48 protein-coding genes (1 of these 48 running past the window's edge) are annotated in these 57,671 nt (G+C 45.5%); 25 read left to right on the top strand and 23 right to left on the bottom strand.

Annotation, left to right across the window (positions count from 1 at the left end; genetic code table 11):
* The 4 genes from QUB11_RS02285 to QUB11_RS02270 all read left to right on the top strand — a co-directional run.
* Positions 1-58: the end of a hypothetical protein gene (locus tag QUB11_RS02285; protein ID WP_333246884.1), read on the top strand. Its footprint begins 293 nt before the window's first position; 58 of the gene's 351 nt are visible here — the last part of the coding sequence; its start codon lies beyond the left edge, outside the window; the stop codon is at positions 56-58.
* Between the two features lie 222 nt (positions 59-280).
* On the top strand, positions 281-541 hold the full coding sequence (locus tag QUB11_RS02280) for a hypothetical protein (RefSeq protein ID WP_333203664.1): 261 nt from the start codon (positions 281-283) through the stop codon (positions 539-541).
* On the top strand, positions 534-953 hold the full coding sequence (locus QUB11_RS02275; RefSeq protein ID WP_333143073.1) for a hypothetical protein: 420 nt from the start codon (positions 534-536) through the stop codon (positions 951-953). The genes QUB11_RS02280 and QUB11_RS02275 overlap by 8 nt, the downstream gene beginning before the upstream one ends.
* Positions 950-1,105 carry a hypothetical protein gene (locus QUB11_RS02270; protein WP_333389585.1) on the top strand — a complete coding sequence of 52 codons (156 nt, stop codon included), beginning with the start codon at positions 950-952 and terminating at the stop codon, positions 1,103-1,105. Before QUB11_RS02275 ends, QUB11_RS02270 begins: the two co-directional genes overlap by 4 nt.
* Positions 1,106-1,107: 2 nt before the next feature.
* Here QUB11_RS02270 and QUB11_RS02265 read toward each other — a convergent pair whose 3' ends face one another.
* A complete protein-coding gene (locus tag QUB11_RS02265; RefSeq protein ID WP_333389583.1) occupies positions 1,108-1,443 on the bottom strand; it encodes a XisI protein in 336 nt (111 codons plus the stop codon).
* On the bottom strand, positions 1,431-1,847 hold the full coding sequence (locus QUB11_RS02260; RefSeq protein ID WP_333389581.1) for a XisH family protein: 417 nt from the start codon (positions 1,845-1,847) through the stop codon (positions 1,431-1,433). Before QUB11_RS02260 ends, QUB11_RS02265 begins: the two co-directional genes overlap by 13 nt.
* 272 nt (positions 1,848-2,119) lie before the next feature.
* Here QUB11_RS02260 and QUB11_RS02255 point away from each other — a divergent pair, with 272 nt between their 5' ends.
* Positions 2,120-2,437, top strand: coding sequence for a flavoredoxin (locus QUB11_RS02255; protein WP_333389579.1), 318 nt, complete (start codon positions 2,120-2,122; stop codon positions 2,435-2,437).
* Between the two features lie 25 nt (positions 2,438-2,462).
* Positions 2,463-2,723 carry a hypothetical protein gene (locus QUB11_RS02250; RefSeq protein ID WP_333389578.1) on the top strand — a complete coding sequence of 87 codons (261 nt, stop codon included), beginning with the start codon at positions 2,463-2,465 and terminating at the stop codon, positions 2,721-2,723.
* A 38-nt stretch (positions 2,724-2,761) separates the two neighbouring features.
* On the opposite strand, the gene QUB11_RS02245 is transcribed toward QUB11_RS02250, so the two are convergent.
* Both QUB11_RS02245 and QUB11_RS02240 read right to left on the bottom strand, forming a co-directional pair.
* Complete coding sequence (locus QUB11_RS02245) at positions 2,762-2,884, bottom strand: hypothetical protein (RefSeq protein WP_333389576.1); 123 nt, start codon at positions 2,882-2,884, stop codon at positions 2,762-2,764.
* Positions 2,885-2,985: 101 nt separating this feature from the next.
* The gene (locus QUB11_RS02240) at positions 2,986-3,687 is read right to left on the bottom strand and encodes an alpha/beta fold hydrolase (protein WP_333203674.1); all 702 of its coding nucleotides are present in this window, start codon (positions 3,685-3,687) and stop codon (positions 2,986-2,988) included.
* Positions 3,688-3,839: 152 nt separating this feature from the next.
* Between QUB11_RS02240 and QUB11_RS02235 the strand changes: the two genes are divergently transcribed.
* Both QUB11_RS02235 and QUB11_RS02230 read left to right on the top strand, forming a co-directional pair.
* Positions 3,840-4,319 (top strand): NUDIX domain-containing protein, encoded by a 480-nt coding sequence (locus tag QUB11_RS02235; RefSeq protein ID WP_333053933.1) that lies wholly within the window; start codon positions 3,840-3,842, stop codon positions 4,317-4,319.
* A gap of 507 nt (positions 4,320-4,826) precedes the next feature.
* The gene (locus QUB11_RS02230; protein ID WP_333389574.1) at positions 4,827-6,554 is read left to right on the top strand and encodes a hypothetical protein; all 1,728 of its coding nucleotides are present in this window, start codon (positions 4,827-4,829) and stop codon (positions 6,552-6,554) included.
* Positions 6,555-6,814: 260 nt separating this feature from the next.
* Here the strand turns inward: QUB11_RS02230 and QUB11_RS02225 are convergent, their stop codons facing one another.
* Both QUB11_RS02225 and QUB11_RS02220 read right to left on the bottom strand, forming a co-directional pair.
* A complete protein-coding gene (locus QUB11_RS02225; protein ID WP_333203678.1) occupies positions 6,815-7,552 on the bottom strand; it encodes a class I SAM-dependent methyltransferase in 738 nt (245 codons plus the stop codon).
* 7 nt (positions 7,553-7,559) lie between these two features.
* Positions 7,560-7,757 carry a hypothetical protein gene (locus QUB11_RS02220; RefSeq protein WP_333109345.1) on the bottom strand — a complete coding sequence of 66 codons (198 nt, stop codon included), beginning with the start codon at positions 7,755-7,757 and terminating at the stop codon, positions 7,560-7,562.
* Between the two features lie 571 nt (positions 7,758-8,328).
* On the opposite strand from QUB11_RS02220, the gene QUB11_RS02215 reads away from it, so the two are divergent.
* Entirely contained in the window at positions 8,329-10,872 is a 2,544-nt protein-coding gene (locus QUB11_RS02215; protein ID WP_333389572.1) for a mannose-1-phosphate guanyltransferase, read from the top strand.
* Positions 10,873-10,958: 86 nt separating this feature from the next.
* Here QUB11_RS02215 and QUB11_RS02210 read toward each other — a convergent pair whose 3' ends face one another.
* Positions 10,959-11,108, bottom strand: coding sequence for a hypothetical protein (locus QUB11_RS02210; protein ID WP_333389570.1), 150 nt, complete (start codon positions 11,106-11,108; stop codon positions 10,959-10,961).
* On the opposite strand from QUB11_RS02210, the gene QUB11_RS02205 reads away from it, so the two are divergent.
* Complete coding sequence (locus QUB11_RS02205) at positions 11,095-11,652, top strand: single-stranded DNA-binding protein (protein ID WP_333203682.1); 558 nt, start codon at positions 11,095-11,097, stop codon at positions 11,650-11,652. The genes QUB11_RS02210 and QUB11_RS02205 overlap by 14 nt on opposite strands.
* A gap of 176 nt (positions 11,653-11,828) precedes the next feature.
* Here QUB11_RS02205 and QUB11_RS02200 read toward each other — a convergent pair whose 3' ends face one another.
* Together QUB11_RS02200 and QUB11_RS02195 are read right to left on the bottom strand one after the other, a co-directional pair.
* On the bottom strand, positions 11,829-12,173 hold the full coding sequence (locus tag QUB11_RS02200) for a hypothetical protein (RefSeq protein WP_333389568.1): 345 nt from the start codon (positions 12,171-12,173) through the stop codon (positions 11,829-11,831).
* Between the two features lie 462 nt (positions 12,174-12,635).
* Positions 12,636-12,869: a hypothetical protein gene (locus tag QUB11_RS02195; protein ID WP_333389566.1), complete on the bottom strand. Its 234-nt coding sequence runs from the start codon at positions 12,867-12,869 to the stop codon at positions 12,636-12,638.
* A 221-nt stretch (positions 12,870-13,090) separates the two neighbouring features.
* Here QUB11_RS02195 and QUB11_RS02190 point away from each other — a divergent pair, with 221 nt between their 5' ends.
* Positions 13,091-13,315 carry a helix-turn-helix domain-containing protein gene (locus tag QUB11_RS02190; RefSeq protein WP_333053918.1) on the top strand — a complete coding sequence of 75 codons (225 nt, stop codon included), beginning with the start codon at positions 13,091-13,093 and terminating at the stop codon, positions 13,313-13,315.
* 63 nt (positions 13,316-13,378) lie between these two features.
* Here the strand turns inward: QUB11_RS02190 and lipB are convergent, their stop codons facing one another.
* Positions 13,379-14,062 (bottom strand): lipoyl(octanoyl) transferase LipB, encoded by a 684-nt coding sequence (gene lipB, locus QUB11_RS02185; RefSeq protein ID WP_333389564.1) that lies wholly within the window; start codon positions 14,060-14,062, stop codon positions 13,379-13,381.
* Between the two features lie 151 nt (positions 14,063-14,213).
* Here lipB and hpf point away from each other — a divergent pair, with 151 nt between their 5' ends.
* Together hpf and QUB11_RS02175 are read left to right on the top strand one after the other, a co-directional pair.
* Positions 14,214-14,867: a ribosome hibernation-promoting factor, HPF/YfiA family gene (gene hpf / locus QUB11_RS02180; RefSeq protein WP_333203687.1), complete on the top strand. Its 654-nt coding sequence runs from the start codon at positions 14,214-14,216 to the stop codon at positions 14,865-14,867.
* Between the two features lie 174 nt (positions 14,868-15,041).
* Positions 15,042-15,680 (top strand): Uma2 family endonuclease, encoded by a 639-nt coding sequence (locus QUB11_RS02175; protein WP_333203689.1) that lies wholly within the window; start codon positions 15,042-15,044, stop codon positions 15,678-15,680.
* Positions 15,681-15,809: 129 nt separating this feature from the next.
* Here QUB11_RS02175 and QUB11_RS02170 read toward each other — a convergent pair whose 3' ends face one another.
* The 3 genes from QUB11_RS02170 to QUB11_RS02160 all read right to left on the bottom strand — a co-directional run bounded on the left by QUB11_RS02170 (position 15,810) and on the right by QUB11_RS02160 (position 18,405).
* Positions 15,810-16,268, bottom strand: coding sequence for a peroxiredoxin (locus QUB11_RS02170; protein ID WP_333203691.1), 459 nt, complete (start codon positions 16,266-16,268; stop codon positions 15,810-15,812).
* Positions 16,269-16,558: 290 nt separating this feature from the next.
* Positions 16,559-17,455, bottom strand: a complete 897-nt coding sequence (locus QUB11_RS02165; RefSeq protein ID WP_333389562.1) for a metal ABC transporter permease — start codon at positions 17,453-17,455, stop codon at positions 16,559-16,561.
* Between the two features lie 140 nt (positions 17,456-17,595).
* Entirely contained in the window at positions 17,596-18,405 is an 810-nt protein-coding gene (locus QUB11_RS02160) for a metal ABC transporter ATP-binding protein (RefSeq protein ID WP_333389560.1), read from the bottom strand.
* 102 nt (positions 18,406-18,507) lie between these two features.
* Here QUB11_RS02160 and QUB11_RS31230 point away from each other — a divergent pair, with 102 nt between their 5' ends.
* Entirely contained in the window at positions 18,508-20,007 is a 1,500-nt protein-coding gene (locus tag QUB11_RS31230; protein WP_445300846.1) for a metal ABC transporter substrate-binding protein, read from the top strand.
* Between the two features lie 261 nt (positions 20,008-20,268).
* On the opposite strand, the gene QUB11_RS02150 is transcribed toward QUB11_RS31230, so the two are convergent.
* Genes QUB11_RS02150 through QUB11_RS02140 form a run of 3 tightly spaced genes read right to left on the bottom strand, consistent with a single transcriptional unit; the run spans position 20,269 to position 27,237 of the window.
* Positions 20,269-23,928 carry a helicase-related protein gene (locus QUB11_RS02150; RefSeq protein ID WP_333389558.1) on the bottom strand — a complete coding sequence of 1,220 codons (3,660 nt, stop codon included), beginning with the start codon at positions 23,926-23,928 and terminating at the stop codon, positions 20,269-20,271.
* Positions 23,925-26,954 (bottom strand): hypothetical protein, encoded by a 3,030-nt coding sequence (locus QUB11_RS02145; protein ID WP_333389556.1) that lies wholly within the window; start codon positions 26,952-26,954, stop codon positions 23,925-23,927. The genes QUB11_RS02150 and QUB11_RS02145 overlap by 4 nt, the downstream gene beginning before the upstream one ends.
* A gap of 13 nt (positions 26,955-26,967) precedes the next feature.
* Positions 26,968-27,237 (bottom strand): YciI family protein, encoded by a 270-nt coding sequence (locus QUB11_RS02140; protein ID WP_190741349.1) that lies wholly within the window; start codon positions 27,235-27,237, stop codon positions 26,968-26,970.
* Positions 27,238-27,397: 160 nt separating this feature from the next.
* On the opposite strand from QUB11_RS02140, the gene QUB11_RS02135 reads away from it, so the two are divergent.
* Positions 27,398-27,970: a Uma2 family endonuclease gene (locus tag QUB11_RS02135; RefSeq protein ID WP_333389554.1), complete on the top strand. Its 573-nt coding sequence runs from the start codon at positions 27,398-27,400 to the stop codon at positions 27,968-27,970.
* A gap of 68 nt (positions 27,971-28,038) precedes the next feature.
* On the opposite strand, the gene pheT is transcribed toward QUB11_RS02135, so the two are convergent.
* On the bottom strand, positions 28,039-30,525 hold the full coding sequence (gene pheT, locus QUB11_RS02130) for a phenylalanine--tRNA ligase subunit beta (protein WP_333389552.1): 2,487 nt from the start codon (positions 30,523-30,525) through the stop codon (positions 28,039-28,041).
* Between the two features lie 405 nt (positions 30,526-30,930).
* On the opposite strand from pheT, the gene QUB11_RS02125 reads away from it, so the two are divergent.
* The 5 genes from QUB11_RS02125 to QUB11_RS02105 all read left to right on the top strand — a co-directional run bounded on the left by QUB11_RS02125 (position 30,931) and on the right by QUB11_RS02105 (position 40,060).
* Positions 30,931-32,160 carry a transposase gene (locus QUB11_RS02125; RefSeq protein ID WP_333143046.1) on the top strand — a complete coding sequence of 410 codons (1,230 nt, stop codon included), beginning with the start codon at positions 30,931-30,933 and terminating at the stop codon, positions 32,158-32,160.
* 250 nt (positions 32,161-32,410) lie between these two features.
* A complete protein-coding gene (locus tag QUB11_RS02120) occupies positions 32,411-34,042 on the top strand; it encodes a serine/threonine-protein kinase (protein WP_333389550.1) in 1,632 nt (543 codons plus the stop codon).
* Between the two features lie 222 nt (positions 34,043-34,264).
* Positions 34,265-37,438, top strand: coding sequence for an MASE1 domain-containing protein (locus QUB11_RS02115; RefSeq protein ID WP_333389548.1), 3,174 nt, complete (start codon positions 34,265-34,267; stop codon positions 37,436-37,438).
* Positions 37,439-37,458: 20 nt separating this feature from the next.
* Positions 37,459-39,246, top strand: a complete 1,788-nt coding sequence (locus QUB11_RS02110; protein ID WP_333203709.1) for a PAS domain-containing sensor histidine kinase — start codon at positions 37,459-37,461, stop codon at positions 39,244-39,246.
* Between the two features lie 316 nt (positions 39,247-39,562).
* Positions 39,563-40,060 (top strand): hypothetical protein, encoded by a 498-nt coding sequence (locus QUB11_RS02105; RefSeq protein ID WP_333203711.1) that lies wholly within the window; start codon positions 39,563-39,565, stop codon positions 40,058-40,060.
* A gap of 169 nt (positions 40,061-40,229) precedes the next feature.
* Here the strand turns inward: QUB11_RS02105 and QUB11_RS02100 are convergent, their stop codons facing one another.
* Positions 40,230-40,376 (bottom strand): hypothetical protein, encoded by a 147-nt coding sequence (locus tag QUB11_RS02100; RefSeq protein ID WP_333203713.1) that lies wholly within the window; start codon positions 40,374-40,376, stop codon positions 40,230-40,232.
* 452 nt (positions 40,377-40,828) lie between these two features.
* Between QUB11_RS02100 and QUB11_RS02095 the strand changes: the two genes are divergently transcribed.
* Entirely contained in the window at positions 40,829-42,052 is a 1,224-nt protein-coding gene (locus QUB11_RS02095) for a tetratricopeptide repeat protein (protein WP_333203715.1), read from the top strand.
* A gap of 243 nt (positions 42,053-42,295) precedes the next feature.
* Here QUB11_RS02095 and QUB11_RS02090 read toward each other — a convergent pair whose 3' ends face one another.
* The gene (locus QUB11_RS02090) at positions 42,296-47,914 is read right to left on the bottom strand and encodes a protein kinase domain-containing protein (RefSeq protein ID WP_333203717.1); all 5,619 of its coding nucleotides are present in this window, start codon (positions 47,912-47,914) and stop codon (positions 42,296-42,298) included.
* 437 nt (positions 47,915-48,351) lie between these two features.
* Here QUB11_RS02090 and QUB11_RS02085 point away from each other — a divergent pair, with 437 nt between their 5' ends.
* The 3 genes from QUB11_RS02085 (at position 48,352) to QUB11_RS02075 (ending at position 52,615) form a co-directional block, all read left to right on the top strand.
* A complete protein-coding gene (locus QUB11_RS02085; RefSeq protein WP_333203719.1) occupies positions 48,352-48,681 on the top strand; it encodes a hypothetical protein in 330 nt (109 codons plus the stop codon).
* A gap of 275 nt (positions 48,682-48,956) precedes the next feature.
* Positions 48,957-51,200: a TOMM precursor leader peptide-binding protein gene (locus tag QUB11_RS02080; RefSeq protein WP_333203721.1), complete on the top strand. Its 2,244-nt coding sequence runs from the start codon at positions 48,957-48,959 to the stop codon at positions 51,198-51,200.
* Positions 51,201-51,208: 8 nt separating this feature from the next.
* Complete coding sequence (locus tag QUB11_RS02075; RefSeq protein WP_333203723.1) at positions 51,209-52,615, top strand: SagB family peptide dehydrogenase; 1,407 nt, start codon at positions 51,209-51,211, stop codon at positions 52,613-52,615.
* A gap of 281 nt (positions 52,616-52,896) precedes the next feature.
* Here QUB11_RS02075 and QUB11_RS02070 read toward each other — a convergent pair whose 3' ends face one another.
* Both QUB11_RS02070 and QUB11_RS02065 read right to left on the bottom strand, forming a co-directional pair.
* Positions 52,897-54,534 (bottom strand): FAD-dependent oxidoreductase, encoded by a 1,638-nt coding sequence (locus QUB11_RS02070; RefSeq protein ID WP_333203725.1) that lies wholly within the window; start codon positions 54,532-54,534, stop codon positions 52,897-52,899.
* A 395-nt stretch (positions 54,535-54,929) separates the two neighbouring features.
* Positions 54,930-55,802 (bottom strand): S-methyl-5'-thioadenosine phosphorylase, encoded by an 873-nt coding sequence (locus QUB11_RS02065; protein WP_333203727.1) that lies wholly within the window; start codon positions 55,800-55,802, stop codon positions 54,930-54,932.
* A 209-nt stretch (positions 55,803-56,011) separates the two neighbouring features.
* Between QUB11_RS02065 and QUB11_RS02060 the strand changes: the two genes are divergently transcribed.
* Positions 56,012-56,218, top strand: coding sequence for a hypothetical protein (locus QUB11_RS02060; protein ID WP_333203729.1), 207 nt, complete (start codon positions 56,012-56,014; stop codon positions 56,216-56,218).
* A 389-nt stretch (positions 56,219-56,607) separates the two neighbouring features.
* On the opposite strand, the gene QUB11_RS02055 is transcribed toward QUB11_RS02060, so the two are convergent.
* Together QUB11_RS02055 and QUB11_RS02050 are read right to left on the bottom strand one after the other, a co-directional pair.
* A complete protein-coding gene (locus QUB11_RS02055) occupies positions 56,608-57,447 on the bottom strand; it encodes a Tab2/Atab2 family RNA-binding protein (protein ID WP_333203731.1) in 840 nt (279 codons plus the stop codon).
* Positions 57,448-57,467: 20 nt separating this feature from the next.
* Positions 57,468-57,671 (bottom strand): hypothetical protein (locus tag QUB11_RS02050; protein ID WP_333389546.1); only part of this gene is annotated, 204 nt, incomplete at its 5' end.

Genomic DNA, 57,671 nt, shown 5'->3' with positions numbered 1-57,671 from the left:
TCAACTAAGAGAAGCCCTGAGAGATAACAATCCAGAGCAATTTCCACAAGGAGTCTAGCACGATCGCCCATCTTGCCTATTCCGTTGACACTCGTGTTACTCAACCTCTTTTTCCACTGGCACTCTGAGCCATTTTCACCATTTCAAAGTGCGATGGTTGCACGCAGGGTGTGAAGCGTAGCTATCCCATAGGGAATCGCCCCAGCAAAAGAAAGGCAGATCGCCATTAAAACACGAGTTTAAAGGCTAAAATAAATGTATGTAATCTTAAACAAGCGATATGCCTCTCAGCGAGCTTTTACCCACCATCGATCAATTATCTCATCAAGATAAACTGCGACTCATTCACTTTCTCCTACTTGCAGTTGCCAAGGAACAAGGATGCAGCCTAGAACCTGCTGAAGATACTAATTCAGAAAATGTACTTTTGAATCAACTAGCATCAACGAGTGCAGTTGTATGGTCTCCACAGGCCGATCGAGAATCAGTTCAAGCATTATCAGAACTTCTACTTGCCGCCCAAGAATCAGCTCATGCTTAATAGTCAGCGATTTCCATTTATAGAGCGAATTGATAGCCTTGGGCGATCGAGTATCATGCCATATTTGCCAATCACTCTCTCCAACGGCAGCAACTCCGTAGAAGTGATGGCATTGTTGGATACGGGTGCAAGTGTCAACGTTTTGCCTTATCAGATTGGTCTACAACTAGGGGCAACATGGGAACAGCAAACCGTTCCTATTCAATTGAGTGGGAATTTGGCTCACAGTGAGGCGCGGGGATTGGTGCTTTCGGCTACAGTTGCTCAGTTTTCGTCGCTCTTGCTGGCATTCGCTTGGACTCGTTCGACAGATGCACCTGTAATCCTTGGACACCTCAACTTTTTCTCGGAGTTTAATGTCTGTTTTTTTCGTCACGAGTTAGCTTTTGAGCTTTACCCAAGAGAAAAATGAATTGTTTAAGCAATATGCGATCGCCCTTTCTTGTTTCTGATGAGCGATCGCCTAAAATGAAAGGGCGATCGCTGTTTGCTTTTTCTGATGACCGATCGCCCCATCACGCATCAAGAGCGATCGATGTCTGCAACCAAAAGCATCAACGTTAGTTTTAACTCACTGCAAATTCTGTGAACTGACGCATATAAGGTGGATGAAACCCAACCACAATGTCCGACTTCGGCACACCTATATTAACCAGCTCTTGCCCTAAATCGATTTCTGTTCCATTCTGCTGAATCCAGATTTTGCCATCCTTAATATCGAGATGTATAGGACAACCGTAAACTCGCTGTTTGTTATCCCAACCCACTCGAACAACTTGATAATGATTGTGTTCTGTGTCAAAAACAACTTGCACATCCACTTCTCCATAAGAAGGCTTGTAGGCAGCATATTTCGTGAGAATTTGTTTGATACAATCCCGATACTTTTCTATTTTTTCCATAAAACTATTACCTCTTCTTCTACGTCATAAACCAATAATTTTAACTGGTAATCTTCCACAACAGCGGTTGTAAATTCCCGCTTGAAGAAATCGTTATACGCCGTCAAAGGAATTGCCAAAAATAGATGACGTTGGGGATCTTTAAACTTGAGTGCTGTACGGTAGTTGATAAATTGTCCAACGGCTAAATGAAAATCTGTTATCGCTGAAGTATTCAAAAAGCTCTTGATTTCTACAGCAATTTTCTCGCCCTGCCGTTCGGCTGCCAGCAGACGTTCCGCCCCCAGATCGATTAACATATCAACTCCACCCACACTGATGGAAAGTGGGTCATCTGTAATCTGCCAACCATCCTTTTGCAAGGCAATCTTCACAACATCATGAAATTTATCCTTTGCTGACATAAAGCCCTGATGACAAACAATTATAATTATACTGGCATTAATTGAGATGTGTGAGTGCAATTCAGGTTGTTGACTCACCAAATCAAACATCGCGTGCGAGATCGCTATCGTAAGGCTTGTCCAAGAGAGTGCGATCGCCCCTCACACCAAATACCAAACACTGCGATGATTGTACAGAGTGCGATGCTTGAGTTAAACAAAAGATCGATCGCCCTATGGGCAAACATTTCTGCTAAAGTATAGCGCGTACTTAAATCAAACAGCCTACACTTGTGGAAAGAATTCCAAACGAGGCCTTAGTAGTTCGTGGCGGTCGCAATCGCCCAGAAGATATTAAACGCAGCACGGCAACTCACCCCAGCGGCATCACGGGAATTTCTGTAGAATGTGGAGTAGGATTATCTGTAGCAGAGTTAGCAGCAACAATCCCTCATGGACAAGTTGGTGTGACGACAGTAGGCGAGGTTCGATCGTCCGATGGAGATGTCATCCGTACTTCTGGCCGCAGCCCAAATCATGCAACATTAACTGGCTTAACACCAGAACAAGCAAGTCTGCTGCTGACACCAACGATTCCTAATCCATCCTAACAATCATCCTGAGTAAAGTAAAAATATGAAATATCCCAGAATCTTTGCAGATTTTCATAATGCGGATGAACAAGGTCGCCTTCGCCTAAATTGCGTTGGTACGATTGAAGATTTGAGTCACCAAAATATTAAGTTGGAAGATGGCAAATTTTTAGCATTGTATGACGAAGAGTTAGAAGTCGATGGCGTAGTGCAATATTCCGAAGAGGAAAGTCTTTGGGTTGCAGTAATTGATTGGAAGCAAATTAGGCAAGTAGAGGATATGCTTGTTCAAGCAACAGTCTAGTGCGATCGCTGGCTAAATGCGGGTATCAAGTAAAAGTTTCATTCCAAAACTTCCCATAGTTCGGCGACAGGAGCAATTAAATCTCCTAATATTTCACCGCTTCCTTTCATTGTGCCAAACACAGGGCGTGGGGTTTGGGTAGTGGCAGGATAGATAATCACTAATGGTTTCCCTTCATGGATGATGGTGAGGGGGGTTTTGGTACGTTCCCTTAAACCTTCTGCTTCTTCCTTCGCGTCCTTTGCGTCTTCGCGGTTCGTTTCTAACGCAAATACTCAATCCAAGCCGGCAAAACCTCCGGCGAACCGTACCACTTCCCCGGAGAACGAGGCGAATGCCAAACCCCCTCCAACACCAGATTTTCGGCCCCGTCCAAAACAGCAGCTTCCACCGGCGTAATTCCATCTCCCCAAGTTTCGCCTTTCCCCACAGTCAATTCATAACTTTTGTAAGCCAGCCAAGTCCCAAAACCGCGCTTGCCAAAAACAGCCTTCCCAGCAGCGCACACGTAGCGCACCTGGGGGTGAAAAGCCCCCGGATAATGAATTTTGACAAAATCTAGATTTTTGCGCGTCCAGCGCTCTTGAGAGACGTGCGGCGTGCCTAAAGTGATTAAAGTATTCACATAAGGGTGAGCTTCCCACAAACCTGCGTCCTCAAGCACGTCGCCGTGAATCGTGTAAGGCTTTTCGCCCAAATAGATGCGAGAAATCCAGCCGCCGGCGGAATGACCGACGAGATTGATCTGGGGAACGCCGTATTGCTGTAACATTTGTTTGACCGTGCGATCGAGCTGTCGCAAAATTGGCACCATCGACCGCCCACCAAAAGTCGGCAACCAATCTCCCTTGCCCAGAGGCACTGTTACTGTTGGGAAACCTCGATCGACCAGAGACTTTTCTAATTCCCGATAGTCGGAAGCAGCAGCAAAATATCCTGGTAAAATCACGGTTGGTAATGGCATGGTCAATTTTAGATTTTAGATTTTAGATTTTAGATTTTGCGGTCGGAGTGCTACGATCTGTTTTTCAAGTTAAAAGACACTTGCCAAAGCATCCTTTGGATTGCTAACATCTGCCGCTCGTTTAACCTTTTGCTTAGGGAATATCTACTTCTATGGCTCGCGAGCCGATTCAAACATGGTATTTTACCCTAGTTGTCGTTCACTTAGAAGACCGTTTTCTACTGGTACAAGAGCGCAAGTACGAGCAGCAGTGGTATCTCCCAGCAGGGCGAGTGGAAAAAGGGGAGACTTTGCTCGAAGCTGCTATGCGTAATACCTTTGAGGAAGCGGGCATTTCCATCATCGTTGAGGGAATTCTCCGGGTAGAGCACACAGTGATGCCTAGGGGTAATGTGCGCCTCCGAGTCATTTTTGTGGCTCGTCCACAAGATAAGACCCCGCCCAAGAGTAAGCCGGATGAGCATACTTTGTGCGCGGGCTGGTATTCTCTCAAGGAATTAGACCAGTTGTCGTTGCGGGGAGAGGAAGTTCGAGAAATGTTTCAATATATGGCCAGCGGCGCTCCAATTTATCCCATCGACTTACTCACCATCGAGGGAGCTCCTTTTAAAAATTACCGCTATCGCTGGTGAATCCATAGATTTTGGATTTTGGATTTTGGATTTTCGATTTGAGACTTCGGCGTGAGTGCGATCGCCCTTACGATTTTAGATTTACTTGCAGCGCAGTGAATCAGGGAGCAGGAACTTTAATTTACAATTTGTAGAATCGACCCTGACGCTAGTGTCGGGGGCTTGTACTCATTTTGGGGCGGGGCTACCGAGGGACTGCGGGCTGGGCTGACAGCCACTCGATCAGTTTTTTGATGGCGTAACCGAATTGGAAACGCCGATCCATCGAACTTGTCGATCGTGTTTAATAAATTTGGTTCAGTTTCGGGCCCATGAATTTTCATCAAGGTCGATCGGGCAACTTCGAGGGCGATCGTGCTAAAATTATACCTTTGAATTCCCAACCTCTCCTCATTAAAACGAATTTACACTCAATCACAACCACAACAATATAAATTACCAATCCCCCAATCACTCAATCTCGCAATCCCCCAATCTAAAATCTAAAATCTAAAATCTAAAATTTAAATGACTGACTCTTCCTCCCTAGCCAACACCCTTTCGGAACCGCTGCGCCAGCCTTTTTGGTGGGCAGCCCTAGCTTCTGTGGGCCTGCACGGAGTCCTCGGAGCAACCGCCCCAACGCTCTCAAACATACTTTATGGTGGAAATTCCTCAAAAAATATCCCCGGTTCTGTCGGCTTAGTAGAACTAACTCCAGCAGAAGCCGGCCGCCTGCCACAAACCATACCACCGAAACCGTCTAATACGCGATTTACGCCATTTTCGATCGCACCAGTTCCCCTTCGGCCAGCGCCCAAGTTAGCCCCGCCCTTGCCCCCCCCACCTGATACCATCAACTTGCCCGCCATGCCGCCGGGAATGCCCCCTCCTGGATTCTTTTCCCCTCTCCCTCCTTCCCCTCTCCCGCCCTTCACGGCCCCAACAGCCCCGCCACCTCCCAAAACTCCATCCCCAACAGTCAGAGCCCCCTCCCAGCCAATACCCACTTTCGTCCCACCCGTACCTCCCAGCGGTTTTCTTTTCCCGCCCTTACCTGGTAATTTCGATCGCAATATCCCGCCACCACCATCGTTGACAGAAGCGCCCCAGCTTCCCGGCGGCGGCTCGGAAGACGAAGCAGAGGCGCTCAAAAGGATTATATCCAGTAGAGGCGGACTGCCACTATTTCCAGACGGAGCTCCAGTCTTTACCCCGGAATTCCCAATTGGCAGGAATGTGGGACCCGATGGAGTACCAAAATTGACTCAAAAAGATCCCAATAAAAGGAATCTCATCGCAGAAACTCCCGAAGAAAGAATCAGGAGACAACAATTTGAAGAGGGACAGCGACAGCTAGGACAGTCCGGCCAACCGGGTTCAAACTTACCCACCGACAGAGAGACACTGCTGGCGGCTGGAGAGACCTATGTTGCTTTGTTTGAGAAATTTAAAAAGGCTTATCCTGACTTGGAAACGACGGGCCCGACTCCTGTGCCTGTCCCTTATCCCGTAACAGCTTGCTCACAAAAACTCCAAGGAAGAGCAGTTTTTGGAGCAGTTGTCAGCCCTCAAGGCTTGCTCAAGGCCGAGCCACAGCCGATCGTCCCCACGGGTTACGGTATTCTCGATAATGCGGCTAAAATTGCGATTATTAGCCCTTCTCTAACATTTGAAGCAGCCAGCACGCACAAGCTTTACCAACTGACTGTCGAGTTTAAGTACGACGAAAAAGTTTGTAGTGGCATTCCTCTCACCCCAACCAGGCCCAACCCACCAGGCCAGCCGCAGCCCGCGCCCGCGCCGACAGCGCCCAGCAGACCAACAGGCCAGCCGCCCTCCCCAGCGCCTACAGAAGTGAAGCCGCAGTTTGAGAAGCCGCCGGCCCCCTCAAACAAACCGCAGCCAGGGGCCCAACCGTCGCCGTCGGCACCCAAGCCCACGGCTCAACCGTCGCCCTCGCCTGAACAGAAACCAGCAGCGGAACAGTCGCCTTCTCCTCAACCGCAACCCGCCGAAGAGTCCCCGCAGCCCGAAGCTGCACCATCTCCCGCCGCCGAAGAGTCCCCGCAGCCGGAAGCTGCGCCATCTCCTGTCCCGGAAGTGTCGCCCTCGCCTGAAGCTGCGCCTTCTCCCGCCCCGGAAGTGTCACCCTCGCCGGAAGCTGCGCCTTCTCCGGCCCCGGAAGTGTCGCCATCTCCGGCCCCGGAAGTGTCGCCGGAAGCTGCGCCATCTCCTGCTGCTACGGAAAATTAATTGGGCATCCGTAATTGGGCATCCGTAATTGGCAATCGGATATGGGAATAGGTAATATCCAATCTGCTTGCTTCAATATTGTGAGTTAGTAGTTAGTAGGGTGCCTCAGCTTGAATATTTGTTGCTTATCCAACTAATTTCAACTTGCTAAGGCACCCTACTTTATCCACTAAGAATAAAGTAGTTTTTCGTCTGCCTGACCAGGCTTTGGATGATTGAAGTTTTGACTACAAAGCTAATTACCTATTCCCCTTAACCTCTCAATTGTATTGAACTTTATACATTTGAAATAAGTCGCCGCTTTGCTTTTTTACTACCTTAGCGCCAGCAGCTTTAATCATTTTTTCCCAATCTTCTATTGTCTCTAAAAATACTTCCCCGGCTCTATAAGTTTCCAAAATTGCCCAATCTTCGGCTAAAGGAGCATTGGGGTTGAGGACATCAAAAACAAAATGACCGCCCGGTTTTAGTACCCGCTTTACTTCTCCCATCACAATACTCCAATAGTCTATGGGATAGTAACAGCTAAAGCCTGTAGCGAGGCATAAATCGAACTGAGCCTCCTCGTAATTTAACTGGTGAGCGGGGGCCCATTCTACGCCTTTGAACAGCTTAGAATTGAGCTGAGGGCCGCGAGCGTTTAAGGCGTCTCGCGCGGCGCTGCTGATTTCTTGACCGTAAAAATAGGCCTCCCACTCCCGCCAAGGGTAGATGAGAAAGCTGACTCCGCACCCAATGTCTAAACAGCGCTGATTTTTTTGAGGTTTGGCAATTTTCCAGAAAGGAGAAACTGTTTTTGCTTGGAGAGTTCCTGCAACAGATTCTAGGAAAATCGGCATTGCTTCGACTTCTTCGGGTAAAGCGAAAGCTTCTCCTCGGTATTCGCGATCGAACCGGGCAGCAACCTGCGATAGTAAAACTTGCCAGCTATCTGATTTGCCTTTAGCAAACCAAGTCTGCTCCTGACCCGCTACTGGGCGTTCGGACTTTTTAGACATTCTTGAATTACCTTTTAGAAGCTTTGAGAGCTTTTGTAAAGTTTTGGCGGTAAGGCTTATTAAAAATTAACGCGGGCCAGAGCAGGGAGAGCTTCAGGCGATTTGTAAAACTTCGATCGAAGTTAGTGCGATTGAACCCATTCCAAAATTTCCAAATACCGCCGCCGTAAGCGGCTAGCAACACCAATCCAATTAACGGTTCCATCAAATAACCCCCTAAGCGACTGATTGGATTTTGAGTCAGCGAGCCTGCATCGCTACCCTTAATCTATCATTTATCAGACGCCAAGGCACACCGATAGCTGTAGTAATTCCACCTTCCGAAAGAGACTGCAAAATCCCCGCTGGCCACAAACTTAAAAATAACACCCCCGAAATAGCTTTCACCGAGCAAGCAAGAAGGGACTTCTGGTAAAAGTCGATCGTTCTGAGGACTTATAAGATTGAATAAGTGAAGAATTAAAGAATGGGGAATGACTGATGAGATAAGGGTTTCGAGTACGGGCCTACAGTTGCATTCTGTTTTTTAACTGGTATTACCCAACATCCCCTACAAATCCGAGCTCGACCGGGGGATTGGTGCGATGCCGCAAGTTCTAATTCGGTTGAAATCGGTTGCTGTTGGGGGACGGCCTGGCCCAACGGGATTTACCAGACGTGTCACTACTCGAAGATAATTAACTAAGAACTGATAGCTCGCGGCCGACGAATTACAGCAGGCAAACTTTTTCTAGCGGACAATAGCGGTAGAGAGCTTTTTAAGCAAGGAGGATTTTATGCGTGCAGTGCTGATGGCTGGGGGATCGGGAACGAGGCTCAGACCCCTGACGTGCGATTTGCCCAAACCGATGGTGCCGATTCTGAATCGCCCGATCGCAGAACACATTATTAATTTGCTAAAAAGGCATCAGATCACGGAAATTATTGCGACGCTGCACTACCTTCCCGATGTCATGCGCGAATATTTTACTGACGGGGCAGAGTTTGGCGTTCAAATGACTTACGCTGTGGAGGAAGACCAACCGCTGGGTACGGCTGGTTGCGTCAAAAATATTGCTGAATTGCTCGATCGAACTTTTCTGGTCATCAGCGGCGACAGCATCACAGACTTCGACTTAACCGCAGCGATCAAATTTCACCGCAGTCAGCAATCCAAAGCCACGTTAATTTTAACTCGCGTTCCCAACCCGATGGAATTCGGGGTCGTGATTACCGAGGAAAATTACCGCATCAGCCGCTTTCTGGAAAAGCCTTCTAGCAGCGAAATTTTCTCCGATACTATCAATACCGGCATTTATATTTTAGAACCCGAAGTCTTGGATTACCTGCCGACACATCAGGAGTGCGACTTCTCCAAAGACTTGTTTCCCCTGCTACTGGAAAAAAACGAGCCGATGTACGGCTACATCGCCGAAGGTTACTGGTGCGATGTCGGCCAGCTAGATGTTTACCGGGAATCTCAGTACGACGCGCTGCGGGGAAAGGTCAAACTCGATTTGAGCTACTACAACGAAGTTCGATCGGGACTTTGGGTAGGTCAGAATACTTTTATTGACGATAGCGCGATCGTCGAAGTACCGGTCATGATCGGCAACAATTGCCGAATTGGAGCCCGAGTTAAACTCGATGCCGGTACCGTGATCGGAGATAACGTGACAGTCGGGGCCGATGCCAACCTCAAACGTCCCATCGTCTGGAACGGAGCAATTGTCGGCGAAGACGCTCATCTTAGGGCCTGCGTGATTTGCCGGAGTACCCGCGTAGACAGGCGCGCTCACGTCCTCGAAGGTGCTGTCGTCGGTTCAATGTCCATCGTGGGAGAAGAAGCACAAGTGGGGCCAAGCGTGCGCGTCTGGCCGAGCAAAAATATTGAATCCGGCGCTCTGTTAAATCAAAATTTAATTTGGGGAGAACAAGCTAAGCGGAATTTGTTCGGTCAGCGTGGCGTTCAAGGACTGGCAAATGTGGATGTTACCCCGGAATTTGCAGTGAAATTGGGCGCGGCTTATGGCTCGACTTTGAAACCGGGGACTGCGGTATCGGTTTCTCGTGACCAGCGGAGCATTTCGCGGATGGTTTCGAGGTCTTTGATTGCGGGTTTGATGTCGGTGGGTATTAATGTGATCAATTTGGAATCGACGGCAATTCCGATCGCGCGCACGGTTTCGTCTACGATATCAATTGCCGGCGGCATTCACGTTCGCATTTCGCCCGATCGCTCCGACCACATTTTAATTGAATTCTTCGATATCAAAGGCATCAATATTACTAAAGGAGCTGAGAAAAAAATCGAGGGGGCTTATTTTAAGGAAGATTTGCGGCGAGCTCTAATTCCCGAAATTGGAGAGATGACGTACTTTAACCAAGCTCTCGATGTTTACAACCGCATTTTTGAGCGCCAGATGAATGTTGAGGCAATACGCTACAGCAATACTAAGGTGGTAATCGATTACGTTTACGCGGTTTCAGGAGCAATTCTGCCCCAAATGCTTGCCAAGTTCGGCTGCGATGCGGTGGTTCTCAATGCTAGTCTCAAGCAGACTTCTCTAAGCAACGGGGAACGGGAATATTTGCTCGACCAACTCGGCCGGGTGGTGAAAGCACTCAGCGCTAATTTTGGAGTGCAGGTATCGGCTAACGGCGAACAGCTCATTTTGGTAGATGAGTCTGGGATAGCGATTCGTGGGGAAATGCTGACGGCGTTGATGGTAAATTTGATGCTGACTTCTCATCCCAAAGGTACAGTAGTAGTGCCGGTGCATGCGTCTTCTGCGGTGGAGGCGATCGCCCGACGCTATCAAAGCAAGGTAATCCGCACGAAGGCGAACCCAACTGCTTTGATGGAAGCCGCTAACAGGAACCCGAATGTGGTTTTGGGCGGCAGCGGCCTTATGGGTTTTATTTTCCCGCAGTTGCATCCCGGATTTGACGGAATGTTCTGCATTGCTAAAGTGATAGAAATGATGACGATTCAGGAGCGATCGCTCGGACAGATCAAGGCGGAACTTCCCCGCATCACCCACCGCAGTTACAGCGTCCGCTGTCCTTGGACTATCAAGGGTTCGCTGATGCGACATTTAGTAGAAACTCATTCGCCCGATCGTTTAGAATTATTAGATGGAGTGAAGATTTTTAACTACAGCGACGACAATTGGGTATTAGTTTTACCCGATGCTAGTGAACCGACCGTTCATATCTTCGCCAACAGTGAGGATCGAGATTGGGTATCTGAAACGTTGAAGGAGTACCGCGCCCTCGTTCACGATTTTGTCAGTCAAGCCGAGGCGGCAGTTCTCCAAGATAAATTTGGTAACGTGTAATCGGGAATTGGGCATTGGGCATTGGGCATTGGCAATGGGGAATTGGTAATGCAAAAGTAAAAAAATAAAATGCGTTATTTTAAGTTTTACCTTTTTACTTGAAAGTTCATGCCCAATTCCCAATCCCGAATTCCCTGCGCGGGCCAATTCCCAATTCCCGATGCCCAATTCCCGATGCCCTGTTTGCCCAATTCCCAATTCCCAATTACGCACAGATAACCGATGAATAGCTGCATTTTGATGGCGGAAATAACTCAACAACCGCAACTCCGTTATACTCCTGAAAATCAAGTTCCAATCGCTGAAATGCTGGTGCAGTTTCCCGGCCCAAAACCTGAAGATCCGCCCGAACGTTTGAAGGTGATAGGATGGGGCAATTTGGCTCAAGAAATTCACGATAAATATCGCGAGGGCGATCGCGTGATTATTGAAGGTCGGCTGGGCATGAATACGATCGAAATAGATGGTATCAAAGAAAAGCGCGCCGAACTGACAGCTCAAAGGATTTACAGTGTCGGCGCCGATGCAATGAGTTCGGCTGCCCCAACTAGAACCGCCCCCGAACCGGCTCAAATTCGCGACAGCGCCCCGGCTAATGTGCCGAGCAATGTAGTACCTTTAGGCTCGCGTAACCGCAGTTCTAACAGCGCTCCAAGCGGCGCTAACCGCACGTCTAGTTCGGATTGGAACTCGCATCAGTCTTCAAATTCTGAGTCCGATCGCCAGTCGGGTTCGTCTAACGAAGCTGACAATCCCGATTACGATCCGATTCCATTTTAAAAATTAGGGTGCATCACTTTACAACTGAACTGTTCGATCGAAAGTGACGCACCTTAATTTAAGAGCGATTCCCTACGGGATAGCTTCGCACGCGCGTACTTCAGGAAAAAAAGGGCGATCCTGTTCGAGGGCTGGGCTAACGAATTTGGCTCAACTACGAGCTCTAATTGCAAATTTTACAGCTCGATTGTCACAACTTTTTTCTTGCTTTTTTCGTCGCGCAGCACGACGGTATTGTAGGGCGATGTATCCGTCCCCAGCGGAATTGGCATCTTAAAGCTGCCGCTCTTATGCTTAAGTTCGCCTAAATCAATGCTTTTCGTTATATTGCCATCTGTTGCCAGAGAAGCGGTAAGTTCGCCTTTATAATCTTCAATCAAAAAGTCTTTGAAGAAAACGACCTCCCCAGCCTCGACATCGATAGCAAGGATGACCGTACCGCTAAACGTTGCGCCTTTTTCTTCTTCATCAACCGTCGCCATTTTAATTTCCGAGGGGTCTTGACCGGACATATCTGGCATAAATTTTTTCTCCTGAGCAAAGCGCAATAATTAACAAGAATCTTACTTGATGCTAGGGGGGATCGCAAAACTCTTAGGACGTATTTCTGCATCGGTCTTGCTTCTCTCTAAGGTTAGAGAAGCCCGCGATCGCGCATCATAGCACCAATTCTCTCAATTCTTGAATCAGTAAGGAATGAGAATTAAATAACTTCCACTCTTGAAAGTGGGACGGGCGGGACGCCCATCCCACAATAACAATTAAAATTGTAAGTTATTTAATTCGCGCTCCTAAGTACAGACCGTTTAAATGCTCTCTCTAATACCCCCAAGTCTCGCAAACACGGCCGCGTTAATTCGATTCGATATTTAGCATCCTTACGGTTGAGTTTTTAAGTGATTGGGTAGAGAATTAAGCCTGATGTTTTTGATAATTTAAGAGCGATCGCACTTGGCTCAAGAAAGGGCGATCGCCCTGAAAAATTACTCTTTCCAGTAACGGGTTAAAATCCGCATTATTTCACCTGCGTTCGGGGATGGTAAAGGCGGACTCCATTCCCCAACTTCTGCAAAACCCAAGACGTGAAGTAAATTGATGATGCTTTCCACTCCTTTGGGAATCCCGCAAATCAACAATCGGATCGGTTGCTTTCCGATGGGTGCGTCGGGAATTTCTTCGCGCAGGAGTTCAGGAACTGACTTTGGCTGTGATATCATGAGTTTTAACTAGACAATAGTCGGATAGCGATCGCCCTTGAGTTTTCGAGGCCAAGGGGCGATCGCTTTTCCGTTTGTACATCCTCAGCATAGTTCATTTTCTGAATTTAGTCAACTGCCAAGATCAAATAATTTACCGTAGCGGTTAATTAAAGGAGAGTGAAGGTTGCGGGATGGTAACATCAGCTTGCAAAGTCCAGGCTATTAATTGAGCATCAACAGTGGTCATCCGTTGGAAATTGGCAGTTGTAATGGCCGAGCGAAATATCAGCAATAAAGAGTTGGCTGCTTTGGTGGGAATGCACCCAACTTCGTTTTCGAGACTCAAAACCCGCCGTCGCCTCACGAGAATTGACGAATCCACTCTCAATGCTCTGTGCAAAGCACTAAACTGCCAACCGGGCGATTTAATGGTGTATGAGGAAGACCAGCCCGATCGCACTTAAAAAACCGACTGCGGTTAGGAGTAGGGTTGACAGCGACGCACACTACACATTCGTGAAGCGAAGCTATCCCGTAGGGAATCGCACAATTTCCACTGCAAAAACGCGAGCAAACTCAGCGACAAGGATCGATCGCACTCGATCGACCTCAATTCCGGGGATAAACTGCTCTAAACTGCCAACAGGTCGATCGGGAATGCCGCAAGGTACAATTTGCCCAAAGCCTGCGAGATCCGGACAAACATTTAAAGCAAAACCGTGCATCGTAATCCAGCGGCTGACTTTAATGCCGATCGCACCTACCTTGCACCCATCCACCCAAACCCCAGTCATACCGGGAACCCGCGAACCCTTCAACCCGCAAACTTCCAGCACCCCCAGCAGCACTTCCTCCAACTGCCGCAAATACCAGTGCAAATCTTGTTGGTGACGGCGCAAATTTAAAATCGGATAGCCCACCAATTGACCCGGACAGTGGTAAGTCACCTCGCCGCCCCGCTCAACTCGGTGAAGTTCCGGCTCAGTTTGACTTGGGTCAAATTTCAGAAATTCCAGCTTTGATCCCAGTCCCAAAGTGTAGACCGGCGGGTGTTCCAGCAAAATCAGGACATCTGGCAAATCTGGCCTGTCGCGCCGTTCTTGCACGAGTTTTTGCTGGATTTCCCAAGCTTGGGAGTAGGGCACAAGTCCCCAATCGAGGAGCAAGCAGGGTTGTGCATTTAGTGGTTGATGGATTAGAGGAGAAACCATGCAAAAAATCAATAGTATTTTTACGGAATATTGGCCCAGCTTAAATCAAGAATTGTCAACATATAATAAAAGATTTGGAAGATAAGTGTTTTCGAGAATACATAGTGCTACTGTATAAAATATACCGAAGTTACAGAAGGGAGGGAGCTCTATGAAGCTTGTTATCCAGGGTAAAAATATAGAAATCACCGATGCGATTCGCGAGTACGTCAATCAAAAGGTGGAAAAGGCAGTTAGCCATTTTCAAACTTTGACGACAGAAGTGGACATACATCTATCGGTGGCTCGTAACCCCAGGATCAATCCTAAGCAGACTGCTGAGGTGACAATTTATGCTAACGGCAGCGTGATTCGGGCTGAAGAAAGCACGGAAAGCCTGTATGCCAGCATAGATTTGGTTGCCGACAAGATAGCTCGTCAACTGCGGAAATTTAAGGAAAAACGCCACGACAACAAGACCCAAAGTAGTGCCAAAACGGTTACGGTAGTTGAAGAACATCCTGTAGTAGCGGATCTGATTGGCGATCGAACTCCCGAACTTCCTGCTGAGGTGGTACGGACTAAGTATTTTGCTATGCCTCCAATGACTGTGCAAGAAGCTTTGGAACAATTGCAGATTATCGATCACGATTTCTATATGTTCCGTAATTCGGAAACAGGCGAAATTAACGTACTCTACGAACGCAAGACTCACGGTGGCTATGGAGTTATCCAACCCCGCCACAGCAACGGTAACGGTAATAGCAAAAATGGCAAAACTGCCGAAAGCGCTACATCTGAAAAATCGAGTGTTGCAAAAAGCTAGATAATTGCTGAGTGCTAATTGTTAATGGCTGCAAGCCGTTAGCAAAAAAGGACTAAAGTCCTTACTACGAACCACGAGTTTTTAGTAATGACTTTAGTCCTTTCTTGTTTTTTAATATCATGATTCGTAGTCAGGACTTTGCGGATATTTTCTAGAGAAAATGGATGAACAATTATGCTATTGGAGTTAAGACAATTAAAGATTCAACCGGGTCAGCAATTACTGGTTGAGGATGTTAACTGGCAACAATTTGAAAGTATTTTGGCGGAATTGGGAGAACGTCGTGCTTCCCGACTTTCCTATAGTAACGGACGGTTAGAAATTATGGTTCCTCTGCCCGAACATGAAAAAGCCAAGGAAATTATTGGCGACATGGTAAAAATTTTGTTGGAAACACGACAAATAGCATTTGAGTCATTAGGTTCGACAACGTTGAAAAATGAACGCATGAGTCAGGCTGTAGAACCGGATACCTGTTTTTACATTCAAAATCAAGCAGCAGTTATAGGTAAAAATCGCCTCGATATGAGTGTTGATCCACCCCCAGATTTAGCGATAGAAATTGATCTCACCTCTCGCACGCAGTTGGATAATTATCAAATTCTAGGAGTGCCGGAACTTTGGCGATACGCACGGCGAGGGCTACAAATCAACGTCTTGCAAGCCGAACAATATATTGAGTCTGATGTGAGTCCCACTTTCCCCAATATCCCGATTGTCCAACTGGTGAATCAGTACACTCAGCAGAGTCAAGTTGCTGGTAGAACCCACGCTATTCAAGCTTTTAAAAATTGGGTACGGGAAAACCTCTAGTCTGAGAATTTCCGTTCTCACTAAAAACCTTTAGTTCGCAATCAGGAATTTAGTTTTTTATGGTTTTTTAGACAATGAGGCATGAGGACTCTCGTCCTCACTACCAACAATATATTTAAGCAAATCCACCTAACTTTTAATAGCTTCCAAAGTTTTGAGTGCTTCTGCAACGTGTGCTTTGAAGTCTAACATGGAGTCAAAAATATGCTTGACAACGCCTTCTTTGTCAATGACATAAGTTACTCTACCGGGCATAATCCACAGGGTAGCTGGAACTCCGTATAATTGCCGCACTTTGTTGCCAGTATCGCTCAGTAGTGTAAAGGGTAGCTGATATTTTGCAGAAAATTGTTGGTGCGATTGTTGCGAATCTTCGCTAATTCCTATGACTTCTGCACCTGCGTCTTTGAAGACTTCGTAGCTATCTCGAAAAGCGCAAGCTTGGGTGGTGCATCCGGGTGTGTCGTCTTTGGGGTAAAAGTAGACTATGACGTTTTTTTTACCTTTAAAATCTTTGAGGCTGACTGATGTGCCAGTTTGAGATGGTAAGGTAAAATCGGGTGCGGTGTCTCCTACTTTGACTGTCATGTTTTTTTAACTTAGTAGATGTGTTGGCGTGAAATTTTAACTTTTGTTATTGTACTGTTTTTTGTGACCAATAGTTCGTAGTTGCGATCGCCCGGTTCGGTATCATCCCATTTTTGCTTTCTCGCACTGCTAAAAAAAACCGTTTTTACAAAATCTGGATGCAGCCGACGATTCGCAGTTACGGGGATTAATTGAAGAGGCTTTATTGAACCGCACATCCACGGGGATTAACGAAGATTCTGATTAACAATGGGAGGGGCTGCGCTGAATCTTTACCACAAAGTTAGTTGTTATCGGCCTTTAGTTAAATTTTTTAATTCCCGCCAGATTGGAGGAATTTGACCGGAGTGTGTGCGGGGCTGGGTGAGGATTCCTTGAGTCGGACTGAACAGTAATGATAGCACAAAGAATCCCGATGCAACTAAAACTATTGCGGGCCCGGATGGCAAGTTATAAAAGTAGCTGAGATACATTCCGCTAATGCTGGAAATAACTCCAATTATTGCGCCTAAAATCATGACTTGGTGCAGGCGAGTGACTAGGAGATAGGCGGTACTTGCGGGTGTAATTAATAGGGACAAGACTAGCACTACGCCAACGGCTTTGAGGCTGGCAACTATTGTGAGGGCGATGAGTACCATCAGTCCGAAGTTGAGGAGGTTTACTGGCAAACCTGTGGCTTGGGCTCCTAATGGATCGAATGTGTAAAATAGCAGTTCTTTGTAAAAGAATACTACAACTAATAAGACTACGGCTACTATGACGGCTGTGTCGATCGCATCTTGGGGGGTAACGCCGAGGATGTTGCCGAAAAGAAAGTGGTTGAGGTCGATTTTGTTGTCTTTTTGGACGATCGTAATTAGGGTGATGCCGAGGGCGAAGAATGCCGAAAATACGATGCCCATTGCGGCGTCTTCTTTGATTGTCGATCGAGCTTTGATCCAAGCTATGATTACTGTACTCAAAACTCCGGCAATGAAAGCGCCGATAAAAATGTTTGCTCCGAGGATAAATGCGATCGCCAATCCGGGCAAAACCGAGTGGCTGATGGCGTCTCCGAGCAAGGCCAGCCGCTGTACCATTAGGTAGCTGCCGACGATCGCGCAGACGATGCCGACGAGAATGGCAATTATGAGCGATCGCTGCATGAATCCGTACTGCAACGGCTCAATTAAGGTTTGTAGCATAAAATTATAACATCACAGTTAACTAATGACTAACAACCAAAGCAACCGGGTTTAAGGGGAGATCGATCGTTGCCAAACCCAATATTACCCAAGAAACTGGGTTCAAAAGCGTAACTCGTAGATTAATGACTGCTAGCTAATTAAGCGGCTTGTCCGGCAAAAAACATTACTTGTCCGCCGTAGGCGCGGTAAAGGTTTTCTTGGGTTAGCACTTCTTGGCGGGAACCAGCGGCAATCACTTCTGTATTTAGCAAAATTAAATCGTCAAAATTGGTGATTGATTCGCCTAAGTCGTGGTTGACTACTAAGACTATTTTTCCGGCATTAGATAGCTGGTGGAAGATGTCAAAAATGATATTTTGAGTTTTTTGGTCAACGCCGACAAACGGCTCATCAAAGCAGAAAATAGCGGCTTCTTGGGCTAATGCTCTCGCTAGAAATACTCGCTGTTGCTGTCCACCGGAAAGTTGCCCGATCGGTCTGTCTTTGTAAGCAGTCATGCCTACTCTTTCTAAGGCATCGGCAGCGGTGCGGCGACTAGCTGCCGAAAAGCGGCGAAACCATCCGGCTTTTCTGACTCTTCCCATCATCACGACATCCCAAACGGTGGCGGGGTAGTTCCAGTCAATTTGCGATCGCTGGGGCACGTAGGCTACTGTTTCGAGTCGATCGGCGATCGCTTCTTCGCCCCAGGTAACAGTGCCGCGAGCTGCGGGAATTAAGCCCAACATTGCTTTGATTAGGGTGCTTTTGCCGGCACCGTTGGGGCCAATAATACCCGTCAGCCTTCCCGGTTTGACGGAAAGATTGATATCTCTGAGTGCCTCTACCGTGCGGTAGTTTACTGCTAAGTGCTTAACAGCGATAATTTCAGTGTCGGTAGCGCTGTCTTTGAGGTGGCAAACCATTTTAGACCAAGGATTCTCGTTGGGGAAGGCGGCGGTATTCATGGTGGTGAGTCTATCTCCTTTTTATTAAGTTTACTGTAAAAATGAAAAGAATATGAAATCATCGGTAAATAGGAATAATCTGGAACGCACGAGAGGTAGATAATGGGACACTGCAAGCTCGAAACCCCTCAAACCATAGGTTTGGCGGCGAAAATCTCAAGTCGGTTAAAACTCATATCTTCCACAATTCTCAATAACAGGCAAGATGCCTGTTCCACAAAGAGTGAGTTTTCTTGTGGGGTGGACATCCTGCCCGCCCAGAACGGGCAAGATGCCTGTTCCACAAAGAGTGAGTTTTCTTGTGAGGTGGGCATCCTGCCCGCCCAGAACGGGCAAGATGCCCGTTCCACAAAGAATCAGTTTTCTTGTGGGGTGGGCATCCTGCCCGCCCAGAACAGGCAAGATGCCCGTTCCACAAAGAATCAGTTTTCTTGTGGGGTGGGCATCCTGCCCGCCCAGAACGGGCAAGATGCCCGTTCCACAAAGAATCAGTTTTCCTGTGGCACAGGCATCTTGCCTGTTCCTAAGCAAGTAATTGAGAATGGTGTCAGATGTGAGTTAAAACCGACGGCAATTGTGAAGCAACTTGATAAAGGAGAGTTTAGCCGTGAGTCGGGGATTGAAACCGCCGCCCCTGGATGGGACAAGTCCAAGGCATTTTGGATTAGAACTATTGCTTGCGGCATTTTGACTGTGGGTTTATTTAGTTGCGCTCAAACTCAGGGCGATCGCCTCTCTCCACAGGCAGATGCTAAACCGAAGGTAGTTGCTACGAGCACAATTATTGAGGATTTGACCGATCGAGTAGCGGGAGGCGAAATTCAGCTAACAGGAATTTTGCAGCCGGGAACCGATCCTCACGTTTACGAACCGGTGCCAAAAGATTCTCAAGCCTTAGAACAAGCTAACTTAATTTTATATAACGGTTACAATTTGGAACCGGGATTAATTAGGATGATGAATGCCGCCGGAATTAAGGCACGGAAATTAGCAGTGGGGGAAGTTGTCAAGCCTTTGCTACTGAATAAAGAAGGCAATACCGTACCCGATCCGCACGTTTGGGGAAATGTGGAAAATGCAGTTCAAATGGTGGAAGCGATTCGGGATGCGCTAATCGAACTATCGCCGGAAGATCGGGAGAAGTTTACGCAGAATGCTGTGAAACTTACTGAAGAGTTAAAACGCTTGGATAGTTGGATCGAAAAAGAGATTAAAACTATCCCCGAAAAGCAGCGCAAATTAGTCACAAGTCACGATGCTTTTCAATATTACAGCCGCGCCTACGGATTGGGAGAGGCTAACAGTTTGATCGGGATTAGTACCGAGGAACAACCGAGCGCTCAAACGGTGCAGAAGTTAGTAGAATCGGTGAAAGCTGCCGGAGTTCCTGCTATTTTTGCCGAGACAACAATTAACCCGCAACTGATTAGAACAGTGGCGGAGGAAGCGGGGGTGAAATTGGCGGCGCAGCAACTTTATTCAGATTCGATTGGGGCGGCGGGAAGCGAGGGCGATTCTTATGTGAAAATGATGTCTGCTAATACTCGCGCCATCGTCGAAGCTTTGGGGGGGAAATACACGCCGTTTGAAGTTAGCAAGTAGTAAGTATAGCCTTTCTCGGTAACATGAGGTACCCGACGTGCATAGGGCATAGGGCATAGGGCATAGCTCACTTTCTTGAGAACCGCTATATGGTGCGTCAGAATAGTTTTATTTTCTGTGCGGATAGGGTGAGGGCTAACTGATAGCCGTTTCAAACAAGAATGCAACTGTAGGTAAATTCCCAACCCCGATAGTCATCCTTGATTCCCAATCTAAAATCTAAAATCTAAAATCTAAAATCGTCTGACGCACCTACAAGTTTCAGTTTACCTGCTTCGACAAAATTAAATTGAGTACGTTCAATTCGTTGGAACTTAAAAGATATTTATCTGTAAAAATCTTTTCTCGACTTTGCTCTAAACTGTAGCTTCTAAACAGGATAAATGGGAAATCTCGATACTTGTGTCCGATCGGCATTACACTATCTACAGGGTAGATCGATCGCACATAAGCCGACAAAATATCCCGAAACCGCCTATCTTCCGGTTCTTCCAGTTGGCTGTCAGCAAAATACTCCTGCATCTCCTCCCCGCTGACAAAAGCAAACAGCGGTATGGCATAATAGCGATCGAACTGCTGACTCTGCTCTTCAAAATACTGAGTTTTCTCGACTTCGCCGTTGAGAAACTGCAAAAGCTCGATCGCACCTCCTCTTATAGCCGATATTACATTCTCCGGGGACGAATCGCTATCCCTAATTTGACGCATTTTGGGCAGCAACTTCTTCTCTAGACATTCCTTAATTTCTCGATGAAGCCGCATCTGGTATGTTTCTACCAAAGTGCGATCGGCTAGAGGTACGATCAACAAACTACCGCAAACATGACCGAGTTCTAAATTATCATAGCTCAACAAACCATCAAGAGGATTGCACTTCTCCAAAAATTTACGATTAAAATCATCCCGCATTTCCAGGTAAGAGTTGCCCTTTTGACGCGAGTTATCAGAATTCGTCAAAACAAACTCCCCGCGACTCAAAAGCTGTTCCAGACTCGTATAAACCTCCTTAAACAACATATTTCCTCGCTGGCTCTCGCTCTTTAATGTCTTAATTAGAGCCGCCATTTTGCTGCTAAAAGTATCCCCTACTGCGGAAACCGACTTACCGCCGATGGGAATGATCAAAAACTTTTCCCTACCTAAATAACCGTATCCCGAAATTCGCGTCATCACCGCCGTCTTCAGAATTAGCAATAAATTCAACAAACTCAATTTGCTTTCTTGCAGGGAAAGTTCCGCATCATCAGCGTAATAAACTGCCGTATCAGATAGGTAAAAAACCAATTCTTTGTCTTCACCATCAAGGGTTTTACCGTTATCATATTCTCCGCGTCCCCGATAAATCACCTGTATGATTTCCATCAGATTTTTCTCAATTTGGAAGCGGGGAATATCCACTAAAATATGCTTAGTTTTTGGGAAAGAAAGTCCACGACTTCCCGATGCAGTCATAAAGATTACTGTAGCTGTATTTTTGTATTTCTGTATTTTTTCTTTCTCCTCTTCCGAGATATTAGCGTGGACTTCCAGATAATCGGTAAACTGCTCAAACTTTTCGCGACTATCTTTAATTTTTTCAATTAATTCTGCCAATCTTTGCTTGTTTTGAATATATACTATAATTTGTTCCACACCGGGGATTGCTAATCGCTGATTGATATCCTCAATTATTTCAGACTGTACCCGCTTGACTAAATTACTATTCTGTTTTAAAGGCGCATTTTCACTGTATTTAACAGTTTCGACAAATACCTTATAAGTTATCTCTAAACTGCCCGCCGGGTAGGAATTCGCATTAATCACCTTTGCAGCTAGATTGTTAAATTTAAAAGGAATGACTTGTAAAGGTTGAATTTCTTCCGAATCTTTCGCTAACTTTTTAAAATAGATTTTGTCCGGTTCCGGTGACGTGTTATCAAGGTGTTGTTTGATGACATCGCAGTCCACAATCGAAGCATCGGCGACAATAATTTTAGTATTAAAACCATGTTCCAGCTTGTGCAACTCATGTTTTTTGACAATTTTGGCAATTCCGGCTAAAAACTCAACGCCACCATCATCTCCCGTAATTTCATCTATCATAATGAAAATATGTTTGATGCGACTGGATATTTCTTGCATCTTAGCGGGAATGACCCGTTTGTCCCGTTTATTGTAAGTATCTTGAAAAATTTTATCTAAATGCTCTAGGGTATTTTGTCGGTTTTCTTTCATCTTCACCGATTGAATAGAAACGGTAGCTACGATATTATTAGATACCTGGCAATTTATCAGCGCGTATATACCTTCGCAAATGCTCTTAAGCACTCCATTTCCTTTGGAATTAATGGGTTTAATTACTGTTTCTCCCTTTTTTTCAAGTTCTGATTGATGATATTCCGTCCTCTTAATTTCTGAATCATCCTTGAGGAAGCGAACAGCTTTTTTTGTCAAATCTTCTCGATATTTATTCGATCCGTACTTGACGGTACAGTGTCCTGAATTACTTTTGATGATATCGGCGTTAGTGTTGATACAAAATAATCGATCGTTGCACAGCAAACCCGTATTTTTATCTTGGAATTTTTCGATAATATCCAAGTTTACTTGCTTGCGGGGACTGACGTACAGGAATAAGAAACCGTCCTCGATATGGCTTTTGAGGAAATTGGCGATCGCAGTTGTTTTCCCAATTCCCGGATTCCCCGTCAAAAAGATATAACTTTCATCAGATTGAAGCGCTTTCACAATCAATTCAGCGTGACCATTTCGCAGGTCTAATCCGCGAGAAATTTGCAAGTCATCTGCCAGTTTATCTGATATAATATCTATGGAATTAACAAAGTTATCGATCCGTTCTGTATGAGGTACAGGTTCAGTGACATTTTTCCCAATTTCTAACAGAGAATCAACAAACTTTTTGCCTTCTTTGAAACTGCGAGCCACGTTGAGTTGAATAACCTTTAAAACTTCGGTGCGAGCATCACTAATCTCTTTACCTTTCGCTTCATTCTGGTAAATGTGGGCACAAGTTGCTAATAACTTAATTTTGTCCGGGCGTAGTGAAATAGCGCTAATATTGCGATCGCCATAACCAACCACATTAAACAAAACCTCAGCATCACTTGAAATTATACCTGTTTGTTGTAGAAATCCATAGAAGCTGTGAGCGTAGCTACCCGCCTGAATCAGCTTAGCACTTTCCTTATCCTTATACTTAAAAGCTGTAAAATAGCGTTTTAAATCCTCCGAGAAATCCACACCCAAAGTGCTGGTATCCATCCGCAGATTAGAAAACACACTTTTCGATCGCAAATAGCTAATTTCTCTCATCAAATATTTTCGTATCACCTCTATTTCATTGATATCCTCCGGTTTTGGAGCTAGCGTCGGAGAAAACACAGACAAATCAACACAGAGAATTCTAAACTCATTTCCAGACTGTAACAACATCAGCGTATCAGCCTGCAAAAACTCACCCTTTTTCGAGTAGCGGCGGATGTACGAGTTAATCTCATCATCTGATAAACTAAGTTTGGCAGTTGTCAACTGAGACAATAGCTCTTTAAACGCTTCTTTATCACCCTTGTTATAGGTTCTGATACTATTAGCATCACTAAAACTGCACTGACAATACACAATTTTCAACCGCTGCAAATTCCAGCCAGTAGATTTGACGTACTCCCGAAAAAAATTCAACCCACCCAAAAAACCTTTTTGGACAAAGAACAAACTCCATTTTTCAACTATCTCAGCATCTAAACTAGCCAGCAGATTGGCTTCCCTGACGATTTCCGCCGTCATCTTTGGCAATTTGAGTTTATGCAAATCGAGACGGTAGGAATCACCAAAATTGTGACTTAAATTTTCCCGCTGAATATATGCCAGAATCCCGATATTGAATCCTAGTTCAAACAGCCTTCCAAAATCTTCACTTATCATAATTGTGTACTTCCTTTAGTGACATTTAATACTTCTCTTACCTTATTCAAAAAAGCCAGCGAGTTAAAATCCGCACTCCCGCCTCCATGACTAAACACAGATAGAGTACCAACTGAATCATCGCCGATAATATGAGCGTAGGGATCGAGTTTCAAACTAATCTGTTGACGGGCTTCATACCTAGAAAAGTGGAAGATGGTTAAATAGTGCAGTAAAGTATCTTTAATTTCACCATCGTACATCAGACCTTGGCGAATATCTTGGTCATCCAGAATGCCTTCGTATATATTCAACAGTGTCGAGTAAGAAATCACACCGTTGTAAAAGTTCTTTTCCCCTTGCTCTACTTTGATACCATTAAACAGATTAAAAAACATCACAGCTTGTTGACTGGGATCTTTTGATAAACTTTCCAGTTCCGTTGTATCCTGAATGTAGAAAGATTCTCCCTTGTGTTGTTTAGGACTGCGGACGTAATATTTATCAAAAAATACCGGATAAATCCTGATATCTTCTCGCTCTCCTTTCAACGTTTTGATTAAGCTTTTCGACATGAAAAACAATTCCTCATCTTCATCCGTCTGGGTAATGTGCAGCGTGCTCGTATAAGGTGCTTGTGCAATATATAGGAAATTGCGATATCCATATTTATATAGCTGACTGACGGTATCTTCGAGGATTGACGGTTGACTGTAAAGGTGTTGAACGCTGTAGTTTTCGGACAAAGTTTTCAGCATTCCGACTTGAATTGTATCCTCTGATAGGCGTTTAATTCCGGCAACTTCGCCTAACAAACAGGTTTTTCTCTGAAAGCGATCGCTATTACCTTTTCTTGCATCGCTTTCGCAACTGGAGACGACAATAATTGCTAAATTGTCCAACTCTGGAGATAGTGGAACATTCCGAAATTTAAACTTTTTAGGCAAAATTGAATACAGGGAACTCAAACCGTTGCGGATACTGTAGCCATTTGCTTTTCCCTTGATGCGAAACCCTTGAGAAGTCGATCGGTATTTTTCACTAAAAAGATGAGACAATGTTTTGGAAATGTTAGCCATAAACTTTTCCGACGGCGAAGGGTTATTGTGGTCGCCTTCGTGAAGTCTCACCATCGGAATAAACAAATTCTTTTTTGCTTTATTTAACAATATTTCTAGGCAAACATAAGACAGTAGCGAAACAGCAAATTTGTAAACAAACGCTGCATCCGATTTCAAACCATCCTTGCTGTCTAAACGTTTATTGTTATAACGAAACAACAGCAATTTATACTGTTCGCAAAAACTGCTGCTATATACACTCATCATAGTTTGTGGAACCCACATTACAGGCAAAGCATCGATGCCCTTAATATTATATTCTAGACTGAAATTTTGGAATTGATCTGTAGGAAAATAGCGGACATCTTCGATGGTGATAGTGACTGGTAGTTGACAGATAGCTGTTTCGTTGATACTAGATTGTTCGACGGCAATATACTGAAGTGATTCTTTAGGATTTCGTTGCAGAACATCATTGAAAAATCTACCTTGGGTTGAATCACGCTCCAGGTCTTCTAGGATGCCTCTTTTGACGCTTATATGCCGCGGTTCTGTGCGAGTTGGCAAAATTGTTTGCCTGTCTAGAAAGTTTTTTAATAGTTGCTTGAGACGGTTTATTTTAAATTCAACATTATATTCATTCATCCCTCTTTTGATACCTCGAAATATCCCCTTTTTCTTTTCTTCATCCGAACCTCGCAGTACAGAAATGACTGATTCAAACCTTTGTTTCGGATCGTAAGTTAGTTCAGAATCAGGGTTATAATCCGGTGCTAAAGGATTGCTGTGAGAAGCAAATACAAAATAGTACAATAATGCTATTTTCAATACTTTGCGAATGAATGTTTCGCTAGTGTAACTATCCGCTAATTCTGCTTTGTGTTCATCACTGTCAGGATTTAGCAAATTCAGATTATAATCAAATACAGGTTCACCGCCACGGGCTTGAACTTCGTTGCCAAATTTTAGTTTTAAACCGAAAATATATTTACGTTCGCTCAGAGGGGTGTCTGTGGTTTCTCCTAAATAACCTGCTACAATCGGAATGATGGGAAGCGCATCTAAAACTTCTGCTCTCGAAAACATATCTTGATAATTAACTGAGACACCGGCATAATTGACATTATAATATCCATCTTCTCTAGTGCCATCGCCAATGTATGCTTCGAGCAACCTAATCCGCCGGATCAAGTCTTCTAAGTAGATGATACCAACACTATCTGTGCTGTTAGTGCGGATGTGTTCTAGCAGGTACTCCAAGTAGGTAATTTTAGCTTCTTTTTTGAGCTTCCCTAGAGTTTCTTTGTCTACAAGTTTGAGCAATTTGTGGAAATCAGAATTTTTATCTTTAACCATCTCATCAAGACGATGATGCAGTTCTTGTTTATCACTTTCAGTGTCAGCATTTTCATTAATGTAATTCTCTAAACCCTCCTTCAGTTGTTGCTGAAAGATGTCTGAATCTCGCACAGCAATCGTCAATTTATGCAGCTTCAAAATTGCCAATGTCCCAACAGTATTTGGGCGGTGCAATGTTAGCTTCTTTTTTGCTAAGGTAGGAGAGGATTTGGCAAAATCGTATTTAAAACCTAAGTCGGTACCATTTCCCTGAAAATACCGTGATTCTAAAGGCTCAATTAAACTAGCGACGAAATCGGCAATAGCATCATTCCCTCCCACGAGTGATGCTATATGTTGTCGCAAACATTGTCTAATTAGTCTTATTTGACTGCTAAATTGAGTTTCAAGTTCGGGAGTGAAATTGACTGTAGCAGAATGTGCTAAACGTTCAAAACCACCCAAAGGATGTCGCACGTTCATACTCGATATTTGAGCAGCAATGGCATCAATATCTATGAGCAGACGGCGGCGGTCATCTGATACGCTAAACGGGTTTTTCCCCTGCAAAACTTCTAAAATATTGTCCAGCAAATCGCCATAGTCCACTGGAACTAAATCGCTGTCATCCAATCTTAAGAGGTTCACCCTGTTAACTCCTTCAAAAAGCTTGAATCCACTCTTTCACATCGTACTCAGTCCAAACCCCATTTACCCAATAAGGATCGGCTTCCACCAATTGTCGCACGGCCGCCTCATCTTCCGCTTCGTAAATTGCAAAAACTTTTGTTAAATCTTTTGTAGGCCCGATCGTACTTAACACCCCCGATTCCTTCTGCTTAGCCAATCCGGCTAAATGAGCGTCTCGAAACGGAGCGCGTTTTTCGAGAACGTCTTCGCAGTAACTTCCCCACATCACATATTTGGTCACGGTTTTGAGCCTTAGATGAATTTGTTTAAAAGTTATTGTACAATAAGAGTAAGAGGTTTTAACTAAAATTTTAAGAAGAAGATTAATGAACCGCAGAGGGCGCAGAGGGCGCAGAGGAAGAGGGGAAAGAGAGAGGATTATTAGATAGGAGAAGATGGCTATGACTTTATTAGACATTCGTTTGTTGACGGTTGAAGAATATCACCGAATGGCGGAAATTGGGATTCTTGACGCAGATGAACGAGTCGAATTACTGGGAGGACAGATAGTAAAGATGGCAGCAAAAGGAACCGCACACGGTGCAGCGTTGAAACGGACTGTAGAGCTATTACAGAACCTTTTATGGGGGTTGGTACTGCTAAGCATACAAGATCCTGTTCGGTTAAATGATTTCTCGGAACCGGAACCTGACATTGCTTTACTTGTGCGAGATCCACTTTACTATGAAGACCGCCATCCAACTCCGTCTGAAGTTTATCTGATTATTGAAGTAGCCGATACTACGCTGAGAACAGATTTGGGGATTAAAGCAAATCTTTATGCTCAATCTGGAATTGCAGATTATTGGGTTTTGGATGTTAATAATCGGCAACTTCACGTTTTTCGAGAACCGAGTCAGGATGGTTATCTGAGTCAAGTGATTCTGGCGGATGATGGGAGTATTTGTCCTTTGCGATTTCCTGATATTTCCTTCGCTGTGCGGGATATGTTGCGGCCGTTGGTGTCAATTTAACGCTTTTTCCCTGAGTCCGCCAGGGAATTCATTCCCTGGCGGTTTCCATTGGTGAGTAGCGGCCTATTTTAGCTTCTCAAACTAACGCCGAATTTCTCTACTAAAACATCGCGAACTTTTTGTTGGGCTGGTTCGACATCGGTTTCGCTCAAAGTTCGATCGCCCGCGCGGTAAATTAACCGAAAAGCCAAACTGCGCTGTCCCGCCGGTACGTTGTCGCCCCGATATTCGTCGAACAATTCCACTGAATCCAGCAAACTACCCGCCGCCTTTTTCATCGCACTCTGCATCTCAACAACCGGAACTTCAACTGGTGCGAAAAACGCAATGTCTCTGTCTGAAGCGGGGAAACTCGAATAACCCGCGAATTTGCGAGTTAAGTTGTTCGATCGCCCTAATTCACCCAACAGCACCGCTAAATCTAATTGAAACACGTAAACCTGCTCAGGCAAATCCTTTTCCTGCTGCAATTGCGGGTGCAACTGTCCAAAAATTCCTAAATGTTTCCCGTTTAACGATAACGCAGCGGTGCGGCCCGGATGCAGCCTTGTGGGGCGGGCATCTTGCCCGCCACTAATAGGATAAACATCCTGTTTACCATCATCTTGTCGATATTCCACCGCCAAAGCCAACCCCTGAAACACGCTTTCCAAAACCCCCTTGGCCTCAAACCAAGTCAAAGGTCGATCGCGCCCGGACTGCTGCCATTTCCACACAGTCGGATCGCCGCCGATAATCCCCGCAACTGCATCGGCTTCCTTCATTGCATCCTCATCTTTCCAGAAAATGCGGCCGACTTCAAAACCGTTGAGTGCCCCATTTCCCTGTTCCAAATTGTACTGGAAAGCATCAATCAAACCCGACAGCATTTCTGTCCGCAAAGCCGAATACTCCACAAACAGCGGATTCGCCAGCACAACCTGATTGTCTCCCTCTGTTTTCACCAAAGAATAGTGCATCAACTCGGTCAAACCGGCCGCCCGAAAAGCCGATCGCACATTCCGAATTGCCGCATATTCTGGTGACAGATAACCTGGTTCCGTTTTGCTGGGCAAAGTATCGCAGAAATTGTCATAACCGTGGAGTCTGGCAACTTCTTCAATTAAGTCAATTTCCCTTTCTAAATCTCGGTAGCGGTAAGGAGGAACAGTTATCGCAAACACCCGTTCTTTTTCCGTTGGAACAACTTCGCATCCCAAAGCTGTGAGAATGTTTTTCACCTCTTCCGGTTCCAGATATTTAGAACCGCCCGTTTGTCCTCTTTTCAACTGCCCCAAAACCAGATTTACTCGGTCTAAACGCAATTCGAGCGATCGCGAAAAACTCAAATCATCCCCCGAACTCGCCGTTTTCTGCACCGTCGCAGTGCCTCCAGCCAACTCCAAAATTAGAGCTACAGCGCGGTTGCAGGCCGTCGTCAATGCCGCCTGATTCACCCCCCGTTCGTAGCGGATCGAAGCCTCGCTCCGCAAGCCTTGAGCGCGCGCAGAACGGCGAATCGTTGCCTGGTCAAAGATCGCTGCTTCCAAAACTAAATTTTGCGTTCCTTCGTGAACTTCCGTGTCTTCGCCGCCCATTACTCCAGCTAAGGCAACAGGTTTGTCGCTAGCAGTAATTAACAGATTTTGAGCTTGCAAATTGCGGTTTTGTCCGTCCAAAGTTTTGAAGGATTCCCCTGTTTTGGCAAAGCGGACACCGATGCTGATATCTTGAGTACCCGTGAAAGATTGTAGGCGATCGCGATCGAAAGCGTGCAGCGGCTGGCCCCATTCCAGCAAAATGTAATTAGTCACGTCAACTACATTATTAATCGGCCGCACTCCCGCCGCCTGCAACCGCTGCTGCAACCAAGCTGGAGAAGCAGCAATTTTTACACCTTCAATTGCCGTGCCGATGTAAATTGGGCATCCTTGCGCTTGGGATATTTCTACTGCCAAACCAGGACTTTCTTTGCCCTCAATCGCCACACCATTCGCTTCGGGAATTCTCAAACTCGCCCCAGTCAGCGCCGCCACTTCCCGCGCTACACCCACCATGCTCAAAGCGTCAGCACGGTTGGCAGTTGCTGTCAAGTCTAAAATCACATCGTCTAAACCCAAAAGTGGGCGAATATCGCTGCCCAATTCGGGATTTTCTAACTCGAAAATGTGAATGCCCGCTGACTCTTTCGCCAGTCCCAATTCTGCCAGAGAGCAAATCATTCCTTCGGAAGGAACGCCGCGCAATTTAGCAGGTTTAATCTTTAAATCAATAGTCGATAAAAAAGTTCCTACAACAGCGACAGGCACGTAGATGTCTGCCCTAGCGTTGGGTGCGCCGCAAACAATATTCAGAGCTTCTGAAGAGCCGACATCCACTTGACAAACTCTCAATTTGTCTGCATTCGGATGCTGTTCGCAGGCGATGATTTTGCCCAAAACTACGCCGCTTGCCCAAGGGCGGCGGTCTTCGATTTCTTCAACTTCAAAGCCTGCCATTGTCAGGGTTTCGGCTAATTCTTCCGGCGATATCGCCACATCCACCAATTCCCGGAGCCAGTTTAGAGAAATACGCATAATTTAGTCAGTAGTCAGTAGTTAGTTGTCAGTAGTTAGTTGTCCGTTGTCCGCCCCGGCGAACTTCGACTGTGTAGCCTCAGCATAAATTATCGGACACTCATACCACATTAGTTTATTTTTGTCAACACATTTTTGTGATTGACGCAAAAACGAGCGATGAGTCCAAAGGTCACTAATTGGTGACAAATTAGTAACATTCTCAAAATAGAATGAGGTATGCTAGAAGTATCTGACAGGACAAAGAGCATCTAAATTTAGCTCAATAGCTTTCATCTCCGCACTCTATCCGATCGAGGATGAGTGGCGGGATAAAAGCCCGCCCATCAAGGGGGTTCGAGGCCCCGTAGATGGACAATTATTTTTTATTTCAAGACTAACTTTCAAGCATGGTATAATTATGGCATGATTACAGCATATAAATACAAATTACGTCCTAACTCATGGCAAGCCAATCAATTTGATGAGTGGCTTAATTTGTTGCGGATGCAGTATAACTATAGGCTGTCAGAGCGTTTTAACTGGTATGAGTCCACTCGTTGCCCTCTCGATTCATGCTCTCTGGTATCATGCAGTATTGCTCCCATACTCGAACAGCCAGATTATTACTGGCAAAAGCGAGACTTACTCAATACCAAAAAGCTATTTCCTGAGTACAGACAGATTCATTCTCAGGTATTGCAGAATTGTGTTGAGAAAGTTAAAAAAGCTTTTGATCGATATATCAAGGCTGACAAAACTGGTCAGCGTTCTGGCAAGCCAAGATTTAAAGGGAAAGGTAGATATCACAGTTTCACCTATAGCCAGATGAAACAGGACTGCATCAAAGGTAATCGCATCACTTTACCGAAAATTGGTGACGTGAAGATTATCTTGCACCGTCCTATTCCCGATGGATTTAAAATCAAAACTGTTCAGATTGTCAAAGCTGCGGATGGTTACTATGTCACCTTGACTTTACAAGATGTCACCGTGCCAACCCTACGCTATGATATCAATCTCGATCGTGCAGTTGGTATTGATATGGGACTCAAGGATTTCTTGATAACCAGTGATGCTGATACTGTAACCATTCCTCAGTTTGCTAGAAAAGCCCAAAAGGATAAAAAACTGCGAAATAAATCTGTCTCTCGCAAAAAGAAAGGCAGTAATCGCAGACGAAAAGCTGTTAAACGTCTTGCTAAACATCATCAAAAAGTGGCAAGGCAACGCAGAGACTTTCATTGCAAGACTGCAAAGCGATTACTAGACAAATACGACCTAATTGGCTTTGAAGATTTGAATGTCAAAAGTTTGGCTAGAACTAGGATGGCAAAGTCAATCCTAGATGCTGGTTGGAGTGAATTCCTATCTATTCTGGTTTGTAAGGCTGAAAGTGCTGGCAAATTGGCTATAGCTGTGAATCCAAATGGCACTACCCAAAATTGTTCTAGTTGTGGTACTCGCATCCCTAAAACTATTGCCGACAGATGGCATAGTTGCCATGTCTGCGGTCTTGAACTAGATAGGGATGTGAATGCTGCAATTAATGTCAAGAATATTGCTGTCGGGCGGACAGTGATTAAAGCTCAGCGTGCTTCCGATGCAGATGCAGGATTAGCTGAGAAGCCCACCCTATACTCGTCCGCGAGTTAGGGTTGGGAGTCGTCACCAAGTCTTTAAACTATCTTCAAGGATAATCTACCGAAAAAACTCACAGCAGCGAGATAATCAAAATAGGGAAAAGATATCGGCCTAATAGACTTAGGTGCAATTCCAATTCGCAACCGGACGCACGGCCCGCCGGCAAATGATAGATCAGTATTTCTACCAGAAGCAGGAACAGGCAATTTGTGCGTCGATCGACGCTGACAAGATCAGAACAACATAGGCAAACTCAATCAACATGAGCTACTGCGTAAATCCGGGCTGTCCACATCCTCAAAACCCTGCTGACTCTATTCTCCAATGTCAGACGTGCGGTGCGCGGTTATTGCTGCGCGCTCGCTACCGAGTCATTGAACCGTTAGGACAAGGAGGTTTTGGAGCTACATTTCTGGCAAAAGACATCTCATTGCCCGGTCAACCGAGTTGCGTGGTCAAGCAACTGCGACCCAGTAGTTCGTCGCCGCGAGTTTTAGAAATGGCGCGGGAATTATTCAAGCGAGAGGCGAAAACCCTCGGCCAACTGGGCGACCACCCGCAAGTACCGAGGCTGCTAGACTATTTTGAAACGGAACAGCAATTTTACTTAGTTCAAGAGTATGTTAAAGGCTCGACTTTGAAACAAGAAGTCAAGCACTCAGGCCGTTTCAACGAATCGGACGTTAAAAATTTTCTATTAGAAATTCTGCCAGTAGTGCAATATATCCACAGCCAAGGAGTAATTCACCGAGACATCAAACCCGCAAATATTATTCGCCGAATTCAAGACGGCCACTTAGTTCTGATTGACTTCGGAGCGGTAAAAGACCAAGTTAGCCAAACAATATTATTAGACCCCGCAGACCAAAGCGCCAACACGAAATTTTCAGTTGGCACATTTAGTTTTGCCCCCCCGGAACAAATGGCGCTGCGGCCGATATTTGCCAGCGACATCTACGCGGTGGGCATGACTTGCTTGTACTTGCTGACAGGAAAATCGCCCAAGGATTTAGATTTTGATGGAGTTACCGGCGAAATTGTTTGGCAGCCCCACGTTCAGGTAAGCCCAAATTTTGCGCGGATTCTCGAAAAAATGCTGAAGCCGATGGTTGGCCACCGCTTCCAATCGGCAGCAGATGTCCTCAGAGCTCTCTCTGGCCAATTTGAAGACCCAAGTCTTATGGATGGCTTGGCAACTCAATTCAACGGCTCTTCTCGTGCAGTTGAAGAACCGACAATATTTAATGACGAGGGTTCTTCGTGGTCACGGCCTGAGAGCAAAATTAATCAAGATTTACGCTCGAACCACACCCGCGCTGGTAAAACTTCCTTCAGCCAATCTGGGAACACGGGGATGCAGCCGAGAGTTTCCCGGACTCTGGCTGAGTCAGGCAGAACTTTCGGAACGGTTGGACATTCTAGCGGCAATTTAGCAGCGTCAAAGGTATCGAAAGTTGCTCCTAAGTGGGACACGAACAGCTTGCGAGCGGCATATTTTAAAGGCAAGCGCGATTTTGCTGACTGCGAACTGTCTGGCCTACAACTGCAAAAATTGCAGTTAGCGGGAAGTAATTTTTATCAGGCTAGGTTGGTGAAGGCAAATTTGCAAGCAGCGGATTTGTCGGGGGCGAATTTGGGTCACGCCCGGTTAATTCAGGCGAATTTGCGAGATGCTAATTTGACTGAGGCTTATTGCAGCACTGCCAATTTTGAAGGCGCGGATTTCCGAGGTGCTGACTTGACGGGGGCTTATTTGACTAAGGCGAATTTGCGGGGAGCAAATTTGTGCGGGGCGAATCTTACCAACGCTACAGTTTCTGACGAACAACTGGCAATGGCAAAGACCAATTGGCTTACTGTTAAGCCGGATGGTAAGCGGACTTTTGGATTTTAAGAAGTCATTAGTCATCAGTCATCAGTCATCAGTCATTAGTCAGAAGAAGGAAGAAGAAAAAATGCTCCCACTCTCCCACTCTCCCTCTCTCCCTCTCTCCCTCTCTCCCCCTCTCCCCTACTTCCAACTCCCCCAGTCAGGTGAGTCGTCAGGAGGAAGCCCGATCGCCGATGGGCCGCCTAAATTAAAAACTAGGAATGGAGGATTCGATCGCACCTAAACATGAAACTGCTCAACCGCCGCACTCGAACGCTTCTGTACACCGGCATCCTGGCGCTGGCCTACTTTGTTACCGGAAAACTCGCAGCGTCGATGCTGGGACTGGTGAAAGCCGAACCCTCCCCCGTGTGGCCGCCCGCCGGTATTGCTCTAGCGGCACTGCTACTGCAAGGGCGACGGATGTGGCCGGGAATTGTCCTCGGTTCAGTGCTGTTAAACTCTACCGGCGGTGTACCGTCGGCTGTGATTGCCACATCGGCCTTTAGCGTCACCCTGCAAGCGCTGGCTGGAGAGGCTTTGCTGACTTGGAGCGGATTTTCTACCAAACTCGATCGACTGCGAGATGTTCTGGCTTTAGTAGCGGGCGCTGTCATCGGGTCTACTCTTGTGGGTTCTATCCTCGGCAACTTGGGTACGTGCATTTTTGGTTGGGCTCAGTGGAGCAATTTCTCTCGCAACTGGTGGACTACGTGGCTCGGAGACGGCATGGGAATTTTGATTGTCACGCCTGTGCTGCTGACTTTGAACCACGCCGTTAACAGTTTTAAATTTCCACTAAAACTGAGAGCTTTCACTATTCTCAATTACTTGTTTAGGAACAGGCAAGATGCCTGTTCCACAAGAGATGAATTTTCTTGTGGAACAGGCATCTTGCCTGTTCTTGACAATGGTGTTAATTGTGAGATTAAACCGGGGATTATTTCAAGATTAAAATCATTTTTTAACGGGGACAATTACCAATCAAAATTTACAAATTATTCAAGCAGGTTTCCTGCACCTGAAACCCGCTATAATGTTCTATTTTTAATTATTAATTATTCAGAAGTAGCGCTGTGGCTGACTCTCTTGCTGAGCGTGAGCTGGCTGTTCTTTTGCTCAAAAACACAAGCGGCGATCGCTCTGTATCCGCTGGAGTATCTGCCTTTTCCTCTGATAGTTTGGGCCGCCCTGCGCTTTCAACCGCCGGGAGCGATTTTTGCTTATTCGATCGTCTCTTACATCGCGATTTGGGGAGCAGTGCAGGGAGGCGGCCCGTTTTTGGCCAAAAGCGATAATCTCAAACAGGCGGTTTTATTTTTACAAGCTTTTACCGGTACGATCGCCCTAGTGGCTCTGATGTTGGCCGCCGCCGTAGCAGAACGCCAGCAAGCGCTCTTTGAGGTGCGCCGCACGGCCGCCATGCTGCGCGATCGCGAAGCTAGTTTAGCCAACGCTCAGCGCATCGCTCAGTTGGGAAATTGGGATTTAAATTGCGCTGCCCTCACAGCAACTGACAACTGCCAAGAATCCGCAGAAGATCGTATATCCAATATCGAATTGCGGTGGTCAAACGAACTTTACCGCCTCTTGGGTTTTGCTCCGGGAACTGTCAAACCCACACCAGAAGTTTTTTTGCAGGCTGTACATCCAGAAGACCGAGAATTGGTGGCGCGAGCGCAGCGCCAAGCTATGTTTGAGCGCCAAGCCTATTGCATTAACTACCGAATTGTGCTAGCAGACGGCTCCGAACGCACTGTCTGCGAACAGTCGGCCATTCAGTCAGGGGCGATCGCCGCGACAGTCCAAGACGTTACCGAACGCCACCGCGCGGAAACCGCTTTGCGGGCGTCCTCCGATCGCGATCGCTTGCTCTCAGAAATCGCCCTGCGAATTCGCAACTCCCTCGACCTCGAAGAAATTCTCAATACTACTGTTGCCGAAGTCCGGCAATTTTTCAAGGCAGACCGCGCTTTCATCGGTATTGTGGACGCGGACGGGGTAAATCTTCCTAGCCCGGTGTACGGTAAGGTTGTGGCTGAGTCTGTGGCAAGCCAATGCCGTTCTCTTTTGGGGTGGGTACTCGCTGACGAGAATCACCTCGAAAGCCAGAAAACTTTTTATGCTAACAACCGCGTCCGAGCTCTCTCCGATACTGCTAGCGTTCAACTCAGCGTTCCAATTGCCCAATTGTACAGCGACTATCAAATTAGAGCGACGTTAAATGTGCCGATCTTCCTGGGGGATGAATTGTTCGGGATCTTGGCCGTCAACCAGTGCTCCGGGCCCCGCCAGTGGCAGGAATTTGAAATTGATTTGTTGGAAAAACTCGCTACTCAAGTGGCGATCGCTCTACAGCAAGCCCAACTTTTGCAGCAGGTAAAAGCTCTGAATGCCAACTTGGAATCTCAAGTCGAGGAACGCACCCGCCAACTACAGCAAAAAATGCACGAGTTGCAAGAAAGCAACCGCCTGAAAGACCTATTTTTGCACGCAGTTTCTCACAATCTCCGCACTCCTGTTATGGGAATGTTAATACTACTGAAAAATTTGCTCAACAAATCGGCCTCTGACTCTCTACAAGATGTTCCCGTTTCTCGATCGATTTTGCAGCGCATCGTTCAGGCCAGCGAACACCAGTTGACTATGGTTAATGCCCTGCTCGACGCTCACGCTAGCGAGGTCAAAGGTATTGTTCTCAATACTGTACCGCTGCATTTGCCGTCTTTAGCTTCAGCCATTGTTGCCGATTTAGAACCGATGCTGGCCAAAAATCAAGCAACTTTGACTCAGGAAATACCAGTGGATTTGCCACAAGTCAAGGCCGATCGCCAACACTTGCAGCGGGTCCTAGAAAATCTGTTGACTAATGCTATTAAACACAATCCTCCGGGAGTCAATATAACTTTGAAAGCCGAGGTAATTGAAGTTGAAACAGCGCTAAGTTATGAAGAAAATTTACATGGTTTAACATCGCCCAATAATCCGATCGCCCGCTGTATCGCTAACCGGATACCTGCTGCGGACGATCGTCCTAGGATAGGCGAGACCACCCAGAAAAATCAGGAAGCCCTGGCCAAATTTAACCTCGACGGCAGTTGCAAAATGCCCCGCTATCAGGGCCAAATTGGCAATATCGGCAGCAAATTGCCCGGAGTCACCGTAAAAATGGTTCGCTGTACTGTAACAGATAATGGAGTGGGAATCAGCGCCAAACAGCGGGAATCTCTATTTGAACTTTACGTTCACGACCCTAATAGCCGACAATTAACAGGGCTGGGTTTGGGCTTGTACCTCTCCAAGCAAATTATCAAAGCTCACGGCGGCGAAATCGGCGTCGAAAGCACTCCCGGAGGTGGCTCGACTTTCTGGTTTTCGCTACCTGCTGTCAACTCAGATGAGCCCTCTTTCTCAATCTAAAATCTAAAATCTAAAATGGTATGAACTATTGGGGCAATGCAAAATCAGTTCAGGCGTTAACGGTTTATGAGGTGTGGCGCGATCGCTTCCTCCGAGATCGGCTACGCCCTGCTGTCGGAATTGCCATCTTTTTTGCCTTCACAATAACTGTCTATTTTCTGGGCGAAAGATTCTTCGCTCGCCAGGAGTTTAAAAGTGTTTATTTGTACACGAGCGCTGCTGTAGAATTGGGTTTGTTGACCTGTTTTGTGTTGCAAAAAACCTCCTTTGGACAGCGCTATCCCGGTTTGCTATTTTTGGGTTTTTCGTGGTCGCTGACGGTGGTTGTACAGCTTGGGCTAGCTGTGGCACAAGCCGGGGAATTACCAATTTTTACCTGGAGTTTAGCCTTTCTGATCCAAGCTACGCTGATGCCCGTCCGCTGGCGCCTCCACCTGATTTCTCAACTCGGCGTTTTGTTTTGCCACGTCGGGATAAATTTGGTTTTAAATCTAAGTTTTGCTAAGTATACTCCTTTTAAGTTGACCGGGTTGTACTTATATTTGTTTTGGTTTTGTTTGATTTGCGATTTGTCGGTTTATTGGTACGAATGTCTGCAACGGAAAGAGTTTAGTACCAGGCGTGAGTTGGAATCTGCTTACCAGCAGTTGGAGGCGGCGGAGGCGAAATACCGCAGCATTTTTGAGAATGCCGGCGAGGGGATTTTTCAAAGCACTCCCGATGGTCGTTATATTACTGCCAATCCCGCTTTGGCGCGGATTTACGGCTGCGATTCCCCGGAAGAAGTGACGGCAAAGTTTACTGATATTGAGCGGCAGTTGTACGTCGATCCGGCTCGCAGAAATGAGTTTTTGCGATCGATCGAGGAAAGCGGCACAGTATCGGATTTTGAATCTAAAATTTACCGCTGTGACGGCAGTATTGTCTGGATTTCCGAGAAGGCGCGGGCGGTACGGGACAGCAGCGGCGCCGTGCTTTATTATGAGGGTTTAATTGAGGATATCACGCAGCGCAAACAAGCACAAGAATCGCTACGGCTGTTTATCCACGCTCTTTCTCACGACTTGCGAAACCCGGTGGCGGGAATGTTAATGGTGCTGAAAAATTGGCAAACGAAAACCGGGGATTCGATCGCAATTCCCCGTTCTATTTTGGATCGGATGATTCAAGGTAGCGAGCAGCAATTGCGCTTGATAAATTCGCTGTTGGAAGTTCACGCCGGGGAATTGCGCGGTTTGGTTTTGCACTGCGATGCCGTTGATTTGAGGGCGATAGTTGAAGCTGCTGCGACAGATTTGGAGCCTTTAATGAATGAGGGTAAAGCTACTTTTAAAAATTTGGTTCCCGAAGATTTGCCAGCCGTGAATGCTGACAAAACTCAGTTGTGGCGTGTGTTCTCTAATTTGATTGCTAATGCTTTGAAACACAATCTGCCCGGACTTAATTTAACCGTTTCGGCTCAATTAATCAAGGCCGGTAAATTAACTATAAATCAAACAACAGCAAAACAAAACATCGACAAATTACCGATTACCAATCCACAATTCCCCATTACCAATCCCGGAAGTAGGATGATTTACTGTACCGTGGAAGATGACGGGGTGGGAATATTGCCGGAACAGTGCGAACATCTTTTTGACCTTTACGTTAGGGGCGATCAATCCCGACACTCCGTCGGTTTGGGTTTGGGTCTATATCTTTGTCGGCAAATTATTGGCGCTCACGGTGGCCAAATAGGGGTAATTAGCACTCCCGGTGCTGGGGCAAGTTTTTGGTTTACTTTGCCGCTAGCTGAGAATTTCCGTTGATTTTTTTGTATTTTAAATTACATTTAATCTAGCAACCGTCCCAGATATTTAGAACGTTATTAATTGCTGAAACCTTTGCGAAATATGCTTCTTCCTTCTGCCTGGGGCTATACTTTTGTTGTGCCGTCGCAGGTGCTTTTTGAGTGGTTCAAGCCAAATCAGTCGATCGGGCTATTTCGCTCGGACTATTGATATTAATTTAAAACCGTGGTATAGTGACCAAAATGTTTTTAAAGGAAAAAATAAATTTCCGATCTTCACATTTTCTTTAGAAACATCATTTAATCTAGAAAATCTCTAAAACTAGATAAAAAATATGCAATTTATGTTTGTCGAGCAAAGCTCAGAAAATACAGCTAAAGACGATGCAGCTAAGTACGACTCAGCTAAATATAACGAGCGGTCGTTCTCAACTTTAATTCGGGCGCTCCGTCTTTCCCAAGGTTACTTTTCTTTCGTTTTAGTCAACTGCAACTCGCTAGCTTTGCGGCAGCAAATAGTCGATCGGCTGCAAGCAAATTGTCCCGTGAAACCGCGACAACTGTTTTTGCCCAAATCGGCGACAACTCTCTACACGACAATCGCAGCAGAAATAGATGGCGAAAAGCCTCCAGCTTTAATGCTCCTCGGTTTGGAATCCGTGGAGCCGATCGATAGATTGCTCGTTTCTACCAACCTACTATGCAGCGAATTCAGCAAAACATTTTCGTTTCCCCTCGTCTTTTGGGTGACGGATGAGCTCCTGAGAAAAATCATTCGTACCGCCCCGGATTTATACAATCGGATGACGACAATTAGATTTATCAGTAATTAGTAATCAGCCCATCGATTTTAGATTTTAGATTTTAGATTTTAGATTTTAGGTTTTTAACAGTCAACAGCCCATCGATTTTAGATTTTAGATTTTAGATTTTAGATTTTAGATTTTTAACAGTCAACAGTCAACAGTCAACAGTCAACAGCCAACAGTCAACAGTCAACAGTCAACTGTTAAATTCCGCTTCCCACATCTGGACTAATTCTCGCGCCGCCGCAGTTCCCTCAGCAGGAAAACTTGCCAAAAAGTCTTTATCAGCCCCCACGTCGTAAGGCCCTTCCTTAAACTCCAAAATCACAGTATCCTGTGTCAAAGCTACTAACGTTTGACACTCTCCGGGCTAAAGCCACGGAGATTCTTAAGACTTAAGTCTTAAACGCGCTGTCAAATCGCATCTACACGCTCGAAACAACTACTTGCACGAGAAGTATTGCTGTTGCGCTTACTTTTGTTTTTAGATCGCTTTCTGATTCCATCAATAATCCAGTTAGGTACGCTCAACGACTCACTATTACGTGTTTGGACAGGCTCGGCATTGCCGAGTAGCGATCCAACCCAGGAGTTTCACCTTATGAAATCGTTTCAACACGTAGATGGTTGTTCTTACTTGCCTGTCTAAATTATAAACTTTAGCTGAGGATTTATTAGATATTTTAACAAAGTTTTATAATTAAAGCCGTCAAGCTTATGACGGGGCTTCAAACCCAATTTTTTGGTGAACAAATGGGCTAGTCTGGGATCATCGTTATCAGCATCTCTTGACACATGGAAATCGCAACTCAGGTGCGTATCACTAAGGCAATGCGTTTGTCAAGTATCTTTAGAAAAAGTATTAGCCCGATCGCCCTTTCGACTATTCTAGTCTGCGCCAATACCGTTTTTGCATCTGAACCGACGGCGGCACTGTTGGTTCAGCAGCAATTCTCACAGCAGCAACTTAAAGAAGAAATTCACGATCGAGTTCAAGAAGAAGTTGACATTGCTTTCGGGCGCACGGCGGTACTGCTGAACGGGCTGATAATTGCCCTAACTTTGTTTCCGACAGCAGCCGGAGTCGGGGTTTGGTTTCTGTTGAGCAAATTGTCCAAGCAGACAACAATTGCCCGCCAAGAAATTGAAAGTCTCCATTACGATACAATCTCTCAATTAAAACTATTAATTTCCGACGCTGAAACTATCTTAGGCGAAATTCAAAACCCAAGTCACTCGACCGAGGCAGAAACAGACCTTTTATTCCCCGATGCCCAAATTCAAGAATTTGCTCCGGTTAACTATGGCAATTACCAAAAGTTATTGACGGCCGCCGACTATGCTAAACAGGGAGATGCTTGTTTCTTTGAAAACCGTTATCAAGATGCGATCGCCGCTTACGATCAGGCCCTGCAAATTCAGCCGGATTTAGCCGATACTTGGAATAACCGAGGAGTAGTGCTCACGAGAATGCAGCGGTATCCAGAGGCGATCGCCTCTTACGAACAAGCTACTACAATTCGCCCCAATTATCCCGATGCTTGGAACAATCGAGGCGTGGTATTGTTGGAGTTGCAGAAGTACCAGGAGGCGATCGGCTGTTACGAACAAGCAATTCAAGCCAAACCCGATTATGCCGATGCTTGGAACAACCGAGGCGTTGCTTTTTCCAAAATGCAGGAGTACGAACAAGCAGTAATTTCTTACAATCAAGCCCTACAAATTAAAAATGATTATACTGACGCTTGGAACAATCGAGGCGTTGCACTCTCCAAATTGCAAAAATACGAAGATGCGATCGCTTCCTACGACAATGCTGCTAAAATCCGACCTGATTTTTACCGAATTTGGTACAACAAAGCCCGATGTTATGCCCTACAAGGTAAAATTGAATTAGCCATTGAAAATTTAAAGCGCGCCCTCAATCTCAATCCGAATGTATGTAAAGAGTTGGCAAAAAGTGAAGCTGATTTGGAGAAGATTCGCGAACATGAAGCCTTCAAGCAGTTGATTAATTGAGCGGAACTAAGTAGATGAGTGGGAAAATACCTACAGCCTATTCCAGGTTTACGAAGTTTAGGGACAAAGGTTTTCGCCGTTTCCCTACGGGGATATGACGCTAGGCGGGGGTACTTCATAAGCGTGGAATCTGCTGTAATACCAATTTTAAAAAAGAATGCAACAGTATTCTTGTTCCCCCCGCAATGCAGCGGGGGGGCTAGGGGGGGTCGAAGAGTGTTGCACGATTTTAGAGAATTAGTATTACTTCTGTTTGATTACTACCAAAGTAATGTCATCAAATACTTTTTGCTCCCCGATGTATCGCCGCACGTCGTCAATAACAGCTTGCTTGATTTCTGTTGCTGACTTTTCCCTGTTAAGGACAACAACTTCAATCAATGGCTCGATACCGTATTGATTTTTATTCATATCAAAAGCTTCGGTAATTCCATCTGTGTAGAGTACGACAACATCCCCCGAATTCAACTGTATTTCAGTAGAAGCAATGAAATCGGCAATATCTGCTTCCAAGGCGATGGGAAAACCTAACTCTATGGTATCAATCCGCTCTACTTCGCCGCTGTCACGCACGACAATCACCTCTTCGTGCTGTCCGCTCAAATGCAGGGTGTTGTCCCCCCGATATTCCAGCAAAGAAAGGCTCATATTTTTACCGGAATCCATGCGCTCTACGTTGTCAAAAAGCGTTTGGTTGACTGTCTGTAATAATTTAACGGGGTCGGTTTCCTTGTGAACCAGCAAAGTGCGAATTGCTGTTTGCGCCATAATCATTAACACGCCACTTTCTAAACCGTGTCCTGTCACGTCGCCGATGCCAATTGTGGCTTTACCGCCGTGATTTAGTACGTCGTAGTAGTCGCCACCAACTTCATCAGCCGGTTCCATGAAGGCAGCAATTTCTAGCCCTGCAATTGAGTCTAATTCCTGCTGTTGAGGCAAAATCATTTGTTGCAGGCGGCGGGTTACGTCTAGTTCGGCACTCATACGAAGGTTTTCTACTTTTAGCCGTTGGTTCAAAACCAATATTTCTTTATTAGCTTGGGCTAATTGTGCGGTGCGTTCTTCTACTTTTTGCTCTAGGGTTTGATAAAGTTGGGCATTTTCTAGGGCGATAGATGCCTGGGAAGATAGGAGTTGTAAAACTTCTATTCGCGCTGGGGTGAATACTTTTTCTGCTAGGTTGTTTTCTAAGTAAACTACGCCCATGAAGCGACCTTGATTGATGATGGGAGTACAGAGTATGGATTTGGTTTGATGGGCAACAATATAGGGGTCGGCGGCAAACATTGCCTCGGTGGTAGCATTGTTTAAGACGGCAGGTTTTTTGGTTCTTTCTACATAGTTGATGACGCTGATGGGGAGGAATTCGGGGAGGGGCAGATGGGGGATTTGTGAGAGGGTGATGTTGTCGCCTTCCACTTGTCCGACGGCTTCTATGGTGAATGTGTTTGAGTGTTTGAGTAGCAAATATCCGGTTTGTGCGCCGGCATTTTCTATGGCGATTTTGATTAGTTTTGCTAGCAATTCACTGAGGACTATTTCACTGGAGATGGCTTGGGCGGCTTTGAAGACGGAGGCTAAGTCAAATCCTTCGGAATTGCTGCTACTGGTAATGATGGTGGCTAAGGTGAGGCTGGTTTCTGGGGGTTTTTGAGCGTTGATTTTGGCGAAGAATTGCGGATATCGGGTTTCTAAGTCTTTGACTTTGGCTTTGGCTCCCCAGCGGATGTAGCAGTAGTATGCTTCTAGTAGGAAGAAGCGGGCCATGTTTTCTTGGCCGCGAGTTAGGTGAAATTCGCCGGTGAGTTCGTTGGCGAGGGCTTCTTCTTGGGTGTATTGTTGTTCTCTGGCCCCGGTGATGGCCGCATCGTAGAGGGTGATGGCTGCGGGGTAGTCTCCTAAAATTCTCGCTTTTTCTGCTTCTACTAACTCGTATTTGTGTTGGTAGTTGGCGGGGCAATTGTTGGCCCAATGTCTCATTGTTTGTTGATTGGTGGCTACTTGTTGGAGATATTCTCTCTGTTCGGTTTCGCTGACGTGGGGATATTGAGCGAGGAGGCTGAGGGAGTAGTAAAAGTTGAGTTGTGCTGTAGCCATCAAACCGCCAGCAGGTGCCTTATATTTATCTGCTTGTCGAGCATTCTCAACGGCGACTTCTGGTTCTTTAAATAAATATGAAAGTAAAGTTTTAAAAGTGTATATAAAAAACAAGTTATAATAATTATTCATTTGTAATGCAGCTTCAATAGACTCTTTTTCATTATATTGATCGCCTGTTAACTCAGTTAGTCGGTTTGACTGACCCAGTAAATTCAAGTAAAGTTGTTGACACATCTTAATAGCTTCAAAAGAATGAGATTGCTTTAGTTTGCCAATCAAAGATACATACTCTCTGGTTTTAACATCAAGCAAATCTAAGTCGTTGCCCGCAAAGAATATATGAAGATTATTTACTATAATTGCGTAACACCCATACTCTAAATTTCCTGTTTCTAGCCCACTATTAACAGCGTCTTGCAAAGAGTCTATGGTTTCCCTAACATGGTCTTTCCAGTGTCGAATAGATAAGTTAAAGCAATATAAAACAATTACTTTTATATTTTTGGCATTAAATTGCTCCAAAAATCTTAAAGATAACTGACCAAATCTATATCCTGAATCAATATCTCCAGAAGCAGTCAAAAAGATACCATAATGAACGTACACGCCAGCAGCTAAAGGAGGATTTCCGTAAGTTAAGCAGAGATCCACCATTGCAAATAAAAGCCGTGGCAGTAAAGCAGGATTCGTAATATAAGCAGCCGAAGTAACACTTAAAAGAATCCGAATTGCGGCAAACTTATAAGGATCGGTCATTTCGGGAAGGTCGCATAAATCCTCAATTTGTTTATTTTCTTCGGTCATTTTTCTTGAAATTACCTGAATCAAAATTCCGGGATTTTCTGACATTTTCGACAGCGAAATACCTAATTTTTCCAGCACTTCTAGCCCTGTATCTATTGCTTCTGATAGCCTGTATTGAGAAATATAAGACTGAATTTTTACCTCGTAAACTTTCACTCTGTCTAAAAGCGTTTTTCCCTCTTGCAGCACAACTTCTAAAAGCTGTTCCGCCCGTGCAAAATTACCGTTTAAATATTCAGCTTCTACGGTTTCCACATAGATAGGCAGCGTCAAGTCATAATCACTCAGCCAACTATCGGCAGCCAGCAGTCCCAAACTGAGATTAAAATAATTAACAGCCGCTTCAAAGGCTGCGGATGCTTTAGCTTTTTGACCGGCAATCAAGTTAAGTTCTGCTAACAGGTTTTTGTCTGACTGTGCGGCTAGTAGCGGTAATTCCTCTGTGGTTGTCTCTATACCAAAATTCAATTGATTAACCAGGGCAAAAATATTGTTTTTGCGTTCTTCTGCTGTGGTATTTTGCAGCAGCAGTTGACCGATTTGGAAGTGAGTTGATTTTTTCTCGGTTTCGGGAATCAGAGAATAGGCAGATTGCTGCACTCTGTCGTGCAAGAATTTGTAATCTACTTTCACATCTTGCAGCCGCACTGATTCAGATTCCGAATCGACAAATACCAAGGGAATTTTGTAGGCTTCGGAGAGGGGTAAAATCAAACCCGCCTGAAGCGCTGGCCACAACTGTGCCCCGGATACTAATTCTGATGCTTGGTTGACAATCGCTAAAACATCTAAGTTGAAAGTGTTGCCAACGCAAGCGGCAAGTTTTAAGGCTTTCTGAGTAACCTCTGGTAGTTTTTGAATGTTTCTAGCAATCAGTTCGACCACGTTTAAATCGGTAATGCCAATGGCTTGGATTGCCTCGATATCCCATTGCCATTTATCGCTGCTGGCTTCATAATGCAGCAGGTTTTCCAAGGCGAGGGTTTTCAGCAGTTGGGTTAAAAAGAAAGGGTTGCCTTGGGTTTTGCTAAACAGGAGTTGTGAAAAGGATTGAATGCGTTTTGTGGCTGCGGATTCATTGAGAGTATCGGCAATCAGTTGGCTAACATGATTTAGCGCTAAAGGTTGGACGGTGATGTTGTTGAGATTTGCCCCCGATGCGCGGATTTTTTCTAAGGTTTGAATTAAAGGGTGAGTGGGGTTGACTTCGTTATCGCGATATGCTCCAATGATTAACAAAAATTGGCTGTCAGAGTCACTCATCAGCAGTTGCATCAGTTTCAGGGAGGCTGCATCTGCCCACTGCAAGTCATCTAAAAAAAGGACAACGGGGTGTTGGGGCTGACAAAAGACTTTGAGGAATTGTTGAAAAACTCGATTGAAGCGGTTTTGTGATTCTGTTGGCCCTAATTGCGGTACTTCTGGCTGGGGGCCGATAATGAATTCAACTTCGGGGATGACATCAATAATGACTTGGGCATTGGGGATCAGGGCATCTAAGAGTTGATGTTTCCAACTGGCAACTTGTCCGGCATTTTCTGTGAGTAATTGGTTAATTAAGGCTTGAAAAGCTGTGATGATGGCTGAGTAGGGAATGTTACGGTTAAATTGGTCAAATTTGCCGGAAATGAAATAACCCCGCTGGCGGACTATGGGTTTGTGAACTTCGTTGACGATGGCGGTTTTGCCAATGCCCGAATAACCGGATACTAGGATCATTTCGGCATGGCTTTGATCCCGCCCGGCCCCCCTTGATAAGGGGGGGGTAAGAGAGGGTTCTTCGCTTGGAACCCCCCCGGCCCCCCTTGCTAAGGGGGGAGTAAGAGGGGATTCCTCTAAAGCCCCCTTACTAAGGGGGTTGGGGGTTAGAGATGTTGGGGTTATAGAGGGTTCTTCGCTTGGAACCCCCCCGGCCCCCCTTGCTAAGGGGGGAGTAAGAGTGGATTCCTCTAAAGCCCCCTTACTAAGGGGGTTGGGGGTTAGAGATGTCGGGGTTATAGAGGAGTGGCTAATTCTTTCAAAGGCGGCTAGTAATTCTATTACTTCCTGTTCGCGGCCGTAAAGTTTTTGTGGTATCAGTAATTGGCTACCTTTGTCACGGGTGGCAATGGCAAAAGGTGCTATTGTTCCTGTAGCAAGCAACTGATTTAAACAAGTTTCTAAGTCAAATTTTAATCCCGCTGCGCTCTGATATCTCTCTTCGGCATTTTTCGCTAAGAGCTTCATTACGATATCAGAAATAATTTGAGGAATTTCTCTAATTTCACAAATAGGTAAAGGCTGTTTAGCTAAGTGACAATGTATTAACTCCATCGGATCGACCGTAGAAAAAGGTAACTGACCCGCCAGCATTTCGTATAAAGTAACTCCTAAAGAATAATAGTCGGTTCGGTAATCTACCGAGCGGTTCATTCGCCCCGTTTGTTCTGGGGAGAGATAGGCGAGAGTACCCGCCAGTTCTGAGGGGTTGCTCACAGATTGATTTTCTTGTTGCAGGCGGGAGGAAATGCTAAAGTCAGTGAGTTTGACTTCGCCTGTGGTAGAGTTAATAATGATATTGCCCGGTTTAATATCTTTGTGAATAATCGAATGGCGGTGCAAATAATCTAAGGCATCTATTAAGGCAATGGCAATTCTCAGAACTTCTGTCAAAGGGAAGGTTTGGTTAGTAAGTAACTGGTCGAGAGAGGAGCCGCCAAAATCTTCTAAGATTAGGGCAAAGCTATTGCGATAGTTTTCTAGGCTATAGACTTTGGTGATACTAGAACTGTCTAGGGGTTGGGTAATTTTGTATTCATTTCTGAGGCGGGTGACTTCTTCCAGAGTTGGGTACTCGGATTTGAGGAGTTTGACGATAATGGGTTGCTGGTCTGCTTCGCGGTAGCCTCGATAAACCAAACTTTTTACGCCGCTGTGAAGTTCTTGTACAATGCGATATCCGTTAAGTCCGAGCATAGTCCCTGCGCTGGTTGGTATTGTGCTTGTTAGTGATATTAGCCTATCGGGAGTGAAAACCACTGTATCATCAAGAAAATCCGTAAAAATTCATATTTTGCATGACGATAGAAAAGCTGTAGGGGCGGGTTCACCAACAATATTTGGTGAAAATCAACCATCTGATAAACCCGCCCCGGCCGGAATATTATGATGGTCAACTCATCGGATAGGATATGACATGAAGCGATCGGGAGATTTGTCGTTGGGTGGGGGCGGGTTTATGAGATAATCTATCTTAACCAAATATTGTTGGTGAACCCGCCCCTACAACATTTAACATAATACAATAAGCCAGGTCGCGGTCAATAGTTGCTGATCGAGACTGTAGAGAACTCATCTGTTATAGAATAACAGCAAAATCTATATTTCCCACAAAAGGGAGCTAGGAGAAAATTATGGCATTTCCGCAGGATTGGAGAAGCGCTGAAGCTGAAATATCTCGGTTCATTGCTCAGTCATGGTTAAACCCTGAACTTTACAATAACTTGCTCACTCGACCCACCGCTACCCTCCGGGAGGCTGGATTAATTGAAGACTTCGTAGAAGTCCGCATCAATCAGAGTCCCGATGCAGTTCCCGTCCTTCTAGGTACTCAAGGGGAAACGGTGATTTATGTCCTACCCCTACCTCCCAAACCCGATGATCTGACAGAGGAACAGATTAGCAGTTGGCTTGATGGGCGGGCTGAGATATTACCAGGAAGACTTAGGGTCTGTTGCACCTAAAGTTCCTTTAGCTTACCGCAGGCGGAACCCGTAGCTTGCCAGTTTTTCGGCCCCGCTTGTCTAGTCGCAGCGGGGCCGCTTCAGGAGAGTTGGCTGTAGTAAAGAGACGTAATTTTTCCCAACCTACTTCCCTTATTTTTGGGATTGTATCTGAATTATATGGCTGCGGCGGGTTTATATTATTTGTTAATAATTATCCCATATCACCGCTAACCCGCCCCGGCTTTTATCTGACGCTAAAATCCATTCAAACATTATATTAAACACCCTTCAGGATGCTCTACCAACCAAAGTTTAAAAATTGCTTCACCGTCGAAATCATCAAATCGGTGGGAGTATTCCTGATCTCCGAGTCAGATTCCTTCGTCCTCTCAGGCCACCTTTACGAACTATTAACCCCCTTAATTAACGGTAACAACACCGCAGACGAAATCGTCAATCAACTGCGAGGTCAAGCCTCACCGCCAGAAATTTACTATACCCTAGCCCTGCTAGAAAAACAAGGCCACCTGATCGAAAACGACACCTCCCTCCCCGATGAAACTGCTGCATTCTACACCCTTTTAAACATCTCCCCTCAGCAAGCCACATCGCGCCTACAATCCCTCAAAGTAGCCGTCATCTCCTACAGCCAAATTCCAGCAGAAACTTGCATTAGCGCCCTAGAAACCCTCGGCATTCAAACCTCGGCCACCGCAGATATCACCGTCATCCTAGCCGACGATTACCTGCAACCAGAACTGGGCGAATTCAACCAAAAAGCCCTTCAAACAGGCAACCCTTGGCTACTCGTCAAACCTACAAGTTCCACAATTTGGGTTGGCCCGATTTTCCACCCCGAAACCACCGCCTGCTGGGAATGTCTCGCCCAACGCCTGAGAGCAAATCGCCCCACCCAAAGCTTCATCCAGCGTCAAAAAAACTACTCAACACCCTTATTAAATCCCCCATCTTACCTACCTTCCACCCTACAAATGGGTTTAAATTTAGCCGCCACAGAACTAGCAAAATGGATTATCCAAGGCAATAATAAAACCTTAGAAAATACAATAATTGCCTTTGACACCAAAACCCTCAAAACCACCAACCACACCATAACTAAACGCCCCCAATGCCCCGAATGCGGTCAACTTCCGCCCCAAGAAATCCAGCCCTTTGTCCTCCAAAGCCAGAAAAAAACCTTTACCGCCGACGGCGGACATCGCGGCTTTTCCCCAACCGAAACCCTGCAAAAATTTGACAGCCAAATCAGTCCCATAACCGGAGTTGTGCGCGGTTTACTCAAAGTTCCCCAAACAACCAATGCTTTAACACCGAACTACTTAGCCGGCCACAATTTCGCTACCATGTTCGATGACTTGTACTTCCTCAAAGAAAACTTACGCGGCAGAAGTGCCGGCAAAGGCAAAACCGACGAACAAGCCAAAGCCAGTGCCTTGGGAGAAGCCATTGAGAGATATTCCGGCGTATTTCAAGGCGACGAAATCCGAAAAAAAGGCAGCTATCAAACAATGGGAGAAACCGCCCTTCACCCCAATGATTGCATGGGTTTTAGTGCAGCGCAATATAACACTCGCCACGAATGGAATAAAACCTGTAATAACTTCTTTCAAAGAGTCCCCGAACCCTTCGATACCAGCCGAGAAATTGACTGGACACCAATTTGGTCATTAACTCATCAACGAGTCAAATATTTACCCACAGCTTACTGTTATTACGGCTATCCCAAACCCGAAAAACCCGACTGTTGGGCGGACTCCAACGGTAGCGCCGCCGGCAATACCAAAGAAGAGGCAATTTTGCAAGGATTTATGGAATTAGTCGAGCGAGATAGCGTTGCCTTGTGGTGGTACAATCGAGTTAAAGTCCCCGCAGTTGATTTAGATAGCTTTAACGATTCCTACATTCAAGAACTCAGAAACTATTATCAAAGTATAGAGCGAAGTCTCTGGGTTTTAGACCTCACCAGTGATTTTAACATTCCCGTTTTTGCCGCCCTTTCTCACCGCATCGACAGAGAAATCGAAGACATTATTTTTGGTTTTGGCGCACATTTCGATCCCAAAATTGCCCTATCTCGCGCTTTAACAGAAGTCAATCAATCGTTACCCGCAGTATTAACCTTTAACAGCGATGGTAGCACAAATTACGGCGTTTCCGACGGCCTCACTGTTGAGTGGTACAAAACCGCCACCCTAGAAAATAAATCTTATTTAACGCCCGATACTTCCCAACCTTTAAAATTACTATCTGACTATCCCCCCTTAGCCAGCGATGATTTAAAAGCAGACGTTGAAAAGTGCGTAAAAATAGCTGAAACATTAGGCTTAGAAACCTTTGTTTTAGATCAAACCAGGCCCGACATTGGCTTAAATGTCGTCAAAGTTATAGTACCAGGAATGCGGCACTTTTGGAAACGCTTAGCACCAGGGCGACTTTATGACATTCCCGTGAAATTAGGCTGGCTAGATGCACCAATCCCCGAACACCAAATCAACCCATTCCCGATATTCTTTTAAGATTAATTATGAGTGAAACCATCCCCCAAATCATCCTTTCTTTTAAGCCAGAAATTTCTCTAATTGAGGATGCCGAAAAAGGCTTAATTTTAAAAGCCCCATACATCGACTTTAACCTCAACAAACTCTCCCCCGGAATTGTCGCCGCGATTAAAGTTATTTCTACCGCAGGCGCCACCGAAACAGCCCTAACTCAACTGGTAGTTGCTACCGATGGCAGTTCCGCCCTCGCTAAATTCTACTACTACCTAGAACAATTTGTCATCCTGGGTTTAGTTTACCATACTTTAGAAATAGACGGCAGTGCGATCGCTACAGCCGTGCCAATAGCCACACCCTATAAATGGCAATTATCAGAGACAATTACTGATAATAACTATCAACTTTCACGCTTTGCCTATTGCCACTCAGAAAAATCCCATCTTGTAGTAGAATCTCCCCTTTCCAAAGCCAAAATCATTCTCAAAGATTGGCGCAGTGCAGCTTTAATTAACGAACTTTCGCGACCTAAAGCCATCTCGGATTTAACCACAATTCCGGGGGTTTCTGAAGCCACCGCCCGATTATTTATCAGCTTTTTGTTAACTACTGAAGTGCTATCATCTGTTAACAACAATAGCAGCTTAGAACCAAGTAAAACTCTAACTCAATGGGAATTTCACGATTTATTATTTCACTCCCGCAGTCGCGGCGGCAGACATTCCAATCTGATGGGCAAAACCTTTCGATTTTTAGGGCAAATCGAACCGACACCCGTGCTCAAAGCCAAACCATCCAACGAGATTATTAATCTTTATAAACCTGACCTAGACAGTTTGAAACAAACAGATAGACCTTTTACAGCAATTTTAGAATCAAGAAAATCCATTCGGCAACATGGAGAAAAGCCGATTACTGTTGAACAATTAGGAGAATTTCTGTATCGTTCCGCGAGATTGCGCGAGATTGTCCCCAGAGATAACATGGATTGCAGCAATAGACCTTATCCAACCGGAGGCGCTTGCTACGATTTAGAGATTTATACAGCTATCAATCGCTGTGAAAATATTGAGGCTGGCTTGTATTATTATGCACCCGAAGAACACCAACTTTGTAAAATTTCTGGGAAAACAAAGCAGGTAGAAGCATTGCTAAAAAGTGCAGGCTTGTCAGTACAGATAGAGGTAGAACCACAGATTTTAATTCTGCTATCCTCTCGGTTTTCGAGAGTAACTTGGGGCTATGAATCAATGGCCTATAGTCTAATATTAAAGCACGTTGGGATTTTGTATCAAACGATGTATTTAGTGGCAACAGCAATGAATCTCGCGCCGTCGGGAGTTGGCGGGGGAAATTCCGAGTTATTTGCAGCAGCGGCAGGATGCGATTATTTTGCCGAATCCTCAGTGGGAGAGTTTATCTTGGGGAGTCGGTGATTAGTTTCCTATACAGGTAGGGACACGGCACTGCCCATTGGTGTCAACTTAACTTCTAACCCAGTCACAGACTCGGGTTTGACTATTAAACTTAGATCCCCCCTAGCCCCCCTTAATAAGGGGGGGACAGGAATATTCTCAAAGTCCCCCTTCTTAAGGGGGATTTAGGGGGATCTAGACTGGGCTAAAAGCGAGATTTATCAGGGGTTTCAGTCTTAAGTTGACACCAATGGGAACTGCGGTGTCCCTACTACGGGGATTGACGAAAATTAAAATGAATTTTACGACCCTAAATCATAACTGGGTGGCAACCATGCAGGCCGACTCAAGTTAAAGTTTTCCTCTAACATTAATTCTGCACTATTCAACGCTCCTTGCACCCATCCTTGCATATTTGAATAGGCTTCGCCACAGACATAAACATTAGCAGCATGAATCGGATGCCGCATCTGTTTCATCACTTCCCAGGGCTGACAGCGGGGGTTCCAAGAGTGCCATCCTCCCCCGTAGGGATCTTTTTGCCAGTCGATATAAAGGGCGGTATAAGGTTCTGGAATATCTGCTAAATTGTGTAGGGCTTTGATTTGTCGCTGGGCCGTCCGTACCATGTTCTGAGAAGGAACTAAGGGGTCTGTGGTAATAGAACCATCACTTTTCAGAAAAGCTCTCAATTCCAGTTTTTCGCCTCGTTCTCCGCGAAAAGCTGGACGTTTTTCTGGGTTATCTGGATTATAGGCCATCGTTCGCCAAAAACCCGCAGCAATATTATCAGAAAAAACACTTAATAATAGCGAGTTGTGATTGTTGGGATCGCCCCCTTGGGTGCTTTCTGTACCGAAGTAGTAACACTTTTGCATCGGCAAATCTGTAGCTGAAGTACCACCATGAATATTTAGTTCGTGCCACCAAGGAGTATGATAGCCGAGGAAAAGTTTGTAAGCGGAATCGCCACTAACAGTTTGGATATTTTCCTGAAAAGTTGAATTGCTAAATAGGAAATTCTGCTGATTTTCTACGGCCAACAGTTCTAGCGATCGCTTCGGCATTGCTAAAATCAGATGTTTCGCGAACACGGGCGGGAGGGAATGGCCAGCGCGATCGACAAAATTTAACCTAATCAGCCCTTCAGAGGTGCGATCGAAGGTTTTTAATCGATGATTTAGGCACACTTCCCCACCCTGTCTCTCAAATTCTGTCGCGAGGGTTTTCGGTAATGTTTGGTAGCCATCAGCCATCATGTACCAAGTATCGCTGTAGGGAAGAGACATACTCGTAGCGATCGCACTAGCCGCATTCCAAGTACCCAAATCCGAATAGAAAAAGCCTGTATCCAAACAGAGATTGTAAGCCTCGTTGCTAATTTCCTTCAGCAACACTTCCCAAATACTCAAATCATACAAGTGTTGACCGTCAATTTTCAGCGTTTCGCGATCGCGCTTCCACTCTTGTGAGGCAAAATAGGCCGCAGTCAATTTTTGATCGGGAATCGCCCGCCCAACAGCCAAATCGAACAATTCCTCATAATTTTTACCTTCTTCATCCGGCCGTAAATTATAAGGTACTTTATCCGGTTGGTTAAATTCACTCATCAACAAATGGCGATCGCGAACATATGCCCGTACTCCCGGACTGCTAAAGTCAACAACCGTTGTCTTCAGGTTCAGCAACTGAATCAATTCCCAGACAATAGCCTGAGATTCCGTCACATACATCCCACCCAACTCAGCCTGAACATGAGGCATCCCCGGCATTGTCATTGATAATAACCGACCACCAATGCGATCGCTCAATTCATAGAGACGAATCTTAGAAGATTTGTGATGAGATGCTAACCGCCAAGCAGCGTAGACCCCAGAAACGCCACCACCCACAACTGCAACATCAATCATTTGATTTGGCTTAACTGCACTATTACTCATAACTTCCTAGTAAAATTCCCACCTAAAAAATTACTTATCGATCAATCAGCGTCAGGACACTCCAAGAACCTATTAGCGTCAAGTTACATAAAGAGAAAAAACCATCGTAATATAATCAGTCATTGGCCAATAGTAATTCGCATTTAAATTGCATACTAAAAGAAATTTTTCCTCGTGTGGGGAGTAGGGGTTGGGCATCTTGCCCGCCCTCAACATACAAATTAAATGCACAACAGTTTAGTAATTCGCCTCACTTTGATATTGATTGTACGGCATTGCATAATTTTGGGAGGACTCTTGTAGGGTGAACTCTTATAGCCACGCCGAAAAATAAGGGTTTTCAGCTTTGATAAAATTCAAAATCATCCCGCAAATATGCAACGCCTCACTTTCAACTACAAATATTTCTGCAACAACAAACCCATTTTCTCCTTAGTTGCGGTCGGCACTTGATCCAGCCGAGTCAGAATTGCATATTTTAAAGCTGAATGTGCATCAGATACTGGGGGGTTTTCTGTTAGTCTACGGACTGTTTCTTGAATGACTTTTTGAGCATTCTCTGCATTGCGGTGCAAATTGGCTATTACCATTTCTACTGTTACGCTGTCGTGTTCGGTATGCCAGCAGTCGTAGTCTGTGACTAATGCTAAAGTTGCGTAGGCAATTTCAGCTTCTCTCGCTAATTTTGCTTCCGGCAAATTTGTCATCCCAATGACTGTGGCATCCCAACTGCGGTAAAGGTGGGATTCTGCTTTTGTGGAAAATGCGGGGCCTTCCATGCAGACGTAGGTGCCGCCCCGGTGGAGGTTAACGTCGGGGAGGTTCAAGGATTCGATCGCACTTGCTAACACTTTAGCCAATTCGCCGCAAACCGGATCGCCGAATGTGATGTGACCGACTATTCCTTCTCCAAAAAAAGTAGAAACTCGATTTTTTGTACGATCGATAAACTGATCCGGTACTACCATATCTAAAGGTTTCGCCTCTGTTTTCAGGGAACCAACCGCCGACGCTGAGATTAAATACTCAACTCCCAAACTCTTCATTGCATAAATATTTGCGCGATACGGCACTTCTGAGGGCAAAAAAGTGTGGTTGCGGCCGTGTCTAGCCAGAAATGCTACGGGCGTACCGTCCAATGTTCCCACAATTGCGGCATCCGATGGCGCTCCAAAAGGTGTATCAATTTTCACCTCTTCAATATCCTTGAGGGCCTCCATTTTATACAAACCGCTGCCGCCGATAATTCCGATTTTTGCTTGTGCCATTTTTACCCTCTGCTTGAGTTTTACCACAGTGATTCTATCGGGCCATCGTTAAGTTGGCGTAAAGATAATTGAAGATTTCGTGACAACAGTCACCCGACATACACTATTTTGTCACCAAAATCATGTGATATTAATCACAAAGTAGCTTCACAAAATCTTTAAAAATAAAGGTACACAGTTCTGTTACTTATTTTTAGCGTGTTAAGCTCATGACAGTCAGCTCTGCTAACCTCCCCAAAATCTCGATCGAGGCGATCGTCCAGCGCATCTTTGCTTTTCGTCAAATCACCCCCCTTGACAGACGGCTGCTGAAATCAGCCATGCTAGCCCAGAATGGTCTTAACGAAAAAGACCAGTGTCACATCAACCGAGTGTGTCAGGGCATCCAAAACGGCTTGATTTTAGTTGTAGAATAAATTTCCAGCACTATATCTTGCTAGCTCAAGAAGGTGTTTTAAAATTTGTGTCTGAGTCTGTATCTGCTAAAACTGCGTTCGAGCGCTGTTTTACTATTTTTCGGCGCGCGATTGATCAACATCACAAATAATATTATTTATATCGTTGCCGGTTGCATCGGAATTAATAAAATCGAGTCAACAGTTAACATTCAACCATCCAGTTTTGCGACCCCTCCTTCTACATTCAGCAGTCAGTCGATTTTAGATTTTAGATCTTAGAATTGACTCCACAGATGAATCGGGAAGCTGGAAATTAGGTGTAAAATATTTCGCTTCTCAACAGTCAACAGTCAGCAGTCAACAGTCAACAATCATTTCCCTCGTGCAACCGGAATTGATATTACATCTTATCGATCAAAATTCAGCAGCCAAAAGCCTGTATAAGTCATGCCACTATCATCGGGCTGCACTAACAAAAAATGTAATCCTTTACTTAATTGCTTACGCTGTTGGTAAATTTGGGCCGCGGCTTTCACCTCGCTATCTTCAAAAGTAGCCACAACCCACCTATCTACTAACCCAGCTTCCAATATCAATCCGTCTGGTTCTCCAGCGATATAATTCAAAGCAAAAGGTTTGGCATCCTGAAGCCATCTAGCCAACCGCATAGACTGGCGTCCGCCGTCAATCACCACTCCCGGTACGGGTACTGTTGAGGCCAAGCCCAAATTCAGCGGTAACAGCAATTCTGGCATTTCCAAAATTGGCAGGGGACGCCCTTGGAAAGCCTCTTCAATGTCGCCGGCGGGTAGGGAAGCAAAACGCCAGCCATCCCCCCAGAGGTTTTCGGGTAAGGGTACGGGCGGCGGCGAGTCGAGGGCGATCGCGCTGTAAGTTTCACCTGTATAATTAGGCATACTCGAATATTCTTTGGCGCGTTGTTGCAGCAGCAATTTCAGAGCAGCAGTGCGCCGAGTCGCTTCCACCTTGACACCCAAAACTTTGCCCGCAGCTTCGATTAAGCCCAGAGACTGAGGCCTAAATACTTGAATCAAGTCGGGCAAATTCTGAGTTTGAGCTTGCTGCTGCAACTGCGAAGCTAGCCAATTAGAATTTGCGTCTCCCTGGCTACAAACAGCGCTAAATTGAAAACTGCCTTCCGAGTCGCAAATTAAGAGTTCCCACAGTGGTTTGCCAGTTTCGTCTTGGAGAGGGCGGCGGTAAAAATCGGCTTGCCAAATACGCATAAATAATTTAAAAATAAAATCTACAACTCGATAATTTTAATATAGCCTGGTGACAATCCGATACAATACCGAACTTTGAAAAAAAACTTCGAGCGATATAGCCATCCTCGCATCATTTGTGAATTTCTTACTCCCTCCCCTTTATAACCCACATTCCGCACCCCCAACTGGCACATACGCGGATTGAGGGGGTAAAAGTGAATCATCCGAGACAAAGCGTGAGT

The sequence above is a fragment of the Microcoleus sp. B6-A1 genome, assembly GCF_036705085.1.
Lineage (GTDB): Bacteria > Cyanobacteriota > Cyanobacteriia > Cyanobacteriales > Microcoleaceae > Microcoleus.
This window is presented reverse-complemented; position numbering and strand designations above follow the sequence as displayed.

Excerpts from the sequence above, each read along its gene's own strand:
- QUB11_RS02280 (WP_333203664.1), top strand. The coding sequence starts at position 281 with ATGCCTCTCAGCGAGCTTTTACCCACCATCGATCAATTATCTCATCAA.
- QUB11_RS02275 (WP_333143073.1), top strand. The coding sequence starts at position 534 with ATGCTTAATAGTCAGCGATTTCCATTTATAGAGCGAATTGATAGCCTT.
- QUB11_RS02270 (WP_333389585.1), top strand. The coding sequence starts at position 950 with ATGAATTGTTTAAGCAATATGCGATCGCCCTTTCTTGTTTCTGATGAG.
- QUB11_RS02265 (WP_333389583.1), bottom strand. The coding sequence starts at position 1,443 with ATGGAAAAAATAGAAAAGTATCGGGATTGTATCAAACAAATTCTCACG.
- QUB11_RS02260 (WP_333389581.1), bottom strand. The coding sequence starts at position 1,847 with ATGTCAGCAAAGGATAAATTTCATGATGTTGTGAAGATTGCCTTGCAA.
- QUB11_RS02250 (WP_333389578.1), top strand. The coding sequence starts at position 2,463 with ATGAAATATCCCAGAATCTTTGCAGATTTTCATAATGCGGATGAACAA.
- QUB11_RS02240 (WP_333203674.1), bottom strand. The coding sequence starts at position 3,687 with ATGCCATTACCAACCGTGATTTTACCAGGATATTTTGCTGCTGCTTCC.
- QUB11_RS02235 (WP_333053933.1), top strand. The coding sequence starts at position 3,840 with ATGGCTCGCGAGCCGATTCAAACATGGTATTTTACCCTAGTTGTCGTT.
- QUB11_RS02230 (WP_333389574.1), top strand. The coding sequence starts at position 4,827 with ATGACTGACTCTTCCTCCCTAGCCAACACCCTTTCGGAACCGCTGCGC.
- QUB11_RS02225 (WP_333203678.1), bottom strand. The coding sequence starts at position 7,552 with ATGTCTAAAAAGTCCGAACGCCCAGTAGCGGGTCAGGAGCAGACTTGG.
- QUB11_RS02220 (WP_333109345.1), bottom strand. The coding sequence starts at position 7,757 with ATGGAACCGTTAATTGGATTGGTGTTGCTAGCCGCTTACGGCGGCGGT.
- QUB11_RS02215 (WP_333389572.1), top strand. The coding sequence starts at position 8,329 with ATGCGTGCAGTGCTGATGGCTGGGGGATCGGGAACGAGGCTCAGACCC.
- QUB11_RS02205 (WP_333203682.1), top strand. The coding sequence starts at position 11,095 with ATGAATAGCTGCATTTTGATGGCGGAAATAACTCAACAACCGCAACTC.
- QUB11_RS02210 (WP_333389570.1), bottom strand. The coding sequence starts at position 11,108 with ATGCAGCTATTCATCGGTTATCTGTGCGTAATTGGGAATTGGGAATTG.
- QUB11_RS02200 (WP_333389568.1), bottom strand. The coding sequence starts at position 12,173 with ATGCCAGATATGTCCGGTCAAGACCCCTCGGAAATTAAAATGGCGACG.
- QUB11_RS02195 (WP_333389566.1), bottom strand. The coding sequence starts at position 12,869 with ATGATATCACAGCCAAAGTCAGTTCCTGAACTCCTGCGCGAAGAAATT.
- lipB (WP_333389564.1), bottom strand. The coding sequence starts at position 14,062 with ATGGTTTCTCCTCTAATCCATCAACCACTAAATGCACAACCCTGCTTG.
- hpf (WP_333203687.1), top strand. The coding sequence starts at position 14,214 with ATGAAGCTTGTTATCCAGGGTAAAAATATAGAAATCACCGATGCGATT.
- QUB11_RS02175 (WP_333203689.1), top strand. The coding sequence starts at position 15,042 with ATGCTATTGGAGTTAAGACAATTAAAGATTCAACCGGGTCAGCAATTA.
- QUB11_RS02170 (WP_333203691.1), bottom strand. The coding sequence starts at position 16,268 with ATGACAGTCAAAGTAGGAGACACCGCACCCGATTTTACCTTACCATCT.
- QUB11_RS02165 (WP_333389562.1), bottom strand. The coding sequence starts at position 17,455 with ATGCTACAAACCTTAATTGAGCCGTTGCAGTACGGATTCATGCAGCGA.
- QUB11_RS02160 (WP_333389560.1), bottom strand. The coding sequence starts at position 18,405 with ATGAATACCGCCGCCTTCCCCAACGAGAATCCTTGGTCTAAAATGGTT.
- QUB11_RS31230 (WP_445300846.1), top strand. The coding sequence starts at position 18,508 with ATGGGACACTGCAAGCTCGAAACCCCTCAAACCATAGGTTTGGCGGCG.
- QUB11_RS02150 (WP_333389558.1), bottom strand. The coding sequence starts at position 23,928 with ATGATAAGTGAAGATTTTGGAAGGCTGTTTGAACTAGGATTCAATATC.
- QUB11_RS02135 (WP_333389554.1), top strand. The coding sequence starts at position 27,398 with ATGACTTTATTAGACATTCGTTTGTTGACGGTTGAAGAATATCACCGA.
- pheT (WP_333389552.1), bottom strand. The coding sequence starts at position 30,525 with ATGCGTATTTCTCTAAACTGGCTCCGGGAATTGGTGGATGTGGCGATA.
- QUB11_RS02125 (WP_333143046.1), top strand. The coding sequence starts at position 30,931 with ATGATTACAGCATATAAATACAAATTACGTCCTAACTCATGGCAAGCC.
- QUB11_RS02120 (WP_333389550.1), top strand. The coding sequence starts at position 32,411 with ATGAGCTACTGCGTAAATCCGGGCTGTCCACATCCTCAAAACCCTGCT.
- QUB11_RS02115 (WP_333389548.1), top strand. The coding sequence starts at position 34,265 with ATGAAACTGCTCAACCGCCGCACTCGAACGCTTCTGTACACCGGCATC.
- QUB11_RS02110 (WP_333203709.1), top strand. The coding sequence starts at position 37,459 with ATGAACTATTGGGGCAATGCAAAATCAGTTCAGGCGTTAACGGTTTAT.
- QUB11_RS02105 (WP_333203711.1), top strand. The coding sequence starts at position 39,563 with ATGCAATTTATGTTTGTCGAGCAAAGCTCAGAAAATACAGCTAAAGAC.
- QUB11_RS02095 (WP_333203715.1), top strand. The coding sequence starts at position 40,829 with ATGGAAATCGCAACTCAGGTGCGTATCACTAAGGCAATGCGTTTGTCA.
- QUB11_RS02090 (WP_333203717.1), bottom strand. The coding sequence starts at position 47,914 with ATGCTCGGACTTAACGGATATCGCATTGTACAAGAACTTCACAGCGGC.
- QUB11_RS02085 (WP_333203719.1), top strand. The coding sequence starts at position 48,352 with ATGGCATTTCCGCAGGATTGGAGAAGCGCTGAAGCTGAAATATCTCGG.
- QUB11_RS02080 (WP_333203721.1), top strand. The coding sequence starts at position 48,957 with ATGCTCTACCAACCAAAGTTTAAAAATTGCTTCACCGTCGAAATCATC.
- QUB11_RS02075 (WP_333203723.1), top strand. The coding sequence starts at position 51,209 with ATGAGTGAAACCATCCCCCAAATCATCCTTTCTTTTAAGCCAGAAATT.
- QUB11_RS02070 (WP_333203725.1), bottom strand. The coding sequence starts at position 54,534 with ATGAGTAATAGTGCAGTTAAGCCAAATCAAATGATTGATGTTGCAGTT.
- QUB11_RS02065 (WP_333203727.1), bottom strand. The coding sequence starts at position 55,802 with ATGGCACAAGCAAAAATCGGAATTATCGGCGGCAGCGGTTTGTATAAA.
- QUB11_RS02060 (WP_333203729.1), top strand. The coding sequence starts at position 56,012 with ATGACAGTCAGCTCTGCTAACCTCCCCAAAATCTCGATCGAGGCGATC.
- QUB11_RS02055 (WP_333203731.1), bottom strand. The coding sequence starts at position 57,447 with ATGCGTATTTGGCAAGCCGATTTTTACCGCCGCCCTCTCCAAGACGAA.